This window comes from Pseudomonas sp. GW821-FHT11D10 (genome assembly GCF_058808435.1).
Genome location: NZ_JBXARR010000009.1, coordinates 110,399 through 165,805 on the forward strand (window position 1 = coordinate 110,399; position 55,407 = coordinate 165,805).

The 55,407-nt window shown below is 61.1% G+C and carries 54 protein-coding genes and 1 pseudogene (1 of these 55 running past the window's edge); 28 read left to right on the plus strand and 27 right to left on the minus strand.

All coding sequences use genetic code 11. From position 1 onward, the window contains the following. Positions 1-130: 130 nt before the first annotated feature. The 3 genes from AC1RT4_RS23535 to AC1RT4_RS23545 all read left to right on the plus strand — a co-directional run bounded on the left by AC1RT4_RS23535 (position 131) and on the right by AC1RT4_RS23545 (position 3,911). Positions 131-1,090 carry a LysR family transcriptional regulator gene (locus tag AC1RT4_RS23535; RefSeq protein ID WP_114882519.1) on the plus strand — a complete coding sequence of 320 codons (960 nt, stop codon included), beginning with the start codon at positions 131-133 and terminating at the stop codon, positions 1,088-1,090. 123 nt (positions 1,091-1,213) lie between these two features. Continuing rightward, positions 1,214-2,554: an MmgE/PrpD family protein gene (locus AC1RT4_RS23540; protein ID WP_493088224.1), complete on the plus strand. Its 1,341-nt coding sequence runs from the start codon at positions 1,214-1,216 to the stop codon at positions 2,552-2,554. A 121-nt stretch (positions 2,555-2,675) separates the two neighbouring features. Beyond that, positions 2,676-3,911, plus strand: coding sequence for an aromatic ring-hydroxylating oxygenase subunit alpha (locus tag AC1RT4_RS23545; RefSeq protein ID WP_493088226.1), 1,236 nt, complete (start codon positions 2,676-2,678; stop codon positions 3,909-3,911). Between the two features lie 26 nt (positions 3,912-3,937). Here the strand turns inward: AC1RT4_RS23545 and yddG are convergent, their stop codons facing one another. Then, a complete protein-coding gene (yddG, locus tag AC1RT4_RS23550; RefSeq protein ID WP_493088228.1) occupies positions 3,938-4,834 on the minus strand; it encodes an aromatic amino acid DMT transporter YddG in 897 nt (298 codons plus the stop codon). Positions 4,835-5,219: 385 nt separating this feature from the next. Here yddG and AC1RT4_RS23555 point away from each other — a divergent pair, with 385 nt between their 5' ends. After that, the gene (locus AC1RT4_RS23555; RefSeq protein WP_493088230.1) at positions 5,220-6,530 is read left to right on the plus strand and encodes an MFS transporter; all 1,311 of its coding nucleotides are present in this window, start codon (positions 5,220-5,222) and stop codon (positions 6,528-6,530) included. A gap of 74 nt (positions 6,531-6,604) precedes the next feature. On the opposite strand, the gene AC1RT4_RS23560 is transcribed toward AC1RT4_RS23555, so the two are convergent. Both AC1RT4_RS23560 and AC1RT4_RS23565 read right to left on the minus strand, forming a co-directional pair. Continuing rightward, positions 6,605-8,593 (minus strand): peptidase U32 family protein, encoded by a 1,989-nt coding sequence (locus tag AC1RT4_RS23560; RefSeq protein WP_085747454.1) that lies wholly within the window; start codon positions 8,591-8,593, stop codon positions 6,605-6,607. Between the two features lie 125 nt (positions 8,594-8,718). Then, positions 8,719-9,099 carry a RidA family protein gene (locus tag AC1RT4_RS23565; RefSeq protein WP_230737439.1) on the minus strand — a complete coding sequence of 127 codons (381 nt, stop codon included), beginning with the start codon at positions 9,097-9,099 and terminating at the stop codon, positions 8,719-8,721. 504 nt (positions 9,100-9,603) lie between these two features. On the opposite strand from AC1RT4_RS23565, the gene AC1RT4_RS23570 reads away from it, so the two are divergent. Further along, the gene (locus tag AC1RT4_RS23570; RefSeq protein ID WP_273896834.1) at positions 9,604-9,987 is read left to right on the plus strand and encodes a DUF6124 family protein; all 384 of its coding nucleotides are present in this window, start codon (positions 9,604-9,606) and stop codon (positions 9,985-9,987) included. Positions 9,988-10,069: 82 nt separating this feature from the next. Here AC1RT4_RS23570 and AC1RT4_RS23575 read toward each other — a convergent pair whose 3' ends face one another. Continuing rightward, the gene (locus AC1RT4_RS23575; protein WP_493088233.1) at positions 10,070-10,348 is read right to left on the minus strand and encodes a hypothetical protein; all 279 of its coding nucleotides are present in this window, start codon (positions 10,346-10,348) and stop codon (positions 10,070-10,072) included. 277 nt (positions 10,349-10,625) lie between these two features. Between AC1RT4_RS23575 and AC1RT4_RS23580 the strand changes: the two genes are divergently transcribed. Continuing rightward, positions 10,626-11,321, plus strand: a complete 696-nt coding sequence (locus tag AC1RT4_RS23580) for a transposase (RefSeq protein WP_493088235.1) — start codon at positions 10,626-10,628, stop codon at positions 11,319-11,321. Between the two features lie 115 nt (positions 11,322-11,436). On the opposite strand, the gene AC1RT4_RS23585 is transcribed toward AC1RT4_RS23580, so the two are convergent. The 3 genes from AC1RT4_RS23585 to AC1RT4_RS23595 form a co-directional block, all read right to left on the minus strand. Continuing rightward, positions 11,437-11,739 carry a hypothetical protein gene (locus AC1RT4_RS23585; RefSeq protein ID WP_493088237.1) on the minus strand — a complete coding sequence of 101 codons (303 nt, stop codon included), beginning with the start codon at positions 11,737-11,739 and terminating at the stop codon, positions 11,437-11,439. A gap of 351 nt (positions 11,740-12,090) precedes the next feature. Beyond that, a complete protein-coding gene (gene nadE, locus AC1RT4_RS23590; RefSeq protein ID WP_493088239.1) occupies positions 12,091-12,918 on the minus strand; it encodes an NAD(+) synthase in 828 nt (275 codons plus the stop codon). Between the two features lie 100 nt (positions 12,919-13,018). Beyond that, a complete protein-coding gene (locus AC1RT4_RS23595) occupies positions 13,019-13,375 on the minus strand; it encodes a hypothetical protein (protein ID WP_493088241.1) in 357 nt (118 codons plus the stop codon). A 426-nt stretch (positions 13,376-13,801) separates the two neighbouring features. Here AC1RT4_RS23595 and AC1RT4_RS23600 point away from each other — a divergent pair, with 426 nt between their 5' ends. Beyond that, complete coding sequence (locus AC1RT4_RS23600; protein ID WP_493088243.1) at positions 13,802-15,484, plus strand: MFS transporter; 1,683 nt, start codon at positions 13,802-13,804, stop codon at positions 15,482-15,484. A gap of 45 nt (positions 15,485-15,529) precedes the next feature. On the opposite strand, the gene AC1RT4_RS23605 is transcribed toward AC1RT4_RS23600, so the two are convergent. Genes AC1RT4_RS23605 through AC1RT4_RS23615 form a run of 3 tightly spaced genes read right to left on the minus strand, consistent with a single transcriptional unit; the run spans position 15,530 to position 19,767 of the window. After that, the gene (locus AC1RT4_RS23605) at positions 15,530-16,876 is read right to left on the minus strand and encodes an MFS transporter (protein WP_493088245.1); all 1,347 of its coding nucleotides are present in this window, start codon (positions 16,874-16,876) and stop codon (positions 15,530-15,532) included. A gap of 48 nt (positions 16,877-16,924) precedes the next feature. Then, complete coding sequence (locus AC1RT4_RS23610; protein ID WP_493088246.1) at positions 16,925-17,998, minus strand: C45 family autoproteolytic acyltransferase/hydrolase; 1,074 nt, start codon at positions 17,996-17,998, stop codon at positions 16,925-16,927. A 41-nt stretch (positions 17,999-18,039) separates the two neighbouring features. Further along, positions 18,040-19,767, minus strand: a complete 1,728-nt coding sequence (locus AC1RT4_RS23615; RefSeq protein WP_493088247.1) for an amidohydrolase — start codon at positions 19,765-19,767, stop codon at positions 18,040-18,042. A 105-nt stretch (positions 19,768-19,872) separates the two neighbouring features. On the opposite strand from AC1RT4_RS23615, the gene AC1RT4_RS23620 reads away from it, so the two are divergent. Together AC1RT4_RS23620 and AC1RT4_RS23625 are read left to right on the plus strand one after the other, a co-directional pair. After that, positions 19,873-20,778 (plus strand): LysR family transcriptional regulator, encoded by a 906-nt coding sequence (locus tag AC1RT4_RS23620; RefSeq protein WP_179695322.1) that lies wholly within the window; start codon positions 19,873-19,875, stop codon positions 20,776-20,778. Between the two features lie 82 nt (positions 20,779-20,860). After that, a complete protein-coding gene (locus AC1RT4_RS23625) occupies positions 20,861-21,835 on the plus strand; it encodes an AraC family transcriptional regulator (protein WP_493088248.1) in 975 nt (324 codons plus the stop codon). 30 nt (positions 21,836-21,865) lie between these two features. Here the strand turns inward: AC1RT4_RS23625 and AC1RT4_RS23630 are convergent, their stop codons facing one another. Continuing rightward, positions 21,866-23,776 (minus strand): tyrosine-protein phosphatase, encoded by a 1,911-nt coding sequence (locus tag AC1RT4_RS23630; RefSeq protein WP_493088249.1) that lies wholly within the window; start codon positions 23,774-23,776, stop codon positions 21,866-21,868. A gap of 235 nt (positions 23,777-24,011) precedes the next feature. On the opposite strand from AC1RT4_RS23630, the gene AC1RT4_RS23635 reads away from it, so the two are divergent. The 4 genes from AC1RT4_RS23635 to AC1RT4_RS23650 all read left to right on the plus strand — a co-directional run bounded on the left by AC1RT4_RS23635 (position 24,012) and on the right by AC1RT4_RS23650 (position 26,046). Further along, complete coding sequence (locus AC1RT4_RS23635) at positions 24,012-24,281, plus strand: FecR/PupR family sigma factor regulator (protein ID WP_085604639.1); 270 nt, start codon at positions 24,012-24,014, stop codon at positions 24,279-24,281. Positions 24,282-24,429: 148 nt separating this feature from the next. Continuing rightward, complete coding sequence (locus AC1RT4_RS23640) at positions 24,430-24,921, plus strand: PaaI family thioesterase (protein WP_493088250.1); 492 nt, start codon at positions 24,430-24,432, stop codon at positions 24,919-24,921. A 24-nt stretch (positions 24,922-24,945) separates the two neighbouring features. After that, positions 24,946-25,353, plus strand: a complete 408-nt coding sequence (locus tag AC1RT4_RS23645) for a RidA family protein (protein ID WP_493088251.1) — start codon at positions 24,946-24,948, stop codon at positions 25,351-25,353. A gap of 30 nt (positions 25,354-25,383) precedes the next feature. Further along, positions 25,384-26,046: a glutathione S-transferase family protein gene (locus tag AC1RT4_RS23650; protein ID WP_493088252.1), complete on the plus strand. Its 663-nt coding sequence runs from the start codon at positions 25,384-25,386 to the stop codon at positions 26,044-26,046. A 9-nt stretch (positions 26,047-26,055) separates the two neighbouring features. Here AC1RT4_RS23650 and AC1RT4_RS23655 read toward each other — a convergent pair whose 3' ends face one another. From AC1RT4_RS23655 to AC1RT4_RS23670, 4 genes are read right to left on the minus strand one after another with little or no spacing between them, the layout of a single operon-like run. Continuing rightward, on the minus strand, positions 26,056-27,174 hold the full coding sequence (locus AC1RT4_RS23655) for an agmatine deiminase family protein (RefSeq protein WP_127797868.1): 1,119 nt from the start codon (positions 27,172-27,174) through the stop codon (positions 26,056-26,058). A 47-nt stretch (positions 27,175-27,221) separates the two neighbouring features. Then, positions 27,222-28,325, minus strand: a complete 1,104-nt coding sequence (locus AC1RT4_RS23660; protein ID WP_493088254.1) for an extracellular solute-binding protein — start codon at positions 28,323-28,325, stop codon at positions 27,222-27,224. Between the two features lies 1 nt (position 28,326). Further along, positions 28,327-29,235 (minus strand): N-carbamoylputrescine amidase, encoded by a 909-nt coding sequence (aguB, locus tag AC1RT4_RS23665; protein WP_493088256.1) that lies wholly within the window; start codon positions 29,233-29,235, stop codon positions 28,327-28,329. Between the two features lie 3 nt (positions 29,236-29,238). Further along, positions 29,239-30,291 (minus strand): agmatine deiminase family protein, encoded by a 1,053-nt coding sequence (locus AC1RT4_RS23670; RefSeq protein WP_493088258.1) that lies wholly within the window; start codon positions 30,289-30,291, stop codon positions 29,239-29,241. 137 nt (positions 30,292-30,428) lie between these two features. Here AC1RT4_RS23670 and AC1RT4_RS23675 point away from each other — a divergent pair, with 137 nt between their 5' ends. Continuing rightward, positions 30,429-31,316, plus strand: a complete 888-nt coding sequence (locus AC1RT4_RS23675) for a LysR substrate-binding domain-containing protein (RefSeq protein ID WP_493088260.1) — start codon at positions 30,429-30,431, stop codon at positions 31,314-31,316. Here the strand turns inward: AC1RT4_RS23675 and AC1RT4_RS23680 are convergent. Together AC1RT4_RS23680 and AC1RT4_RS23685 are read right to left on the minus strand one after the other, a co-directional pair. Then, positions 31,298-32,458 carry a radical SAM protein gene (locus AC1RT4_RS23680; RefSeq protein WP_493088262.1) on the minus strand — a complete coding sequence of 387 codons (1,161 nt, stop codon included), beginning with the start codon at positions 32,456-32,458 and terminating at the stop codon, positions 31,298-31,300. The two genes, AC1RT4_RS23675 and AC1RT4_RS23680, sit on opposite strands and share 19 nt — an antisense overlap. Before the next feature lie 69 nt (positions 32,459-32,527). Beyond that, positions 32,528-33,475 carry a LysR family transcriptional regulator gene (locus AC1RT4_RS23685; protein WP_493088264.1) on the minus strand — a complete coding sequence of 316 codons (948 nt, stop codon included), beginning with the start codon at positions 33,473-33,475 and terminating at the stop codon, positions 32,528-32,530. Between the two features lie 135 nt (positions 33,476-33,610). Here AC1RT4_RS23685 and AC1RT4_RS23690 point away from each other — a divergent pair, with 135 nt between their 5' ends. The 4 genes and pseudogenes from AC1RT4_RS23690 to AC1RT4_RS23705 all read left to right on the plus strand — a co-directional run bounded on the left by AC1RT4_RS23690 (position 33,611) and on the right by AC1RT4_RS23705 (position 35,804). Beyond that, the gene (locus AC1RT4_RS23690; RefSeq protein ID WP_493088266.1) at positions 33,611-34,015 is read left to right on the plus strand and encodes a RidA family protein; all 405 of its coding nucleotides are present in this window, start codon (positions 33,611-33,613) and stop codon (positions 34,013-34,015) included. Positions 34,016-34,093: 78 nt separating this feature from the next. After that, positions 34,094-34,651, plus strand: a complete 558-nt coding sequence (locus AC1RT4_RS23695; protein WP_493088268.1) for a helix-turn-helix domain-containing protein — start codon at positions 34,094-34,096, stop codon at positions 34,649-34,651. An 85-nt stretch (positions 34,652-34,736) separates the two neighbouring features. Beyond that, a pseudogene (locus AC1RT4_RS23700) lies at positions 34,737-35,294 on the plus strand (HD domain-containing protein); the annotation flags it as partial. Then, on the plus strand, positions 35,292-35,804 hold the full coding sequence (locus AC1RT4_RS23705) for a GNAT family N-acetyltransferase (RefSeq protein ID WP_493088489.1): 513 nt from the start codon (positions 35,292-35,294) through the stop codon (positions 35,802-35,804). The pseudogene AC1RT4_RS23700 and the gene AC1RT4_RS23705, both read left to right, overlap by 3 nt. Positions 35,805-35,818: 14 nt before the next feature. Here the strand turns inward: AC1RT4_RS23705 and AC1RT4_RS23710 are convergent, their stop codons facing one another. Further along, positions 35,819-36,271, minus strand: coding sequence for an Lrp/AsnC family transcriptional regulator (locus AC1RT4_RS23710; protein WP_493088270.1), 453 nt, complete (start codon positions 36,269-36,271; stop codon positions 35,819-35,821). 122 nt (positions 36,272-36,393) lie between these two features. Between AC1RT4_RS23710 and AC1RT4_RS23715 the strand changes: the two genes are divergently transcribed. Genes AC1RT4_RS23715 through AC1RT4_RS23725 form a run of 3 tightly spaced genes read left to right on the plus strand, consistent with a single transcriptional unit; the run spans position 36,394 to position 38,402 of the window. Then, positions 36,394-37,011 (plus strand): LysE family translocator, encoded by a 618-nt coding sequence (locus tag AC1RT4_RS23715; RefSeq protein WP_493088272.1) that lies wholly within the window; start codon positions 36,394-36,396, stop codon positions 37,009-37,011. Positions 37,012-37,038: 27 nt separating this feature from the next. After that, a complete protein-coding gene (panB, locus tag AC1RT4_RS23720) occupies positions 37,039-37,914 on the plus strand; it encodes a 3-methyl-2-oxobutanoate hydroxymethyltransferase (RefSeq protein ID WP_493088274.1) in 876 nt (291 codons plus the stop codon). Continuing rightward, positions 37,911-38,402: a MaoC family dehydratase gene (locus tag AC1RT4_RS23725; RefSeq protein WP_493088276.1), complete on the plus strand. Its 492-nt coding sequence runs from the start codon at positions 37,911-37,913 to the stop codon at positions 38,400-38,402. Before panB ends, AC1RT4_RS23725 begins: the two co-directional genes overlap by 4 nt. Before the next feature lie 63 nt (positions 38,403-38,465). Here AC1RT4_RS23725 and AC1RT4_RS23730 read toward each other — a convergent pair whose 3' ends face one another. From AC1RT4_RS23730 to AC1RT4_RS23750, 5 genes are all read right to left on the minus strand, one after another. Continuing rightward, on the minus strand, positions 38,466-38,696 hold the full coding sequence (locus AC1RT4_RS23730) for a putative antibiotic biosynthesis monooxygenase (protein WP_432219425.1): 231 nt from the start codon (positions 38,694-38,696) through the stop codon (positions 38,466-38,468). After that, a complete protein-coding gene (locus AC1RT4_RS23735) occupies positions 38,693-39,730 on the minus strand; it encodes a catalase family peroxidase (protein WP_493088278.1) in 1,038 nt (345 codons plus the stop codon). The genes AC1RT4_RS23730 and AC1RT4_RS23735 overlap by 4 nt, the downstream gene beginning before the upstream one ends. Before the next feature lie 5 nt (positions 39,731-39,735). Next, the gene (locus AC1RT4_RS23740) at positions 39,736-41,193 is read right to left on the minus strand and encodes an aldehyde dehydrogenase family protein (protein WP_493088280.1); all 1,458 of its coding nucleotides are present in this window, start codon (positions 41,191-41,193) and stop codon (positions 39,736-39,738) included. Positions 41,194-41,212: 19 nt separating this feature from the next. Further along, entirely contained in the window at positions 41,213-42,742 is a 1,530-nt protein-coding gene (locus tag AC1RT4_RS23745) for a GMC family oxidoreductase (RefSeq protein WP_493088282.1), read from the minus strand. Between the two features lie 115 nt (positions 42,743-42,857). Then, positions 42,858-43,781 carry a LysR family transcriptional regulator gene (locus tag AC1RT4_RS23750; protein ID WP_493088284.1) on the minus strand — a complete coding sequence of 308 codons (924 nt, stop codon included), beginning with the start codon at positions 43,779-43,781 and terminating at the stop codon, positions 42,858-42,860. Positions 43,782-43,931: 150 nt separating this feature from the next. On the opposite strand from AC1RT4_RS23750, the gene AC1RT4_RS23755 reads away from it, so the two are divergent. The 3 genes from AC1RT4_RS23755 to leuD all read left to right on the plus strand — a co-directional run bounded on the left by AC1RT4_RS23755 (position 43,932) and on the right by leuD (position 47,011). Then, complete coding sequence (locus AC1RT4_RS23755; RefSeq protein WP_493088286.1) at positions 43,932-44,861, plus strand: LysR substrate-binding domain-containing protein; 930 nt, start codon at positions 43,932-43,934, stop codon at positions 44,859-44,861. Between the two features lie 116 nt (positions 44,862-44,977). Next, positions 44,978-46,399, plus strand: a complete 1,422-nt coding sequence (leuC, locus tag AC1RT4_RS23760) for a 3-isopropylmalate dehydratase large subunit (protein ID WP_493088288.1) — start codon at positions 44,978-44,980, stop codon at positions 46,397-46,399. Positions 46,400-46,402: 3 nt separating this feature from the next. Next, positions 46,403-47,011 (plus strand): 3-isopropylmalate dehydratase small subunit, encoded by a 609-nt coding sequence (gene leuD / locus AC1RT4_RS23765; RefSeq protein ID WP_011333782.1) that lies wholly within the window; start codon positions 46,403-46,405, stop codon positions 47,009-47,011. Between the two features lie 38 nt (positions 47,012-47,049). Here leuD and AC1RT4_RS23770 read toward each other — a convergent pair whose 3' ends face one another. Further along, positions 47,050-47,967 (minus strand): LysR substrate-binding domain-containing protein, encoded by a 918-nt coding sequence (locus AC1RT4_RS23770; RefSeq protein ID WP_273896848.1) that lies wholly within the window; start codon positions 47,965-47,967, stop codon positions 47,050-47,052. Positions 47,968-48,098: 131 nt separating this feature from the next. Between AC1RT4_RS23770 and AC1RT4_RS23775 the strand changes: the two genes are divergently transcribed. After that, positions 48,099-49,442, plus strand: coding sequence for a 2-hydroxycarboxylate transporter family protein (locus AC1RT4_RS23775; protein WP_493088291.1), 1,344 nt, complete (start codon positions 48,099-48,101; stop codon positions 49,440-49,442). A gap of 51 nt (positions 49,443-49,493) precedes the next feature. Here AC1RT4_RS23775 and AC1RT4_RS23780 read toward each other — a convergent pair whose 3' ends face one another. Beyond that, positions 49,494-50,390, minus strand: a complete 897-nt coding sequence (locus AC1RT4_RS23780) for a glycine betaine ABC transporter substrate-binding protein (protein ID WP_085604684.1) — start codon at positions 50,388-50,390, stop codon at positions 49,494-49,496. Positions 50,391-50,596: 206 nt separating this feature from the next. Here AC1RT4_RS23780 and AC1RT4_RS23785 point away from each other — a divergent pair, with 206 nt between their 5' ends. Beyond that, entirely contained in the window at positions 50,597-52,633 is a 2,037-nt protein-coding gene (locus tag AC1RT4_RS23785; protein ID WP_493088293.1) for an oxidoreductase, read from the plus strand. A 48-nt stretch (positions 52,634-52,681) separates the two neighbouring features. Here the strand turns inward: AC1RT4_RS23785 and AC1RT4_RS23790 are convergent, their stop codons facing one another. Both AC1RT4_RS23790 and AC1RT4_RS23795 read right to left on the minus strand, forming a co-directional pair. After that, the gene (locus tag AC1RT4_RS23790; protein ID WP_493088295.1) at positions 52,682-53,458 is read right to left on the minus strand and encodes a pyrroline-5-carboxylate reductase family protein; all 777 of its coding nucleotides are present in this window, start codon (positions 53,456-53,458) and stop codon (positions 52,682-52,684) included. Beyond that, positions 53,448-54,155 (minus strand): TetR/AcrR family transcriptional regulator, encoded by a 708-nt coding sequence (locus AC1RT4_RS23795; RefSeq protein ID WP_085604695.1) that lies wholly within the window; start codon positions 54,153-54,155, stop codon positions 53,448-53,450. Before AC1RT4_RS23795 ends, AC1RT4_RS23790 begins: the two co-directional genes overlap by 11 nt. A 699-nt stretch (positions 54,156-54,854) precedes the next feature. On the opposite strand from AC1RT4_RS23795, the gene AC1RT4_RS23800 reads away from it, so the two are divergent. Then, positions 54,855-55,040, plus strand: a complete 186-nt coding sequence (locus AC1RT4_RS23800) for a DUF1843 domain-containing protein (RefSeq protein ID WP_041475227.1) — start codon at positions 54,855-54,857, stop codon at positions 55,038-55,040. Positions 55,041-55,074: 34 nt separating this feature from the next. Further along, positions 55,075-55,407, plus strand: partial view of a DUF1842 domain-containing protein gene (locus AC1RT4_RS23805; protein ID WP_493088297.1) — the 5' portion only. Its footprint extends 294 nt past the window's final position; the window shows 333 of its 627 coding nt (coding positions 1-333); its start codon is at positions 55,075-55,077; its stop codon lies off the right edge, out of view.

The window sequence follows — 55,407 nt, forward strand, 5'->3', positions numbered from 1 at the left end:
GTTTGAAGCAGGCATCGCCTGCCAGCGACCGCGACTATCCTTGCTGCGACGCCGGCGTATCCCTGCGCGCAGGCTTGGGCTACCCTCGTCGCGCTTCGCCCGGGAGCCGTATCGTGAGGAGGCCGTACAGATGACCAAGCATGTCGACCCAGACACCATCTTGCTGAAGATGCCGTCCTTGAGGGCCGTAAAGGCATTTGTCGCGGCCGCGAAGTACCAGAGTTTCACCCGTGCCGCCGAAGCATTGTGCGTTTCCCAAGCCGCGATCAGCCGGCAGATCCGCGAGCTGGAAAGCTACCTCGGGGCGCAGTTGTTCACCCGCGTCGGGCGGGCCGTTGAACTCACTTCGGCGGGCGCGCTGTTCTTCGATGCCGCGCAGCTGTCTTTCGTCAACATCGCCCAGGCCGCCGAGCGCATCCGCAGCAGTCAGTCGGTCAAGAAGGTGCTGACCATCTGTTGCTCCCCGGCGTTCTCTGCACTGTGGCTGTCGAATCACCTGCCGGAGTTTTTCGCCCAGAGCGAAGGCATCGAGCTGAACCTGATCACCACCCAGAACTTCCTGACCATGGAACCGGGCGTGCAGCCCGACGTGTTCATCACCAAGATTTCGCGCATTCGCGAGGGCTATCGCAGCTACCCGCTGTGCCACGACCTGATCTACCCGGTGTGCACGCCGCAGTATCTGGAGCAGCACCCGGAAATCGCCACCATCGAAGGCGTGCGCGATTCCGCCCTGCTCAACCTCAGCCCTTACGGTCGCTCGCAAGTCGCCGAGCATGTCGATTGGGGCGTGTGGCTGGCGTTTCAGTCCATCGACATCGACGACCGCCCCGCGACCAGCCCGCAGATTTTCAACGCCAACGACTACAACCTGCTGATCAGCATGGTGCTGACCCATCAGGGTATCGCGCTGGGCTGGAATCATCTGGTTGCGCCGCTGTTGCAACGCGGTTTGCTGGTGCGCCCGATCGAGCAGGAAGTGCAGCTGCGCAACAGCTGGCATTACCTGAGCTGCCGCGAAAACGCCGACAACGAAGACGCGCTACGGCGGTTTCGCGAGTGGATCCTGTCGAAGTTCCCCCGTCGCTAGCCATCGATTTGGTTATCAATTGCCCGACGAAAATGTCGTTGGAGCCGCACAACCTTCCTGACTCATTGTGGAGCGGCGCCGGCCGGGATCTGGCCGGTCCCCCTCACAGGAAGGAATTGTTTAATGTCACTCTACGAATTCTGCCGCGACTTTGACTTCATCCAGGCCCCGGCCAAGACCCGGGAGATTTTGCAAAACAGCCTGCTGGATATCGTCGGCGTCATGGCCGGTGCCGCGTCCAATGACACGAGTGTGGCGCTGCGCCGTTTTGCCGTCTCCCACTATCCCGCCGGCGAGTACGGCAGTCGTCTGCTGTTCGACGGTCAGCGTGTGAGCCTGCTGGGCGCGGGTTGGGCCGGCGGCTTTTCCGCCGACAGCCTCGATGCCCACGAAGGCCATTTCCGATCCAAGGGGCATGCCGGCGCGACCGTGGTGCCGGCCCTGCTCGCCCTCGCCGATGCGCTGCATCACCAAGGCAAGGAAGTCAGCGGGCATGAGCTTTTGAGCGCGCTGTGCCTCGGTTATGAAACTGGACTGCGCGCTGGAACAGCCCTGATGGCGACCTCTCCGACCTACCACGCGTCCGGCGGCTTTTCGGCGATTGGCGTGGTCTGCGCCGGGGCCCGCTTGCTCGGTTTTGACGAGCCGACCTTTCGCCATGCCTTGGGCATCGCCGAATACTTCAGCGCCCGTTGCCCGATGATGCGTCTGATCGCTTTTCCAACCATGTTGCGTGACGCCCACGGCAGCGGCGCCTTTGTCGGTTTGAATGCGCTGCTGATGGCCAAGGAAGGTGTGACCGGTGCGCCGGCGGAAACCGTCGAGGACGCCTCGGTCGCCGAGCACTGGCTCGACCTTGGTCAGCGCTGGGAAATCGACAGCCAGTATTTCAAACCCTGGCCGGTGTGCCGCTGGGCGCAACCGGCGCTGACCGCGATGCTGCAACTGCAACAGGAGCATCCTGCGCTCAATGCTGAGGGGATCGAGACAATCCGCGTCGAGACCTTCTACGAGTCGATGTGTCTGCAAGGCCACACCCCGGCGGATGCCGATCAGGCGCAATACGCCCTGGCCTTTCCGCTGGCGGCACTGATCGTCAGGGGCAAACTCGGCCCGGACGAAGTCACCGGCGAATCGATCCACGCCGCCGACATCCGCGCCTTGAGCGCACGCATCGAGATCGTCGAAGCCGCCGACATTTCCGCGCGTTTCCCCAATGAAATCCTTTCGCGCGTCACCGTCACCCTGAAAAACGGCAACGTCCTCGTCAGCCCGATCACCGCCGCGCGCGGCGATCCCGAAACGGCCCTGAGCCGCGAAGAACTGGAGCAGAAGTTCGATCTGTTCGCCTCAAGCCTCGGCAGCGAACGCAGCCTCGCGGTGAAACAGGCGATTGGCAATCTGGGCCAGTCTGCGTCCGCCATCGCCACGCTCGCGCCGATCTTCGAACGGGTTCACCCATAACCGCAACGCATCGATTGCCCGCAGGAAATGTCGTTTGTGACGGCATTCCCGGCGCGGCTAGGCTGCTGACTATCGTCGCCCCCGAGCGGGTACGGCCATAACGCGCATGACGAGGATAACAATGAACAATAAAGACACCGTGGTTGACCTGATCGCCCAGCGCAAACCCTGGCACTCGCTGCCGGGCGCCCTCTACAAGGATGAAAACGTCTATCGCCAGGACCTCGAACAGATCTGGCACAAGGACTGGATTTTCGCCGGGCACACCTTCGAAATTTCCAAACCCGGCCAGTACTTCACCCTGCAGATCGGTGATTACCCGGTCGCGGTAGTGCGCGGCAAGGATGGCGAAGTCCGGGCGTTTCACAACGCCTGCCGCCATCGCGGCGCCAAGATCTGCGAACACGAGCACGGCAAGGTCGCGAAAATGGTCTGCCCCTATCACAAGTGGACCTACGAGCTGGACGGCAACCTGCTGTACGCCGGCAACATGGGCCAGGATTTCGACAAGGCCCAGTACAACCTCAAGTCCGTGCACTGCGAGATCGTGCACAGCTATATCTTTGTCTGCGTCGCCGCCAAGGCGCCGGACTTCGAAGGCTTTCGCAAGGCCGTCAGCCCGTTCATCGCCCCGCATTATCTGGACAACTGCAAAGTGGCGTTCGAGTCGACCATCATCGAACAAGGCAACTGGAAACTGGTGTTCGAGAACAACCGCGAGTGCTACCACTGCGACGGCTCCCACCCGGAACTGCTGAAGTCCTACGTCGACAACCCGTCCGTGGGCGGCGCCGGTGGCGAGGATGATCCGCACCTGACGGCCTACTGGAACACCTGCGAGAAAGCCGGGCTACCGAGCCGTCTGGTGATGGACATCAACGGCCAGTACCGCATGACCCGCATCCCGCTGTCGTCCGGGGCGGTCAGCTACACCATGGACGGCAAGCCTGCGGTGAACGGGCGCCTGGACAAAACCGCTGAACCGGACATCGGCGCCCTGCTCTATTTCCATTACCCGTCCACCTGGAACCACTTCCTCGGCGACCATGCCCTGAGCTTCCGGGTTCTGCCGATCAGCGCCACGCAAACCATGGTCACCACCAAATGGCTGGTGCCGGACACGGCGGTGGAAGGCGTGGATTACGACCTCGAACGCCTGACCAAAGTCTGGATCGCCACCAACGATCAGGACCGCACGCTGGTCGAAGGCACCCAGCGTGGCGTGACGTCCCCGTCCTACGAACCGGGGCCGTACTCGGAAACGGCGGAAACCGGCGTCTGCCAGTTCGATGACTGGTATTGCGCCACGATGCTGGACCGGCTCAAGGGGCCGATTCCGTTGAAGTCCGTGGGCTGACCGGCATGCGCGACAACGCCGGTTTTTCAGGAGAACTGACGTTGCCGGGTCGCGTACCAGCAAAGCAGCGATCCGGCGGTCACCAGCACCGCGCCCTGCCAGAACTGCATCTGCAAACTGACCCCCAGCCACAACGCGGCGAAGGCCGAGGACAGCACCGGCGCGCCGTAGGACGCGGTCGCCAGCAAGGTCAGGTTGCCGCGCAGGATGCCGATGTTCCACAGCGCATAACCGCCGGCCATGGCGATGCCGGTGGCGATCAGTTCGAGGGAGCTGCCCAGCGTGAAGGCAGAAATCCGTTCACTGCTGAAGCCCCATTTCACCCACAGCACAATGGCCGTCAGCACGAAAAACAGCACCACCAGACTCTGCCCGTTGGCGTAGCGGCGCGTGACGTTGCAATACAGCGCGAACGTGATCGCACAGGCCAGCGCCAGGCTGTAACTCAGCGGGTTGGAATTGACGTTGGCGATGATCCCCGGCAGCGACAGGCCCTGACCGCTGACCACCCAGAGGATGCCGAACAGCGCGAGCGCACTGCCGGGAACGATGAACCAGCGGGTTTTCTGCCCGTTCATGAAGATCGCCAGCACCACCGTCAGGCACGGCCACAGGTAATTGACCACGCCCAGTTCGATCGCCTGTTGCCGGTCACTGGCAAACCCCAGCGCCAAAGACAGGCACACCTCATACGCAACGAACAACCCACTGCCGAGCAGGAGATAGAGTGTTGACGTGGAACGAAGACGCGGTCGCCCGAGAAACATCACCAGCAGGATCGCCCCCAGGGTGTAAATCATCGCGGCCCCGCCCAGAGGGCCGAAATGTTCACTGACGCCCCGGATCAACCCGGCGGCGGTGCTCCACAACACAATCGCCAACAGCCCGCACGCCGTGGCGGCACGCTCGCCTCTTATCTGCATCATTGCCTCTGGATCAACATCGCGATTCGACCGCACAGGCTAACGAGGGAAACCGGATCGATACAGCGACTTTTCATCTGGGCAATGAATGCGCTGGGGTTATCGATCCTGTCTTTATCAATCCGGGCTGCGTCTCAACGTCGCAGGCCCGGCACCTTGGCAAACGCCACACAAGGCTTAAAATCGCGCCTCCTCTTGCAGTCGCCCGAACGGCGCCTGCCCGCAGCCATGACAACCCTCAGGTTTGAACAGCCGGCCACTTTCACACAGTGCGCCAGGCTCAATCGTCCTGCCCGTTCGGCGGTCGTTTGTCTTCAACACACTTCGGCTTGGCACTCGCATGCGCAGAGGCGCACGTTCCGCTGTTCGATCACTTGAGGTTTTTATGACACCGCGTTTGCTGGCCATGGCGCTGGCGCCCCTGCTCGGGCTCTTCATTGTTGCCCTGGGCAACGGCTTTCTGTCTTCTTTGACCACCCTGCGCCTGGGCGCTGCCGGCGAATCGGCGACGATGATCGGCATCGTGTCCTCGGCCTATTTCGCCGGTCTGACGCTCGGCGCGATCTTCAACGACCGGCTGATCCTGCGCATCGGCCATATCCGCGCCTACAGCAGCTTCGCCTCGCTGATCGCCGCGACCATCCTGCTGCAAGGGCTGTTTTATGACACCTGGGGCTGGGTCGTCCTGCGCCTGATCAACGGCTGGGCCACGGTCGGCGTGTTTCTGGTGATCGAGAGCTGGCTGCTGCTGGCCGGTGACGCGAAGATTCGCGGCCGTCTGCTGGCGCTGTACATGATCGTCCTCTACGGCGCCGGCGTGCTGGGTCAGGCGTTTTTGGGAAAAATCACCGGGCTGGGCGACACGGCGCCGTTCATGGTCGCCGGCATGCTCGCGACCTTGTCGGTGCTGCCGATCGTGATCCTGCCGCGCGTATCGCCGCTGCTGGAACAGGTCGAACCGCTCAAACCACGGGCCTTGCTCGGCGTGTCGCCCACCGGACTGGTCGGCTGCTTCGGCTCCGGCGTGACCATCGCGGCGATCTACACCCTGCTGCCGCTGTACCTGCAACGCATCGGCCTGAACGTCGGCGAAGTCGGCAGCATGATGGCCTGGACGATCCTCGGCGCAATGCTGCTGCAATACCCGGTCGGGCGCTGGTCCGACCGCAAGGATCGCCTGCAGGTGCTGACCGTGCTCTGCGCCGCGTGCACCGTGCTGTCGCTGGTGATCGTGCTGGTGCCGCTGTCCTCGGCCATGCTCGCGGCGATGCTGTTCCTGCTGGGCGGTGGCGTGTTCGCGTTGTATCCGGTTGCGGTCAGCCACGCTGCCGACCGTGCGCCGGTCGAAACCCTGGTGCCGATGATTCAGGGCATGTTGCTGATCAACTCGCTGGGCTCGGCGATGAGCCCGCTGCTGATCTCGCCGGCGATGAACGCCCACGGCGAAACCGGCCTGTTCTGGGCCTTCGCGCTGGTCAACCTGGCCATGGTGACGTTCTTCTTCTGGCGTCGCGGCAAGCGTCCGGTGCCAGCCAATCCGGCGCCGTTTGCGGCGGCAGCGACCTTCTCGCCAACCGGCGCCGAGCTGCGGGTGACCGAGGATCTGCGTCAAGCCGCGCAAGAGCATCCGCCGATGGTCGATGCGTTGAGTGGCGAAGCGGCGCCGCCAACGGGATCGCGCTTCGAAACCCATTGAGTTTCTGGCAGGCATAAAAAAACCGGTGACTTTCGTCACCGGTTTTTTTTATTTATCGCACAGCAGCCTCTGAATCAGTGCGGCGCGCGCGGGATCGTCTTCATCAGATCCTCAGGGCTGATATGCCCCACCACACTGCCCGGCTGCGGCAGATTCAGGATGTGGCCCTTCATCTTGCCGATCACGTGCATCTCGCACGGTTTGCAGTCGAACTTCAGGGTCAGCACTTCATCGCCGTGAATCAGCTGCATCGGCGCGACTTTGGTTTTCACGCCGGTCACGCCTTTGGCCTGTTTCGGGCACAGGTTGAAGGAGAACCGCAGGCAGTGCTTGGTGATCATCACCGGCACTTCGCCCGCCTCTTCGTGGGCCTCGTACGCCGCGTCGATCAGCTTCACGCCGTGACGGTGGTAGAAGTCGCGAGCCTTCTGGTTGTAAACGTTGGCCAGGAACGACAGATGCGCTTCCGGGTACACCGGCGGTGGCGTGGTCTCGGCCTTGCGCGAACCGCGCGGGTGGGCGGCAACGCGGGCGGCGGTCAGCGCTTCGATCACTTCACGGCGCAACGACTTGAGCTGCGAGTTCGGGATGAAGAACGCTTGCGGCGCATCCAGCTTGATCGAGGTCGCGTGGTACTCGGTGGTGCCGAGCTGGCCGAGCAGATCGTGCAAGGTCTCCAGCGCCTGTTCCGGTTTGTTGGCGACGCCGAACGGGCCTTCCAAAGCAACGCTGGCGCTGATGCCCTCTTCGCTGGTCACGGTCAGTTCCAGACGCTCTTCACGCAGCTTCGCCAGCCAGCTCACGCCGATACGACGCTCGGCGGAGGTCTTGAGCAAGGCCTGCTGCCAGTTGTGGTCGAGGTTGCGGTTCAGCGGATGGTTCGGGCGCAGCTTGTACAGACCTTCCGGCATTTCGTTCGGCTCGACGCGGTAGCGGTAGCGCTTCTCGCCTTCTTCCTCGAACTCGCCCTTGGCTTCGGCGATGTTGGCGCGGAAACCGACCACTTCGCGCTTGACCAGCACGTTGAGGCCGTCGCCGTTGGACAGCGGTTCGTGGGTGATCACCTGCATGTCACGCTTGCCGACTTTCTCGACCGTACCCACCGCCAGACCGGTGAAGGTCGGCGAATCGAAGGCGCCGATGTCGATCTTGCGCTCGCTGACGAAGTAGTCGGTGCTGCCACGGTGGAAGGTCTTTTCCGGGTCCGGCATGAAGAAATGCGCGGTGCGGCCGCTGGAGGCGCGGGCCAGGTCCGGACGGTCGTTGAGCACGTCGTCGAGGCGCTGGCGGTAATAGGCGGTGATGTTCTTCACATAGCCCATGTCCTTGTAGCGACCTTCGATCTTGAACGAACGCACACCGGCCTCGACCAGCGCGCGGATGTTGGCGCTCTGGTTGTTGTCCTTCATCGACAGCAGGTGTTTTTCGTAGGCGATCACGCCGCCCTTTTCGTCTTTCAGGGTGTACGGCAGACGGCAGGCCTGGGAGCAGTCGCCCCGGTTGGCGCTGCGCCCGGTCTGCGCGTGGGAAATGTTGCACTGACCGGAAAACGCCACGCACAACGCGCCGTGAATGAAGAACTCGATGGCGGCATCGGTTTCATCGGCGATCGCGCGGATTTCCTTGAGGTTCAGTTCACGGGCCAGTACCAGTTGCGAGAAACCGGCCTGATCGAGGAACTTGGCCCGCTCAAGGGTGCGGATGTCGGTCTGGGTGCTGGCGTGCAGCTCGATGGGTGGAATGTCCAGCTCCATCACGCCCAGGTCCTGGACGATCAGCGCATCGACGCCGGCGTCGTACAACTGATGGATCAGCTTGCGCGCCGGCTCCAGTTCGTTGTCGTGCAGGATGGTGTTGATGGTGGTGAAGATGCGCGCGTGATAGCGACGGGCAAATTCCACCAGTTCGGCGATTTCGCTCACCTCGTTGCACGCGTTATGGCGCGCACCGAAGCTCGGGCCGCCGATGTACACCGCGTCGGCGCCATGCAGGATGGCCTCGCGGGCGATGGCCACGTCACGGGCGGGGCTGAGCAGTTCCAGGTGATGTTTGGGCAAGGACATATGTTTTTTTAGTCAGGCTGTCACGGTTGAGGCGCGCATTGTAGCCGCGAAACGCGTGGGCGGCACGCCTGTGCTGCCGGGTGGCAGCCCTGCTCAGTGCTGAGCTGCCCTACCGAACCGCAAACTCAGGCCTTGGCGGCCATCGCAGTCACTTCCACCTTCATCCCTTCAACCGCCAGCGCCGCCACGCCAACCGCCGCACGCACCGGCCATGGCTTGGCGAAGAAGCGCTTGTACACCTCGTTGAACGCGGCGCGATCAGCCATGTCGGTCAGGTAGATGGTCAGGTGCAGCACGCGCTCCATCGAGCTGCCGGCCTTTTCCAGCGCCACTTTCAGCGCCTGCAACGTGCATTCGCTTTGCGCGGTGACGTCGCCCAGTTCCAGACTTCCGTCGGCGCGGGTCGGAATCTGGGTCGACATCAGGATGCCGTTGAATTCGGTCACGTCCGAAGAGATCGAGTCTGCATCCGGATCCGGGGTGTAGGTGATGTCTTGGTTGGCCATGGGAAAGTCCTTCGCTGGCAGTGAGGACGGCGCCATCGCGCGCCGTTTCGGGCGGCCAGTTTACAGACACGGCGGCGGGTTTGAAGTCATGGCGGATTTCGGGGCGGTTTCGGGCGGATGTTTCGGCGTGTTTTAAGGGCCCGTAAACACGTTTCGCCGCGGGTGTTTAAAGACACTCGAAGTTACGCGCAATTGCCCACAAATCCTTGCGCCAGAGCCTACGGCTACGCCAGAATCCGCCGGCTTGTGCGCCTTGGGGTCGGCCGGTAACTTGGATCGGGTCACTGATTCGCAGTGATCGGGTTTAGCAGCCCGGCAGATATTCCCCGGTTGTACGAGTCTCATCAGTCAGGCGGTCGCCTGCACTTGATGGTGGCTGTGTGCTTGGCACCTTCGGGTGCGCCGGGTTTTGGGGATGTCTACCGGTCTGCTAACTCGCACACAGCCGCCACCCCCTTCGTTTAGCAGCGAAATGGATGCGGCCTTATAGAAGGATGACATCCCATGTTCAAAATAACGCCAAATCCCCCGGTCACGGAACCGGCCAGCATCACCGACCCAACGTCCCCCTACGAATGCCCTGACTCCAAGAGATTCAACGAAGCCGCCAACCGCGCCCTCGACTACCACCTCGGCCCGATCTCAGCCCACATGATGGCCGCGCCCTACTACCCCAACCGCCTCTACCAGGCCAACCCGGCCAGCAACAACGAATCCCTGCTCGCCGACGCCGTCGAAACCCTCGGCTCGGCCAACGTCATGCTCAACAACTTCGTCGACCTCCTCGAAGGCCCCCACCGCAAGACCGCGCAAGGCATCGCGCAGATCGTGATGCTGGCGGAACTGGCGGTGAATCAGGTGCTGGATAACGTTGTGCCGACGGAATAACCCATTGGCAGAATTTCCGCCAGTTACCAACTAACATCAAAAGGGGACGATTAAATAAATCCGCCCCCTTTTGCTCTCTTAATTAGTCCTCTCCACCAAGAAGTAATTTATGACCTCCCATACGAGCCTCAGGAATTAAGCTTTCATAATCTATCCAAAAAACACCATCTTCGCCGGCAATAAGAGGATAAGATCTAAACTGATCGTAACTTTCAACAACCAACAAAACCTCACTCTTTTCAATATTATAAATTGCACTCTTAAAGTCAACCCCCTCAAGCAAGCTATCAATCTCAATAGTAGTTCGCGCCACATCCGATAGCTTACTTTTTGGGATTCCCCTGATCATCACCCTACACATATCATCCTCCTTGCAATCAAAGGGGACAGATTTATTTTCCAACCCCACTTACCAAAAGTATCAACGTAACCATCCGCGGCCGCACCTGACAGAAATGACAGTTTTTAATACTTATTCAGAACAACCAAAATTCTGAACAGCCATAAGAAAGATCGGACGCAGATTCCTTTAATTCATCCCATCAGCCTAGGCAGATACATTCTCTGACACATCCTGCCTGTCTATACGTCGCCACCTTCTAAGCTTCATCCATCAAAACAAGGACGTAGGAAGACTCATGCCCAGAACGGGACGCATCGTGCTACCGCACTATCCGCACCATATCGTGCAGCGCGGCCACAACAGACAGGTCGTTTTCGCAGGGCCAGCAGATTTTGAGCGCTATCTCTCTGACCTGCGCGAGCTCAAGGAAGCATTAGGTATAAAAGTTTATGCCTACTGCTTGATGACAAACCATGTCCACTTGCTGCTCGCCCCAGGGGAATCAACGTCCAGCCTTGGACAACTCATGAAAGCCCTCGCCGGGCGGATGACGCGGTATCGCAACAAGGTTGAGGGGAGAACCGGCACGCTGTGGGAAAGTCGCTACAAATCCAGCGTCGTTCAATCCGACAATTATCTATTGGCTTGCAGCCGCTACATCGAGTTAAACCCAGTGCGAGCCCGCATGGTGGCGCGAGCAGAAGATTATCGTTGGTCAAGTTTTGCTCTGCGCCTGTGCGATTTTTCTGAATCCACATGGCTGGACAAAGATCCCTGCTTTCTGGAGCTAGGGCCTACGGATGCCAAACGGCGTGAACGCTATAAGTCGTTTGTTGAGATGGCGTCACCCACCAATGAATTGCAACTCATAAGAGATGCACTTCAGCGGGGCCAACTGACTGGAAACATGAGATTCGTCGACGAAATTGAAAAAATTACCGGGAGACGCATTCAATTCAGAGACCGAGGGCGGCCTGAGAAAAGTGCTTAACATCAAAAGGGGACGATTAAATAAATCTGTCCCCTTTTGATTGGTCCCCTTTTGTTTGAAATAAATCCGCCCCCCCTTTGATTGCTTTTGATTTATCAACTTAAATCAACTTCAATTAAAATAACCAACCAAGCTCCGCCTCCGAATACCCTTCAATACCCTTTTCTTGATTAGCTTTAATAGTTTCCCTTATTCTTTCATAACTCACTGTATTTCCAGAGAGCGACGACAACTCCACCACACTTACATGCAGCGTCGGAAATCGTTTCCCACGCAAAAAATTTATTCGGAGTTCATTATCCATCATATTTGCACTAACCAACTCCACCCTGCACGCTATCTCGACCTGCTTAATCAACTGAGAAAACGTGCACTTACAATCCTGCACGCCCGTAACTTTCCCTTCAAAAGCATCCATAACCAAGCTCCATAAACAAGAAAAAAACTCAAAAGGGGACAGATTTATTTTCCGACCCTCCACCAGAAAAATATCCACATAAAAACCTAAAACCACACCTGATAGAAATGACAGTTTTTAATACTTATTCAGAACAACCAAAATTCTGAACAACCATAAGAGGCAACGGACACAGACTTAATTAATACCCCCTCAGCCACGGGGCCAACTGACTGGAAACATGAGATTCGTCGACGAAATTGAAAAAATTACCGGGAGACGCATTCCACTCAGAGACTGAGGAAGACCAGAGAAAAGTGCTTAACGTAAAAGGGGACGATTAAATAAATCTGTCCCCTTTTGGAAGAAATTTCAGGGAACAAAAGGCATCATTCGCTTGTGATAAGCCTTTTTGTAGGCCCTGTAGATGGTGTCGAACGCTTTTTGACGCACAGGCTCACCACGCAGGAAACGATCGATCTCGTCATAGCTCATACCGAAAAAGGCTTCGTCGTGTCTGCCCGGTGCCAGGTCTTCCAGATCTGCTGTCGGCGGTTTGTTTACCAGTGATGCCGGTGCGCCGAAACTTTGCGCAATCGCCCGCACCTGGCTTTTCAGCAAACCACTTAGCGGTGCCAGGTCACAGGCGCCGTCGCCAAACTTCGTGAAAAAGCCCATGACGGCCTCCGCCGCGTGGCCGGTGCCAATCACCAGACCTTGAAACGCACCCGCGAAGATGTACTGGGCGACCATGCGCATCCGCGCCTTGCTGTTGCCCACCACAAAATCTCTCAAAACTGGATGCTGGCTTTCGAGCGCCGCGACCTCAGCCGTCAGAGCCTTCACCGCCGGGCCGATATTGACGGTGTGGCGCTCGTCCGGATTGATGCATTTCATCGAGGCCTGGGCATCGTGTTCATCTTTCTGGCTACAAAAAGGCAAACGCAAGGCAACTAATCTGTAACGCCCGTCGCCCGTACTCTCGCGTAGCTCACGAACTGCCCGTTGCGCCATCAGGCCGGCGGCGAGTGAATCAACACCGCCACTGACGCCCAGCACAAGTGTCTTCATGCCGGAATTGATCAAACATTCTTTGATGAATGCGATGCGTCTAACAATCTCCGTTTCAAGCGCCTGATGATCCGCGAATGGCGGCTGAACGTTGAGCTGTTCAGCAATTTCCCGCTGTATGGAATGCATGAGCCCACTCCTCGGAAGGCCAGAAACAACTGATTAATGCCAAAAGGGGACGATTAAATAAATCTGCCGCTTTTGATTCATTAAATAAATCCATCCCCTTTTAATCATCTACTATAAATCTGTCCGGTAGTAGTAATATAGTATCTTCTAACACGATGCCCTTTCCTGGGTAACGCGCCTGACTTTTGTAAGGCACCCCTTCTAATGCGATATCTGACTTGACCAGGCCGTTCGGGTATGTAACCTGCGCATCGATCCGGACCGCATCAAGCAACCCAATAAAGTCTATTACTCCGTCGGTGCGTCTATATCTCATCTCATGGCGTCCGGCGTCTATGCTGACAGGATAGTAATCCTCGTGGAGGCCGCCCCGAAACAAAATAGACAATTTGACGGTCGGTTGAGGCGTTAGATGTACAAGTTCATCGTAAAACCTTAGAGCTTCTTCTGGGATCATGACAATCGTCCTTGCTATGTGTTGAAACCATTTCAAACAAAGGGAACAGATTTATTCTATCTCCCTTTACCAGGCAAAGTATCAACACAAACATCCACTATTACACCTGATAGAAATAACAGTTTTTAATACTTATTCAGAACAACCAAAATTCTGAATAACCATAAGAAACTACGGCCGCAAACTCATTTAACTCATTCCCTCCCCGACCCAGCCAAACCCTCTCCGTCACTGCCCCCGTCCACCGCCACCACTGGATATCCCCCCAATCCCAATTATGCTCAATGAAACCCCGCCCTCCCCCGCGGGGCGGTGATTCTGTGCACGCTCCACGAAACACCTGATACGGCATCCGCCACAGGCCTCGGGTACGCGACGTTGATGAAGTGCTCCGGCCTACAAAAACAAGCACGACGGAGAACACCCATGGCAGTACTCGACAGCATGTCCACCGGCAGCGCGCCGCCCACCAACCACAGCATCAGCCGCGAGGAGCGCAAGGTGATTTTTGCGTCGTCCCTCGGCACAGTGTTCGAGTGGTATGACTTCTACCTTTACGGCTCACTCGCCGCGATCATCGCCAAGCACTTCTTTGCCGGGGTGAACGAGACCACGGCGTTCATCTTCGCCCTGCTCGCCTTCGCCGCAGGCTTCGCGGTGCGGCCGTTCGGGGCGATTGTGTTCGGGCGGCTGGGTGACATGATCGGGCGCAAGCACACGTTTCTGATCACGATTGTGATCATGGGTGTGTCGACGGCGATTGTCGGGTTCCTGCCCGGTTACGCGACCATCGGGGTCGCGGCGCCGATCATTCTGATTACCCTGCGACTGCTGCAAGGTCTGGCGCTGGGCGGTGAGTACGGCGGCGCGGCGACGTATGTGGCCGAGCATGCGCCGAAGGGCAAACGCGGGTTCTTCACCTCGTGGATTCAGACCACCGCGACGCTGGGGCTGTTTCTGTCGCTGCTGGTGATTCTGGCCTGCCGCACGGCACTGGGCACCGAGGCGTTCGAGGCCTGGGGCTGGCGGATTCCGTTCCTGCTGTCGATCCTGCTGCTGATCGTGTCGGTGTACATCCGCCTGCAACTGAGCGAGTCGCCGGTGTTCATGAAGATGAAAGCCGAAGGCAAGGCGTCGAAGGCACCGCTGACCGAATCCTTCGCCCGTTGGGATAACCTGAAAATCGTGATCATGGCCCTGCTCGGCGGCACCGCCGGCCAAGCGGTGGTCTGGTACACCGGGCAGTTCTACGCGCTGTTTTTCCTGCTGCAAACCCTGAAGATCGACCCGCAGACCGCCAACCTGCTGATTGCCGGTTCGCTGCTGATCGGTACGCCGTTCTTCGTGATTTTCGGCAGCCTGTCCGACCGCATCGGGCGCAAGGGCATCATCATGGCCGGGTGCATTCTGGCGGCGGTGACCTACTTCCCGATCTTCCATGCCCTGACCCAGTACGGTAACCCCGACGTGTTCGTCGCCCAGGAGAAAAACCCGGTCAAGGTGATCGCCAACCCCGACCAGTGCTCGTTCCAGTTCGATCCGGTGGGCAAGGCCAAATTCACCAGCTCCTGCGACCTGGCGAAAACCATCCTGGCCAAACGGGCGATCCCGTACGAAAACGTGGTGGCAGAACCGGGCACCGTGGCCCAGGTGCGTATCGGCGACAAGGTCATCGAAAGTTTCGAAGGCACGACCCTGCCGGCCGCCGACTTCAAGACCCGCAACGACGCCTTCACCGCCAGCCTCACGACCGCGCTGAAAGAAGCCGGCTACCCGGAAAAAGCCGACCCGGCCAAGACCAATTACCCGATGGTCTTGCTGCTGCTGACCATCCTCGTGATCTACGTGACCATGGTCTACGGCCCGATCGCTGCGTGGCTGGTCGAGCTGTTCCCGGCGCGCATCCGCTACACCTCGATGTCGCTGCCGTACCACATCGGCAACGGCTGGTTCGGCGGGTTCCTGCCGACCGTGGCGTTCGCGATGGTCGCGGCCACCGGGGATATCTACTACGGCTTGTGGTACCCGATCGTGATTGCGGTGATGACGGCGATTCTCGGGATCTTCTTCATGCCTGAAACCAAGGATCGCGACATCCATCACACCTGAGGATTGAGCGCCGTCCGCTTCTGCAAAGAAGGGGCGGCGCCAGCCTCACCGCGTTTCCCAGCGTTGCACCGCAGGCGGGATGGTTGGAGCAACCGTCACCGGCGCGTCGATTTCCTCCAGGCTCAAGTGCGCGGTTTCCTTGAGGAAGAATGAGCAGACCGCCACGATCCCCAGCGCCACCGCCCCGTAAACGGCAACGCCAAACGCATCGTGGTTGTTGGCGATCAGGATGGCCGTGGCCGCACTCGACGCCGTCCCGCCACCCAGCGCAGCACCGATCTGGTACGCCGCCGACATCCCTGAATAACGCATGTCCCTTGGAAACTGCTCGGCGAGAAACGCCGGGATCGGCCCTTGCGTTGCGCCCATGAAGGCACCGATCACGATGTAAGCGAATGTGGACACCAGCAAACTTTTCAAACCCACCAACGGAAAGAAAACAAAGAATCCGACCGCCATGATGAACGCCCCGAGGATCATCACCTTGCGCCGACCGATCCGGTCGGAAAGCAAGGCAAACAACGGCGCGGTGATGACGATGGCGACGGACAGCGCGATGTCGAAAATCAGCGCATCGGTGCTGCCATAGCCCAGTTGTGTGGCGTAGGACAGAAAGAACGTGCTGCCGATATAGGCGATGGTCACGTAGCCAAACGCGATGCCCGTGCACAACAACATGGCCCGAGGTCGCGCACGCAATGCTTCAATCAACGGCATGCGTCCGTGGACGTTCGGCTCGCTGAGCGACTGCGGTGGTTTCTGTAACCGCGCATAGAGCCCGATCAGCACCAGCACGCCGCCCAGCCAGAACGGAATGCGCCAGGCAAAACCGGCGAGGTCATCGTTGGCCGCCACGCTGACCACGGCAAACACCGCCGAGCCGAGAACCCCGCCGATGCCGATGCCCATGCTGGTGAAACTGCCCCACAGCCCTCGACGCCCCACGGGCGCGGATTCGATGCCGAACAACGCGGCCCCGCCCCACTCGCCCCCGGCGGCAAAACCCTGCACCAGTCGCAACAGCACCAGCAACGCTGGCGCACCCGCGCCGAGGGTGGCGTAACCCGGCAAGCAGCCGATCAGAAAGGTGCTGAGCCCCATCAACAACAAGGTGATGACCAGCATTTTCTGGCGCCCGAGTTTGTCGCCGTAATGCCCGAACACCACACCGCCCAACGGCCGGGCAAAGAACCCCGCGCCGAACGCACCGAAGGCTACGAGGGTGGCGGTGAGCGGGTCCATCTGCGGGAAAAACACCTTCGGGAACACCAGCGCGGCGGCGATCCCGTAAATCACGAAGTCATAAAACTCCAGGGCGGTGCCCATGCCGGAGACGAAGAAGGTTCTCAGTGCCGACGGTGAACCCGCCGTGCGTGCAGGGTGACTGGCCATGTGGGGTGCTCCTCTTGTTGTTGTTTTTCGGGGCGTTGCTTCAGGGTTTCAGAAACGCTGGTAACCGTTGCGAGCCAGCTGTTTCGGGTTGCCGGCGGCGTATTCGAGCACGCACTGCTCGGTGTCGATGCCGATGGTCAGCAAGGTTTCCCAGCGCTCGGTGGCCGGCATGCTCAGGTCGGGGTGGAAGCAGATCGGTGCCTCTTCGCCGGCGGCGCCGCACATGGCATCGGCTCGGCGTATCAGGTCGCCCTCGGTCATGCCGCTCAGCAAAGCGTTCACATGGTCGATGCGGGCGTAGGTGGTCGAGGCGTCCGGCGTGCGTTCGCCAGCGCTCAGGTTCGGGTCGAGGAAATGGTTGGTGTGGGTGATCCAGCCTTCGGCGTTCGGCAGCACCACGGCGGTGGCGGCAGGCGACATTTCGATGCTGCAGGCGCGGATTTTCGAGTCCTCGCGAGAGGACACGGTCAGCACCGTAGACGCACTGACCCGCGCCGAACGCGCCAACTCGATGGCCTCTTCGACATTGCGCGCCTGCTCCAGAATCCGCCGCGCAATCGCATGCACCGGCACGCCGGCGGCGCCGTTGTCGCTGGCATGGTGAAGAATGTTGAAGTGCAGCCCGAGGCCGGCGCTGTTCACGCCGATCTTGCCGAGCATGCCGAACTCGGTGAACAGCTTGACGGTCATCCCGGCGTCGGTGGTCAGTTGCAGGATCAGACCGTTGGGCACCAGCGTGTCGTGCCAGTCCCAGGTCTGGATGGTTTTTGGTGCCTGCGGGCCATGAGGCGCGAAGATGGCGGTCGAGCATTCGCCTTCGGTGGACGGCATTACCGCGAGGATTTCGGTGCGGGCATTCAGGGCTGCGAGTTGCCACAGCGGCAGATCCGCGCCTTCGGCCGTGGCGACGATCTCCTCGGCCAGCGCCGGGCTCCAGTCTTCCAGCGCTTGCAGGCTGGCTTCGCCGATGGCGCGCACTTGCTGCGGCGGGATGTCGAGCTGGTTGAAGAAGTCCAGGTACAGCGCAACGGTCTGGCGAATCTGCGCGCTGAAGGCGTCACCGATCTGATGCCCACGGGTTTGCGGGTTACGGGTGTCGGTGACGAAGCAATGAAGGTTCACGAAAGGTTTTCCTTTTTTTGGCGTTGTAATCGGAGTGCGGCTTACGGCTGGCGGCGATAGATTTCGCGGCCGGCGAACCAGGTGCTGAGGACCTGGGTGTCGCGCAGGGCTTCGGGGGCGACCGTGAACACGTCGCGGTCGAGGACGATCAGGTCGGCCTGTTTGCCGGTTTTGAGCGAGCCGATCTGGTCTTCCAGTCGCAGGACCTTGGCCGCATTGAGGGTGTAGGCCTGAAACATGACCTGGCGATCGATGTCTTCAGCGGCGTTGAGCACGCCTTTCGGGCCCTTGCGGCTGACGGCCTGGTAAATGGCTTTCCACGGCTCGGGTGTGGTGATCGGCCAGTCGCTGGCGCCGGCGATGGTCGCGCCCTGCTTGAGCAGCGAGCGCGCCGGATAGGTGTACATGAACGCCATGGCGCTGACGTACGGTTTGACCAGATCCATGCTCGATTCATCGGCGCTGGCCCAGTACATCTGCATCGAGGCGATGACGTTCAGCGCCTTGAACCGGGCGAATTCTTTCGGGTTGACCATCTGCAGGTGGGTGATCGAATGGGCGATACCGCTCTGGCGATCCTTGCGCGCCTGCTCGATGCCGTTGAGTGATTCGCGGACCGCGCGGTCGCCGATGGCGTGGATGTGGACGAGCCAGCCACGGGCGTCGGCGGCGCTGACCAGCTCGCCAAAGTGCGCCGGGTCGATCAGCAGCTCACCGGATTTTTTCGAGTTCTTGTAAGGCTCAAGCATCGCTGCGCTCTGCGCGGGCGATTCGGCCACGCCGTCGGCGAACACCTTGATGCCCGGCAGCGTCAGGTTGTGCACGCCGAGGAACTGCTGGCGGACCTTGTCCAGTTCATCGAGATCAGCGGGTGTAGCCTTCGAATCGGCCATCAGCAATGCGGCGACGTGAGCGGTGAGTTCGCCGGTTTCCGAAAGCTTCTTGTACGTCGGCAGCACGCCGAGCGAGTCGTTTTTCACGTCGGCCCCGGGCAGTTCGTTCGCCAGCGGGTCCATCCACCCGGTAATTCCGAGGCTTTTGTAGTAATTCAGCGCGGCGCGCCCACCCGCCAGCAGCGCGTCATCGGTCGGCGGCGGCAACAGGGCCTGCACCGGATAGAGCCCGGCGTCCACCATAAAACCGTTTGGCTGTCCGTCCGGGTGATGACCGAGGGTGTCTTTTTCCTCAGGTTTGAGAGCCTGGATCCGCGCCGCATCGATACCGGCGCGTTTGAGCATCGCCTGATTGGCCCAACCGGTGTGCAGGTCCCAGCCCAACAGCAACAGCGGCTGATCGGCCCACTCGCCCTGATTGAAACGCTGCTCCAGTGCGTCAGTCTGGCTCCAGTAGGTCGAGGGCAATCCGCCGACGCTGAGGAACTCACCGCGCAGGGCCTTGCCGTCCTCGCGCCATTGACGCAAGCGCGACTCCAGTTCATCGAGCGGCAGCAGCTGCCCGTCGAGATTGGCCTGCAGCATCTGCAGGCCACCCTTGAGGGTGTGCGAGTGAGAGTCGATGAAACCGGGCATCACCACTTTGCCGCCCAGATCGATCAACCGGGTGTCGGCGGACTTCAGGCGCAGCACCTGCGCATCCGAACCGACCGCGACGACCTTGTCGCCCTCAATGGCGATGGCCTGCTGCAACGGCTGGCCGGGTTCGGCGGTGTAAACCTTCGCGTTGTGCAGGATCACATCGGTGGCCGCCAGACTTTCCAGCGAGGCACAGGCCAGTGCGGTCGACACCATCAGGGTCAGGAGCTGCTTCATGAGCGTTCTCGTTATTTTTGTTAGGCTGAGGCCAGATTAGCCAAGCCCGCCGGATAACTGAATGCCGTCTCACGCACAACTTCTGTGCCCGCCAGGAATAGATCAATGGACAAAATGAGCGCCCTGACCATGTTCGTCGCCACCGCCGAGCACGGTAACTTCAGCCGTGCCGCCGAGGTGCTCGGCAACACGCCGTCGGCCCTGACCAAGGCCGTGGCGCAACTGGAAGAAGAACTCGGCAGCCGCTTGTTCGACCGCACCACTCGACGCATGGCGCTGACCGAGGCCGGGCGGATCTATCTGGAAGGCGCGCGTCAGGCGCTGTTGCAACTGCAACTGGCCAGCGAAGGCGTCGAACAGCTCAAGCACGAATTGCGCGGCGAGTTGCGCATCATCGCCCCGCCCTCCTTTGCCCCGGCCTTTCTCAATCAGGTGTGCTGCCGCTTTCTGAACGAACACCCGCAGGTCAATCTGGAAGTGGATCTGAGCGACAACTACGACGACCCGGTCGATGGCAGCTACGACCTGGCGCTGCGTGACGGGCCGATCGACCTGCCGGGGGTGATCGCTCAACCGCTGGTGGAAAACCGTGTGCAGCTTTGCGCCAGCCCGGCCTATCTGGCGCGCAAGGGCAGCGATGTGTCACTGGACAACTATCACCAGCATGACTGGCTGATCTTCCGCCATCCGCTGCTCAACCGGCATTTCTGGTGGGTCAAACAAGGCGAGCGACGCCTGCGCATGACCCAGCCGACCCCGCGCATTGCCAGCGACAATTACGATTTCCTGCTGGCCTGCCTGCTGGACGGACAAGGCCTGCAATTTCTCCCGCAGTGGAGCGCCGCGCCGTATCTCGCCCGGGGCGAACTGGTGGAATTGATGCCCGAATACTGGCGTGAGCCCAGCGCCTTCGGCCCGTGGATCTACGTGCTGTATCAGGCCCATCGGCGCAATACGCGCAAGGTGAAGGTGTTTATCGATTTCCTGAAGGCTCACTGGCAAGCGACGTAATCCGTTTGTGTCATGTCGCTGTCATTCTCGGTTGCTAACGTCCTCGCGCCTCTTTGCCCCGATTGCCAAGGTGACCTTCCCGGTGTACTCAAGTCCGACGCGCCAGACCATCATCCTCCGATCCGCCGATATGTCCTGCGACGACTTCGGTGCGCTGTTCTCCCGCATGTTCGGCAACCGTTATGGCGACACCCCGCCGCCGCCCAAGGACATCATCATCGGCGGCGTTTATGGACGGTATGAAGGCGTGAGTTTCCGGCGCATGCATTACCGGGGCGATTTCACCGTGGCGTTCCCCGAGCCCTACGACGAAATCACCTTCGTGATTCCCACCGCCGGCCGGATCATCTTCAACGATTCCGCCGAATCCCTGGGCCTGCCGCACATCGGGCTGGCCATCGACAAGGCGGATCTGCGTTCGATGCGCTTCGTCGACAATCACGCCCAGCACGGCATGTCGATCAGCCGCGCGGCGCTCACTGAACGGTTGTCGTCACTGCTGGGCCGACCGATCGTGCACAAGCTGCATTTCGAGCCGAGGGTGGATCTGAACAGCCCGGCGTTTCAGGGCATTCGTGCGCTGATCGATCTGGCCACCGGCACCGAATTCGATCTGTTGCTGAACGCCGGTTCGCTGATGCCGTCACGCCTGCGGGAGATGCTGGTGGACGCGGTGCTGGAAGCCTGGCCGCACAACTTCAGCGAGGCCTTGCGCCGCCCCGAGGCGCAGATCGCACCGCGGCATGTGAAACAGGCCATCGAATACATTCAGGCGCATCCCGAGCAGATGGTCAGCGGGACGGATCTGGCGGGTTTGGTGAACGTCAGTCTGCGGGCCTTGCAGGAAGGCTTCCGGCGGTTCGTCGGCACCTCGATTGTCGCGTACCAGCGTCAGGTCAGGCTGGAGCGCGCCTGTGATGCATTGAAGCAAGGCCAATCGTCATCGGTGACCGACGTAGCCCTGCAATTCGGGTTCAGCAACGTCGGCCGGTTCTGCCAGTACTTTCAGGACGCCTACGGCGTGAGCCCCGCAGAAATGCGAAAAGGACTGCGCTGAGGCAGTCCTTTTTCTTCACCTTCAGGTTGGTCAGAACTGATAACTGGCCTTGAGCCCGCCGCTGAAACCGTGGCTGTCGCCGCCACCGCTGGCACCGACTTCGGCACCCAGGCTCAGGGCGCCGAGGTTGGCCATCAGGTTGACGCCGCCGTTGAACTGATCACGGTTATCGAACGCCGCGCGCTGTTCGATATCCAGCCCCAGCAGCTGCCCTTCGCTGTCGACCTGATGATCGCCCAGCACACGCTCATAACCGACCCGCACGCCCGGCACCAGTTGCCACGCGCCCATCGGCATCGGGGCGAACGAAACGTCGAGATTGGCCACCGCACTGCGGCGGGTTTCCTGAATGTCGTCAACGTCGAGAGCCAGTTCGCTGCCCTTCTCCTGGAAGCCCGATAGGTCCAGACGGCTGACGCGCACGCCGAGGCTCGGTTCCAGAATCACAGTGTTCAGCGGCATGCGATAACCGAGTGCCAACGTGGCACCACTGAGATTGCCGTGGGTGTCGCCCTTCGCCGAGCCGAGGCCACCACCGAGGTCGCGCTTGCTGTCGTAGTCGACGTAACCGGCGCTGATATTGGCATCGACAAACAGGCCACGTTCCAGGCTGGTGAAGCCATAACGGGCGCCAAGGTCGAGGAAGGTGAAATCGGTGTCGGCCTCGCCGCCTGCGCCGCCCACCGAACCTTTGCTGTAACCGATGCCGCCGCGAGCGCTGAGTTGTTCGGAGAAACGCTGGGTGACGCCAACCATCAGGCCCTGACTGTGTTCGTTGCTGCTTTGCGCATGGGCCGAGCCGTCGGTGCCGAGGTAACCGGCGAGTGCGGTGCTCCACAAGCGGTATTGACCGACCTTGAGGTCAGTGCCGCTGGCGAATGGCGCGGCGGCCTGTTCGATCATCGCATTCTGACGCAGCAGATAACTGGCCGCATCGGCGTGCACCTGACCGCCGACCGTGGACTCGACGCCACTAAGGGTGCCGGCGTCGATGGCCGATTGCAGGTAGTAGTTGTAGGCGCTGTAAGTGCCCGAGAGTTTGCTGTTCTGCAATTCCTGCAACAGTTGCGCACCGGCGGCGGCGTTGCCGATCAGCCCTGCCTGACCGGGCAAGCTGTTGTACTCGACCATTTTGCCGCGCAGTACATAAATGGTTTCCTGGGACAGACCCAACCCCTGTTTGAGGTAGTTGTCCATGCTGCCGTATTGCGCGGTCACCTGATCCAGCCCCGCTTGCAGGTAACTTGCCTCGACGCCCAGCAGCGGCGCGTAGATCGCGGCCATGCTCGGCGGCATCATCGCCAGGGTCTTGGCCACGCGGTCGGCGGTGTAGTCGTTGGTCGCCAGGTAGTTGCTCATGATCGTCGCGTTGTCGACCCCGGCGATGCTTTGCAGCACGGCGGCGGTCCAGCCGGTGCGGTCCTTGCCGGCGGTGCAATGGAACAGCGCGGCGCCGTCGACACCGGCCAGTTCGTTGAACAGCACACCCAGCTGCCCGCGCATGCCGACGTCGCTGACAAATGCGCGGTTGGTCTCCTGCATCATCGCAGTCGCATCGGCCGCGCTTTTGAACGAGACCGTGGTGATGTTTGCGCCCGACGTGGTGGCGCCGATGATGTCGATGTTCTGGTAGGTTGCCCCGCTGATCATCGTGTCCGGCGTGGCCGCGATTTCGCTGGGGGTGCGCAGGTCGTAAACGGCCTTGATCCCCAGACCGTTGAGGGTCGCCAGGTCCGACGCGGTCGGCGTCAGCGCGTTGGAGCGGTAGAACACACCGGCGCGCATGGTGCCGTCGTGCGCCGTGGAATAAGCGGTGGTGATACCGGCGACATCGCGAAAGTTGTCGATGCCCTTCAGGCGCGGGGTATCAAGGTCGGCCGCGTGGGCGGCAGCGATGGACAGACTCAACACGGACAGCGAACACAGAAGACGTGGAAACACGATGCAGCCTCATTGGAAACCGGTTGGGCTGCCCACTATCTACAATGAAATGTGACTGAATATGGCAAATCTTCGAAAACCGTAAATGGCGGCGCGATCTGTCCGGCGCGCGCGCGTTCTGTCCGGCGCGCGCGCGTTCTGTCCGTGGTTGCCGACTAAATCCGTTCCGTGCTTTGACGTTTTTTTTGCAAGCACCCACGTAAACTGCAGTCTTCGACCCTTCTGGAACCCGTCAATGAACGACGCAGATGATGAAATCCTGACGCAAGCGGCGCACTGGTGCCTGCGCCTGCAAGACGAAACCTGCACGCCCGACGAACGCCAGGCGTTCCAGCAATGGATTCAGATCGACCCGCGCCATGCTTTCGAATACGCAAAGATGCTTGAGGTCTGGGAATTGAGCGATCAACTGCCGGACGAGCGCGACAAGTCGAAAAAACGCAAAGCCACGACGCTGCCTTGCAGCTTCGAAGAGTTTCAACGCAACCTGGCGCAGCGCACCTAGTGCGCCGCGACACGCTGGGGTTGTTAGCTGCAACACCCCCTGGCCGGCCCCGCGCCTTTTGAGCGAACAATCGCATTGCTCGAGCTGCGTCCTTTATTCAGGGTTAGAATCCGCCCGGTTCGGCTAACAGTTTAAGGATGATCCCGGCATGTCCCACGACACCTCCCTGCAAGACACCGCCGCCCCCGAGGGCGTCTGCTTCGGCTGCGGCAGCAGCAATCCGCACGGTTTGCACATCAAGAGTTTCTGGCACGAGGACGGCGTGCACGTCATGGCCGAGCACGTGCCCGAAGCCAAATACTGCGGCTGGCCGGAGCTGGTCTACGGCGGTTTGATCGCGATGCTGGTGGACTGCCATTCCAACTGGACGGCGATGGCGTATCACTACCGCGCTGAAGGACGTGAAGCCGAAAGCCTGCCGCGCATCAACTGCGTCACCGGCAACCTCGGCATCAAGTTCATCAAACCGACGCCGATGGGCGTACCGCTGACATTGAAGGCGAAAGTCGAAGGAGAGGTCGGGCGCAAGAGCCGGGTGATCTGCGAGGTGTACGCCGGGGATGTGCTGACGGCAGTGGGTGATTCAGTGTTTGTGCGGGTGGATACCGAGCAGTTGGCGGCGGCCGCGCACGGTCGCTGAAATCCGTCACTGAAGGAAAACACGATGCCCGATCGCAAAATCATCATCCCCGAATCCATGAAACCCATCGTAGAACGCGCCGGTTACGCCCCGGCGGTTCTGGTCGGCGACACGCTTTACTGCGCCGGCCAGGTGGGCCGCACTGCTGATTTGAAAGTCATCGAAGACCCCGAGCAACAGTTCATCCGTGCCTGGGAGAACCTCGACGAAGTGCTGAAGGCCGGAGGTTGCACCTTCGACGATGTGGTGGAAATGACCACCTATCACGTCGACATGAGCCAACACATGCCGGTGTTTCGCGAAGTGAAAAACCGCGTATTCCCCAAAGGCTTCTGCGCCTGGACCTGCATCGGCGTCAGCGAACTGGCCCATCCGGGGTTGCTGGTGGAAATCAAATGCGTGGCGGTGCGCAGGCGCGCTATACCTGAGTAACGCCATTCCCCCTCATCGAGGTGTTGAACGATGGACTTGACCCTCTATTACCACCCGTTGTCGTCCTACTGCCACAAAGCGCTGATCGCCCTCTACGAACACGGCGTCGCCTTCGAGAAACGCCTGATCGACCTGTCCAGCGAAGCCGAACGGGCCGAGCTTCAGGCGTTGTGGCCGCTGGTCAAATTCCCGGTGCTGCGCGATCACGCCCGTCAGCGCACGGTGCCGGAATCGAGCGTGATCATCGAGTACCTGGATCATCAACCGGGGCAGCCGAAGCGACTGATTCCTGCAAACTGGGAGACCGCGCTGGACGTGCGCCTGTGGGACCGGTTTTTCGACCATTACGTGATGACGCCGATGCAGCAGATCGTCGCCGACCGCATCCAGTCCGCCAATGGCGACCTGAGCAGTCAGCGGGCGCTGCTGGCCACGGCGTACGGCATGCTCGAACAGCAACTGACGGACCGCGAATGGATTGCCAGCGCGGATTTCAGCCTGGCCGATTGCTCCGCCGCACCGGCCCTGTTCTACGCCAGCACGCTGGTGCCGTTTGCCGCCGAACAACCGCGCCTGAGCGCCTACTTCGAACGGCTGGTGCAGCGCCCGTCGTTCAGCCAAGTCATCGAAGAAGCCAAACCGTGGTTCGACTTCTATCCCTTTGCCGAGGCCCTGCCCCAACGTTTCCGCTGAGGCTCAGGCTCACGCCGGCTGGTGACTGGTCACGCAGTGAATGCCGCCACCACCGGCCGCGATGGCGTCGATGTTGATCTGCACCACATCGCGGTTCGGATAGAGCTTTTTCAGCAGGTCGAAGGCCTTTTTGTCGGCGTCCTTGTCGCCGAATTCCGGGGCGATCACCGCGCCGTTGATCACGAAGTAGTTGATGTAACCGGCGGCGAAGTCGTCGTTGTCCTTGTTGAATTTGGTCTTGCGCGGTTTCAGCGGTGGCGACACGGTGTGGATCTGCAGCGGACGACCGTCGGCGTCGGTGGCCTTTTTCAGGATTTCCAGGTGCGCCAGGGTGACCTTGTTGTCGTAGGAGCGCGGGTCGGTGTCGAGGTTGGCGATCACCACGCCGGGCGTGACGAAGCGCGCGTAGAAATCGACGTGGGCGTCGGTGATGTCCTTGCCCTTGATGCCCGGCAGCCAGATGATCTTGCGCAGACCGAGGCGTGCTTTCAACTCGGCCTCAACATCGGCCTTGCTCCAGCCGGGGTTGCGGTTTTCGTTGACCCAGCAGCTTTCAGTCATGATCGCGGTGCCGTGGCCGTCGACTTCGATACCGCCGCCCTCGCCCACCAGCTCGCTGCGCTGGTAGGTCGCCTGCGCATCGGCCGCCACGCGCTTGGCGATCTTCGCGTCTTTCGAGTGCTGCTGCTTGTTGCCCCAGCCGCTGAAGTTGAAGTCCACCGCGCCCAGGCCGTTCTTGTCGTCGATAACGAAGTTGGCACTGATGTCGCGCATCCAGATGTCGTCGAGGTTGGCGATCTGGTAGGTGATGTTGGAGGTGCCGCAGATCTCTTCGGCCAGGCTGCGTTCGCCGCTGCGGCAGTAAATGGTCAGCGGTTCGTAACGGGCGATGGCGCGGGCGATCCGGCCGAGGGCTTCCTGGACGTCTTCGGTGAAGTCTTCCCAGATCGCGTCCTGCGCGCCGAAGGCCATGTAAGCGCGTTCGTGCTTGTCGCCCTCGTCGGGCATGAACCAGCGACCTTCGCTGGCCGCCAGTACCCGCGCCGGTGACAGGCCGAGGCCCATGACGGCAGCGCCTACGCCGGCGGCGACTGAAACCTGTTTGATGAACTCGCGACGAGTTGGCATGTGTAACTTCCTGATGTGTAAGGGGCTGCCGAAGCAGCCCGGAAAAATCACTTTGCAGTGGCGGTCTTGAACTTGGTCCAGGTGCGCATGCGGGCGCGCATGTCGGCCTGGGGAATATCCTTGCCCGGTATCAGACGAGCATAGGTCGCTTCGTCGAGGTAGATGTCCGGGTTGTTGCGCATCGCCTCGTCCACGTTTGGCCGGGCCTTGGCGTTGGAGGTCGGGTAACCGGTGAAATTGCTGATCGCGGCCATGTTCTCCGGGCGCATCACGAAGTTGATGAATTCGTAGGCGTATTCCGGATGTTTGGCATCGACCGGAATGGCCATGGTGTCCATCCACACCGTGGTGCCTTCGCGCGGCACGCGGTATTGGAAGCGGGTCTGCTTGCCGGCGCTGTCCGAGGTACGCTGGGCCTGGGTCATGTCGCCGCTGTAACCGAGGGACAGGCACAGGTTGCCGTTGACCAGGTCGGTCACCGGCTGCGACTGAAACTTGCGAATGTATGGCCGCAGCTTCATCAGCAGATCACTGGCCGCTGCCAGATCCGCAGGCTTGGCGCTGCGCGGGTCGCGGCCCAGATAATTGAGCACCACGGCCAGCACTTCGTCCGGCGAGTCGATCATCGAAATCCCGCAATCGGCGAATTTGGCCGCCAGCTCCGGTTTGAACAGCATGTCCAAACTGTTGACCGGCGCGTCGCCCATGCGCTGTTTGATCTGCTCGGCGTTGTAGGTCAGGCCGATGGTGCCCCAGGTGTACGGCACCGTGGCCTTGTTCGAATGCTCATAATGGCTGCGCAGCTTTTGCAGGCCCGGCTCGATGTCGTTCATCGCCGTGATTTTCGAAGGATCCAGCGGCAACAGGCTGCCGGCACGCATCAGCCGTTCGGCCACAGTGTCGCCGGGGAAGATCAGGTCGTAGCCGCTGCCGCCGGACAGCATCTTGGCTTCCAGGGTTTCGCTGCCGTCCATCACGTCGTAGATCACCTTGATCCCGGTTTCGGCGGTGAATTTGGTCAGCGTGTCTTCAGCGAAATAATCCGCCCAGTTGTACAGCCGCAGGGTCTTGTCTTCGGCGTGCACGGCAGGCATCAGACCGGCCAGCGCCAGGCCCAGAGCGCCGAGCAACCACTTGTTCGGGGTATGCATATCAGACTCCTTGAGGATTCCAGCGGGCGTTAAGGTGACGGCCGTCCTGGCTCAACAATGCGCCATACATTTCCGGACGACGGTCGCGGTAGATGCCCCAACTCAAGCGATCTTCACGCATGGCTGCCAGATCCAGGCTTTGCACCAACACGCCGGTGCTGGCGCGGTCAGCTTCGGCGAGCATTTTCCCCTTGTGGTTGCAGATGAACGACGAGCCGTAGAAATTCATTTGCAGCGCCGCATCGGTGCCCGCCACTTCGCGGCCAACCCGGTTGGAAGCGATCACCGGCAGCAGGTTGGCAGCCGCGTGGCCACGCATGGTCATCTGCCAGTGGTCGCGCGAATCCAGATCCGCGCAGCCCGGTTCAGAGCCGATGGCGGTCGGGAACAGCAGCACTTCAGCGCCCATCAACGCCAGGCAACGCGCGGTTTCCGGGAACCACTGATCCCAACAGATGCCCACGCCGAGGCGGCCGAACGCGGTGTCCCAGACTTTGAAACCGGTGTCGCCGGGGCTGAAGTATTCCTTCTCCTGATAGCCGATGGCGTTGGGGATGTGGGTCTTGCGGTACACGCCCAGCAAACGCCCGTCGGCATCGGCCACGCTCAGGGAGTTGAAGTAGGCGTTGCCGGCCTTCTCGTACCAGCTCAGCGGCAGCACCACACCGAGTTCACGGGCCAGCGCGGCGAAACGCGACAGCACCTGACTGTCGCGGTACTCCTCGGCCAGCGCCATATGCTGATGGCTCTGCTCGATGCAGAAATACGGCGTGGCGAACAGCTCCTGCAACAGGATCACTTGCGCGCCCTGCGCGGCCGCTTCACGCACCAACTGCTCGGCGCGGTCGAGGTTGCTTTTCAGGTCCCAAATGCACGGCATCTGGGTGGTGGCGACTTTGAGCAGCGTCATCGATCAACCCTCCACCGGCCAGGCTGGCTGTTGCTGGGTGATGCAATGCACACCTCCGCCGCCATGGGCCAGATGATTGATCTGCACCGGCACCACTTCACGTCCCGGGAATGCCTTGGCCAGGGTTTCTGCCGCGACATGGTCGGCCTCGATGCCGTACGCCGGCATGATGATCGCGCCGTTGGCGATGTAGAAGTTGGTGTACGAGGCGCAGAACACTTCGGCTTCTGTGTCCACCGCATCGGTGGCTTCATACAGCTCGATCAGCTCGAACTTGCGGCCCTGGGCATCGGTGGCCAATTCCAGTGCGCGACGGTTTTCCCGCACCACTTCGGCATACACCGAACTGCGATCGTGAGTCGCGTCCACCAGCAAAACACCGGGACGAGCAAAGGCGCACACGCCATCGACGTGGCCGTCGGTCATGTCGCCGGTGACGTAATCCGGATCGCCCGGCAGCCAGATGGTTTTCTTCACGCCGAGCAGACGGCTGAAGATTTCTTCCATCTCGGCCTTGCTCACGCCGGGGTTGCGGTTGGGGTTGAGCAGCACCGATTCGGTGGTGATCAACGTGCCCTCGCCGTCGACATGGATCGCGCCGCCCTCGTTGCTCAGCGCCGTGCCGAAGCATTCGCCGCCCAGGTGATTGAGCACGCGGCGGGCCAGGCTTTCGTCCAGGTCGTGAGCCGACTTGCCGCCCCAGGCGTTGAAGCGCCAGCTCACACCGGCCAGACCTTGCTCCGGGTGAACCACGAAACTCGGGCCGGAGTCGCGGCACCAGCTGTCGTTGACCGCCAGCGGGATCAGTTCGATGTTCGGTCCGCACAAGGCTTTGGCACGGGCGATGGCCGACGGATCGACGACCATTTTCACCGGTTCGAACCGGGCGATGGCATTGGCGACGCGGGCGAAATCTTCCTGCACCAACGGCAAGGTGACGCCCCAACCCGATTCCCACAGAGCCTGATTGTGTGGCCAGACCATCCAGGTCGCCGCGTGCTTCACCCACTCTGCCGGCATCATCCAACCGCTGTTGTTGTTTTTGTTCTGCTGCATGGTAAAAAGCCCTTTGAGTTAAGCCATTGTGTTCAATGAAAACAGCCTTGGCGGCGTTGACGTGCATGCTAATGGCGGCCTTAAGGGCAAACAAACGATGGATTTAGCGGAAAACTGATTAGAGGAGCTTATCGATCATGCTGAAACACTGGCCACCCCTCAGCTCGTTGCGCGGCTTCGAAGCCGCTGCAAGACTGGGCAGTTTTCACAAGGCCGCCGAGGAGCTGAGCCTCACGCAATCGGCCATCAGCCAGCAGATCCGCAGCCTTGAGGCGTACCTGGAGCAGCCGCTGTTTTTTCGTAGCGGGCGCAGCGTCAGCCTGACCGACGCCGGCCATGACCTGCTCAGCACCACTCAGGCCATGCTGCAGCAATTGTCGGTGGGCATCCGCCGACTGGGGCAATACCAGAAGCCCAATCAACTGGTGCTCAACACCACGCCGGCGTTTGCCCGGCATTGGTTGCTGCCGCGTCTGGGGGATTTCCGCCGTCAACATCCAAATGTGGATCTGTGGATTTTCAGCACCGATGAAGTGCCGGACATGGCGACACAAACCATCGACATCGCCGTGCGCGACGACATTAGTTCGCAGGCTGAATGCAGCTTCAAGGTTCTGCATGCCGACCGCCTCTATCCGGCCTGCCACCCGAGCGTGTTGGCGCAGCCCGTCGCGCAACGCACGACGCTGCACGGCGAGCGGGAAATGGACTGGAGCCATTGGGCCGTAGAGGCTGGAATCGATATAGGGCAGCAGGATCAGGGCTTGAATTTCTCTGATCCGGGGCTGCTGCTGGACGCGGCGTGTTCAGGTCTCGGGATTGCGCTGGTCAGCCGGTTACTCAGCCGCCAGGCACAGGAAAACGGGCTGTTGCAGCCCCTGGTGGAGCAAACCATTCGCGGCCCGAACTGGGCGATACTGACGCACCGCGACAGCGAGAACGACCCGATGGCGCGATGCTTCAGTCAGTGGTTGTCAACTCAACTGGCAGAACCCGAGCCGCTGGCTCAGACGACTGAGAGTTGACCTGCGCCGAGCCGCCCTTCCAGCCGACCGAACAGTACGTAATGCTGATAACCGCTGGTAAACGCCCCGTTGAAAACCGCGTTTTTGACGTCCTGATTCATATGCAGATATTGCGCTTCGTCGAAGTTCTCGACACTGACTTCGCCATCACGCCCAAGCCTGTCGCTGTGGACCGGCAAGCCTACGATCGTGCGCCGCTGGAAATCGATGATCCGGTTGACGGCGTGACTTTCCAGCGGTCCCCGATTGGATTGCGTCGAGTAAATGTGCAATCCGTTGTTCGCGCAGCGATTGCACATGTCGATGCAGGTCTGCTGAGTGGACTTGCGTTGGATCAGTTGCGCCAGCGGCATGTCAAGATATTTGCCGACCTGAAATTCGGCCTGATTGAAAATGGTACAACACAAGATGGTGTTGCCATTGCAGTCGAGCACCAGCCAGTCATCCTTGAGCGTGCAGGACTGCTGCGGGTACTGGCGGACCAGATTGACCAGGTCGTCATAGGGCGGCAGCGCGAGTCGCTGCAGCGTCTCGCGGTCGGTATCGGTCACCGACGGGTCGCGCTCGATCAGCGCCAGCGTTTTCTCCAGCGGCATCATCACTGAATAGCCGGTCGAAAAGTCGAACCCCAGACGCTGGCTGAACTCGCGCATCAGCCCTTCTTCTTCCATGTTGTCCAGGTAGCGGTGGTAGTAGACCTCGATCTGCGTGTTCAAGCCATGCTGCTGCTTGAGCTCATGCAGTTTGATCATGTTGGCCTTGACGACTTCGATGTCACCACCCACGTGTCCCTGTTTGTATGTCTGCTGATAAAACCCGGACAACGAGATACGGAAGAACGATGGATTGGCGAGCATGGCCTTCTCCATGTTTTTCGCCAGATTCAAATTGGAACTGATACCGCTGTGCAAACCGGCCGCGTTGATGATTTCGACAAACTCGCCGATTCGCGGGTGGATCAACGGCTCGGTCCAGTTAAAAAGAAAAATCGCCTTGACCCCTTCGCTTCGGGCCTTCTCGACGATCTTTCTGAACATGTCGACTTGCATGGCTTTCTTGAAATTGGCGTTTTCCGAGTTGCCCATCGGACACGAAGGGCAGCTCAAATTGCAGGCGCCGACAATATCGATGTACATATTCATTGCGAGTGAAGCTCCTGGGGTGAATAGCGGTGCATCCAGACTGTCGACTTTTGTGATTGCCGTTATTCGCTATTTTTTTGACAGTTCGAAAGCGCGTCCAGCAAGTTCCGCGCCATTGGCATGCGTGGCCATCAATTCCACGATCCAATCGATAAATACCCGCAGCTTTTGACTGATATGCCGGTTCGGCGGGTACGCAACGTACAGCGGCATCGGGTCAAGCGCCCAGCCCTCGAACAGCGCCACCAGCTCACCCCGGGCCTCGTGCACCGCCGACATGTAACGCGGTAGCCAAAGCACACCCAGACCGGCAAGGCCTGCCGCCAGATAAGCGTTGCCATCATCGACCGCCAGGATATGCCGGCCCTTGATCAGCAGGTTCTCCGTGGCATTGCGCAAGGCGTAAGGCACCGGCCTGCCGGTGCGCGCCCAGAGGAAGCCGACAACGCGGTGATGACTGTCTTCCAGCTCAAGGGGATGCATCGGGGTGCCGGCGCGGGCCAGGTAACCGGGCGCGGCATACACGCCCAATTGCAGATCGGCGACCCGCCGGGCCATCAGCGACTGATCCCGCAGCTCTCCGCCACGCACCACGCAATCGACGTTTTCATCGATGATGTCGACGATCCGGTCGCTGACGCCCATGTCGATCTGGATTTCCGGATACCGCGCGCAAAACTCGGGCAGCGCCGGCACCAGAATCAGGTTGGCCAAGGGGCTGGGCACATCGACCCGCAAGCGCCCCTTGGGCTGGGCCGCCGCGCCGGGAAGGCTGGTTTCGGCATCGTCCATGTCGGCCAGCAACTTGATCACCCGCTCGTAATAGGCCGCGCCGTCCGCCGTGGCATTGACCTTGCGCGTGGTGCGGTTGAGCAACTTCACTCGCAACCGCGCCTCCAGTTGCTGAATGAGCTGGGTCACGGTGGTCTTGCTCATGTGCAGGGTTTCGGCGGCCTTGGTGAAACTGCCGGCCTCCACCACCCGGGCGAAGGCTTGCATCGCGTCAAAACGGTCCATATCCCACCTCTGACAGGGGCTTGATTATTTGGGATTTGCAAACAGTGATCGCCAAGGTTGCGCGTTTATCGCGCCGAGGCAAGTCCCTACAGTTGCTCCATCACCGGTTTTCAACCCCTTGAAGGAGACACCCCCATGACTAATGCCCAGCCAAAACGCGACGTGGTTTTCCCTCCCGGACGCCATGCCCTTTACGAGCGCAACCGTTATTCCCCGGCGGTTCGTTCCAACGGTTTTCTGTTTGTCTCAGGCCAGGTCGGCAGCCTTGAGGACGGCTCGCCGGAACCGGATCTCAAGCAACAGGTGCGACTGGCCTTCACCAACCTCAATGCGACCCTCGGTGCGGCCGGCGCCAGCTTCGATGACGTGGTGGACGTGACGGTGTTCATGGTCGATCCGCAATCGACCTTCGAAACCATCTGGGAAGTGGTGCCGGAATTCTGGGGCGAGGCGCCACACCCGACGATTACGGCGGTCGGCGTGACCTGGCTGTATGGCTTTCAGTTCGAGATCAAGGTGATTGCCAAGTTGCCGGAATGACCTGATATCGCGTCGATTTGCAGCACGGGCCGACAGTCTTCAGACTGTCGGCCCGCATTCCTTTTGCGATCCATCGCCATGTCCGACACCTTGTTGAAGCCCAGCCTGCCCGGCATCGCCCTGCGCCGCTGGCGCGTGCTGCACCGCGTCAAGCAGAGCCATGCCGCCGAGTTGTTCAAGGTCACCCAGTCGACCATTTCCCGCTGGGAAAGCGGCGTGCAGGCGATGGATCCGGACGCGCATCTTCAGCTCGAACGGCTGCTCGCGGCACGACTCGACAGCGCCGCCGATCAGGCCCTCGCGCGACTGGTCACGGACAGCGCGCGCCCGGTCCACCTGGTCTGCGACCTGACCCATCGCCTGCTGGCCTGTTCGCCGGCTCGCGCCGCACAGTTCAGCAGTCCGCTGAACGATCTGCTGGGGCAATCGCTGTGGCGCTTTGCGACGGCGCAAATCCAGCACAAGGAATCCTTGCTGGATGACACCGGTTGGCGCGAAGTCCCGGCGCCGCCGGCACTGGAATTCGTCACCGGCCACAATGACTCAACCCTCGTGCCCATCCGCGAAAGCCTGTGCCGCTGGACGCGGATCGCGCTGTCGGACGGCACCGCCGCACGGCTGGTGGAAACGCTGTAGGCCGCGCGCCGCATATTTTATGCGTGGACGATGATCGAGGCCGGGCCTAGGCTTTGAGCCCTGCTCTCTTTATCCCGGCCACTGTATGAACCTCGAAAAAATCAAGGGACGCCTCGACTTCCTGCGTGAAGCGGAACGGCTCAAGGACGTCCTCAGAAGCGCCCACACCTCCTCCGGACGCAGCGAAAGCACCGCCGAACACAGCTGGCGCCTGTGCCTGATGGCGATCGTGTTCGCCGATGATCTGGCCGGGCTGGACGTGCTGAAAGTCCTGAAGATGTGCGTCATCCACGACCTCGGCGAAGCCATCAATGGTGACATTCCCGCGGTCGATCAAGCCGGGTTACCCGACAAGGGCGAACAGGAGCGCAATGACTTGCTGCTGCTCACCCGCTCCCTGGACGACGCGTTGAGAAACGAAATCCTCGCGCTCTGGGACGACTACGAAAACGCCCACTCCCCCGAAGCCAAAGCCGTGAAGGCCCTCGACAAGCTGGAAACACTTTTACAACACACTCAAGGGAAGAATCCGCCAGACTTCGACTATGGCTTCAACCTGGCCTACGGCAAGCAATACACCAACGCCGATCCGCTGTTCGAAACCCTTCGAACCCTGATCGACCGGGACACCCGAGAACGCATGAACACAAACATCACAATCCGCAACGAACGCCCCGAAGACATCGACACCATCGCCCGAATCACCGAGGCCGCGTTCCAGCACGAAGAACACTCCAGCCACACCGAACAATTCATCGTCAACGCCCTGCGCCGCGCTGGCCAGCTCAGCGTTTCGCTGGTGGCGGTGGAAAACGACACGGTGGTCGGCCATGTCGCCATTTCCCCCGTGACGATCTCCTCCGGCACTCAAGGCTGGTACGGCCTCGGCCCGATCTCGGTGTGCCCGACGCGCCAGCAGCAAGGCATCGGCTCGGCGCTGATGAAAGCCTCGCTTGCGCAATTGCAGCGCATTGGCGGGGTGGGTTGCGTGGTGCTTGGTGATCCGGGCTACTACGGGCGTTTTGGCTTCAAGGCCCATGCCGGTCTGGAGTTGCCAGGGATTCCGGCGGAATACTTTCAGGCGCTGGTGTTTGAAGGTGAGTTGCCGGTCGGTGTCGTCAGCTACCACGAGGCTTTTGACGCTACCGCGTAATCGCTCGCTGCCATTCAAAGCGGCAGCGAGCGATCCTGAATCACCCGTTTCATCACCAGCGTGGATGTCAGTCGCTGGACGTTGGGCAGGCTGGACAGGCGCTCGTCATAGAGCTGCTGAAACGCCGGCAGATCCCGCGCAACGACGTGCAGCAAGTAATCGGGTTCGCCGAACAGTCGCTGCGCCTCAACGACCTGCGGGATCTGCATCACTGAATCCTCGAAAGCCTCCACCGCCTGGCGATTGCCCTCGCGCAGCGTCACAAACACCATCGCCGAAAAATTCAGCCCCAGCGCTGCCGGGGCCAGTTGCGCGCGATAGCCGACGATCACTCCGCTCTCTTCGAGCGCCCGAACCCGACGATGACAGGGAGACAGGCTGAGCCCGACCCGATCGGCCAGCTCGGTGATCGAAAGACGACCGTCGGCTTGCAGTTCGGCAAGAATCTTCTGGTCAATCCTGTCCATCAGCATTTTTCTCCCACTTCAGGCGCTCATCGCTGGAATATTTGAGAAAAGATTCTAGCCCGATATCTCTATTCTTTTTCGTGAACGTTGCATGCCTTGAGCCGATTGTTTGCGAGATCAAAATGTCCCTGAGTGTTTTTGCCGCCTTTTGGGCGGTTTCTTTTCTGTTCGTCATCACCCCCGGCGCGGATTGGGCCTATGCCATCTCGGCAGGGCTGTTCGGTCGCGTGGTGCTGCCCGCCGTGGCCGGTTTGCTGATCGGTCACTTGCTCGCAACGCTGGTGGTTGCCGCCGGCGTCGGCGGTCTGGTGGCGAGCAATCCCCTCGCCCTCTCGGTGTTGACGATTGGCGGCAGCCTTTATCTGCTGTGGCTGGGCATCAACATGTTGCGAAACCCCTCCACACCCGAAGCGGCAGAGAGCCAGGCATCCGGATCCTGGTCGCGCTGGACGATCAAGGGCGCCTGCGTCAGCGGCCTCAACCCCAAGGTGTTTCTGTTGTTCCTGGCACTGCTGCCGCAATTCACCGACCCGACAGCGGCATGGCCGGTGCCGATGCAGATCATGGCGCTGGGGCTTTTGCACGCGTTCAGCTGTGGGGTGATTTATCTGTTGGTCGGGTTCGGCTCGCGTTCTGTTTTACAGGCACGACCGGTGGCGGCGCGATTCGTCAGTCGCCTGTCGGGCGCAATCATGATTTTGATCGCTGCGATTCTGTTGGCTGAACAGCTCCCGAACTGAAACCTGGCGCTCGCCAAAGGAACCACCATGAGTGACACAACTTCGCTTTACGGCAATAACCAAAGCCCGGAACAGCAGTCCCGCATCCGTATTCCGCATCTTCAGCGAATGAAGGCGCTCGGGCAGAAATGGGCAATGCTTACGGCCTACGACATGTACGTCGCGAGTATTTTTGAAGAGGCCGGAATTCCTGTTTTGCTGGTGGGCGACTCGGCTTCGAACAACGTTTTCGGCCACGAATCAACGTTGCCAGTGACAGTTGACGAGCTGATTCCGCTGGTGCGTGCCGTCAGCCGGACAACCCGCAGACCGCTGGTGATTGCTGATCTCCCGTTTGGCTCGTATCAGGCGTCGCCAGATCAGTGCTTCCATACCGCCGTGCGTTTCATGAAAGAAGCAGGTGCACACGCGGTCAAGATCGAAGGCGGCGTTGAAATGCTGCCGCAGGTTGAAAAACTCGCAAGATCAGGCATTCCCGTGATGGCCCACATCGGTTTTACACCGCAGGCTGAACATCAACTTGGCGGCTATCGTGTTCAGGGACGGGGGCAGGATGCCCAACGGCTGATCGAGAGCGCCCGCGCCTTCGAAGCAGCGGGTGCCTTTGCTTTATTGATCGAAATGGTGCCCGACGAAGTCGCGACGCAAATCAGCGCCGCCGTTTCCATCCCCACAGTTGGCATCGGCGCCGGTGTGGGTTGCGATGCACAGGTGTTGGTCTGGCAGGACATGGCGGGGTTGCGAACCGGACACCTGCCCCGATTCGTCAAACAATACGCCGACCTTCGTGGCGTATTGCTCGGCGCAGCTCAAGACTTCATTGACGACGTGCAGATGTCGAGGTTTCCGGGGCCCGAGCATTCATTCCCCTTAGAGAATGCGCAGGAGAAAAACCATCGATGAAAAGCTTCAGGCAACGCGCGGCCGAAGGCCTGAAAATCGGCGGCCGCTTCACCCTCTCCCGCTGCTTTTCAGGCGAAGACATCCAGCGTTTTGCGCAGATTTCCCGCGATTACAATCCTGTGCATTTCGACCAGCGTTTCGCTGAGGCACGTCGCTTCAAGGCACCCGTTTCGCACGGATTGCTGACGGCCAGCCTGGTTACTGAAATCGGCGGACAGATCGGCTGGCTGGCCGCGACGATGACATTCGAGTTCAAACGTCCGGTTTATCCGGGAGATACGGTGACGTGCGAATGGCTGATCACTGAACTGGATGACAAGGGGCACGGAACCGCCGTGGTGAAGCTGGTCAATGAGGGTGGCGTCGTGGTTATGGAGGGAACGACTCGTGGGTTGGTGCCAGGCGCAAACGAACGGGAGATTCTTTCACTGATGCTGGCTGAAGGTGATCCCGACAATGGCGCCCCAACGAATGGGATCGTCCGATAGAGCACAGCCCGGATGCAGCGCCCGCCCTCCTCCTTCACTCAGCAAAAAGGGCGAGCGCCAATATCACCGTACCAGCCACCGCGCCATCAACCGCGAACTCTGCGGCATCAGCCAATACACCATGTTGAACGAGATCAACCCGGCCACCAGCATCTTGAACAACCACCCCGGCAATCGCAGGTCCGCCAGTTCCAGCAGCGCCGCCAGTGCCCACGGCATGGACACCGACAGCGGCCACACCACCAGCCATGACACCAGCCATTGCTTCCAGCGGGCGCCGGCCTCGGTGGTCATGGTTGCTGGCGCCGCAGCACGGCGCGCTGGTAGATGCGGTCGCGGGCCAGGGTCATCGGGTCGCGGCTCAGGGCGATGCCGTCGAGCAATCGGCCGGGGCTGAAGTCGAGGCGTTGCTGGGCGGTTTGCTGATCTTCGGCGGGCACCAGCGAATCGAGGGTGAAGAGGCCCAGCTCGACTTCGCGGCGGTTTCTTGGCCATGGGATCGAGCCGTCTTCGACCACGTCGCCCGGCGCTGCCAGTTGCGCGATCAAACGCATCTGCGCGGGGCCCTTCGCCAGTCGTGCCGTCAGTTCATCCTGCAAATAATGGGCTGGCATGCGGGCGGCTTGCTGGTCGTTGATAAGCGATTGGCCGGTCAACGGTTCGATGCGATAGCGAACGACCTGTTCCTGATTTTCCCGGTTACTGAAAACCAGCGAATTCACGCCGAAGTATTCGATGCTGGTATAGCTAGACGGCGCCGGTTTCGGCGTTTCCAGAAAGTGTCTGGCCCTCGGATGCTCTGCCAGAAAAGCCTGCAACGGCTGCGGATCCGGCGGTGTGGCGACCGTTGCAGCGATGCCTTTCAGGAAGCCGAGAAACTCCAGGGGCGTGGCCACCGGAAAACCGTCGAACGAGTGGCCGACAATGTCGGTGAACTCGCCGTTCGGCAGTTTGAAACGCACAGCAAGCCCGCGCGGACTGGCCAGCGGATCGCCGTCCACCGTGGCCGGCACGCCACTGAAGTTGGAGAACCGCAGCACCACCGGCACCGGTTTCCCCTGCAAATGGGCTGCACGGCTGAGACTCGCCGCCGACGGTGAAGCCGTGAAAGTCCCGTTCACCAACAGACCTTTGGCGTGGGTCGCGCGAAAGCCCGGATGCTTGCCGAACGTGGCGTAAAGCGCATCCAGCAGCGCGTCGTAGAGTTTGTCCTGTGACACCGGATCAGTCCTTGTGAAAGTCAGCGGTTGTTCGCCCGCTGCATAGGCCGGGGACGCGCTCAGCGCCCCCGCCAGCAACGCGACGATCCACGGTCGGGATAATCGCATCGGGGTCATTCCTGACGCCGACCGGGATTGAGCGCGATGTGTTTGTACTCGACAAAATCATCCATCGCCGCCACGCCGTTCAGACGCCCCTGCCCCGACTGTTTGAAGCCGCCCTCCTCGAACTCGTCGTAGACCACCGCCCAGTCATTGACCCACACCGTGCCGGCTTCCAGTTCACGGGCGACCCGCAGCGAGCGGTCGATGTCGCGGGTCCAGACACTGGCCGCCAGACCGAATTCGCTGTTGTTGGCCAGCTCGATGGCTTCGGCTTCGCTGTCGAATACCTGCAGGGTCAGCACCGGGCCGAAGGTTTCGCGCTGGACGATGGCCATCTCCGGATCGCTGACCCGCAGCAGTGTCGGCCGATAGAACGCGCCTTTGGCCAGCGGCCCGTCAGTCACCGGCCCACCCCGCACGATGACTTGCGCACCGGCAGCAATCGCCTCTTCCACCACCTGATTGACCCGCTGCACGTTGGCCTTGTCGATCAGTGGCCCCATGTCGCTGGCCGGATCCGCCGCCGGCCCGACCCGCACCGCTTCAAGTCGAGCGGCCAGGCGTTCAGTCAACACGTGGGCGATGTCGCGCTGCACCAGCAGGCGCGAACCGGTCATGCAGAACTGCCCCGAAAACACCGTGAGCGCCTTGACCAGCGTCGGCACCACGGCGTCGAGGTCAGCGTCGTTGAACACCAGCATCGGCGTCTTGCCACCCAGTTCCAGACCGAAGCGCTTGAGGTGTTGCGCCCCCGCCGCCGAGATCGCCCGACCGGTGCCGGTGCTGCCGGTGAAGCTGATGACCGGCACCTTCGGCGACTCCACCAGATGGATCGAACCGGCCGCGCCCTGCTCGCTGAACAGGTTGATCACGCCGCGCGGCAGCGACGGCGCTTCACTCATGATCCGCGCCACCAGCGCGTTGGTCTGCGCGGTCTGCCCCGGCATCTTGATCACCGTGGTGCAACCGGCGGCCAGGGCCGGCGCCAGCGAGCGGATCATCAGCACCACCGGCGAATTCCACGGCACGATGATGCCCGCGACACCGACGGCCTGACGGATCACCAGAGAGATCTTGCCCGGCCGGGGTTGCGCGGCGCGGCCATATTCGGTGCGGGCCAGCGCGGCGTAATAGCGCAATTTGGACGGCACCATGCCGACTTCGAATGCGGCCTCGGGACGGATCTTGCCGTTCTCCAGCGCCAGGGTGTCGATCAGCTCGGCGGCGTTGAGCTCAAAGACGTCCGCCAGTTCCAGCAGCACCTGCGCACGCAGCTGGCTGTCTTCTTTCCATGGGGTGTGCGTGAAGGCCCGCTGCGCGGCGTCGATGCCTTGCTGCGCTTCGGCCAGCCCGCCTTCGGCGTAGCGACCGATCAGCTCATAAGTCGCCGGGTCGATGGAATCTTTGTAGTCACCGGAATCCAGCCACAGGCCGTCGATCCAGTTCAAAACCTTGGTGTTGTTCATGGCGAAAACTTCCTTGGATTCAGGCGTAGAGACCGGCGATTTTTTCGGCGGTGGCGATCACGGTGAGGTTGGTGGCAACCGACGGCACGTCCGGGAAGATCGAGGCGTCGACCACCCGCAGGCCCTGCACGCCGATCACTCGGGCTTCGAGGTCGACCACCGCATGCGCATCTCCCGGCCGGCCCATCGGCGCGGTCGAGGTCGGGTGGTGATAGGTGTCGAGCGTGGCCTTGACGCTGGCCAGCAAGGCGTCGTCGGAATCGTTGCCCTGCCCCGGATTCAGCTCCGAATGAATCAGACCCTTGAGCGGCGCCGTCGCCCCGATCCGCCGCGCCAGACGAATACCGTCCAGCAGACGCTGGCGATCCATCGGCTCGGCGAGGAAGTTCAGATCGATATTCGGCGCCACTAAAGGATCGCGACTGGCCAGCGTAACCTTGCCCCGGGACAGCGGCCGGGTCAGCGCCACCGCGAGCACGAAGCCGACCTGGGTCGGGCTCTGATCGTGAGGAAACAGGTGGGTCGCGGTGATGTGAATGTCCAGATCGCCGTGTTCGGCGCTGCGGCTGTGGGTCCAGAGCTTGGCGCCGATGGCCGGTGACTGGCGGCCGATCAAGTCAGGTTTGGCGGCGTAGGCGTTGTAGTAGAACGGGTGATCCGCCAGGTGTTGCCCGACCGGCAATTCGGCGACCGGCTCAATGTCCAGTGCGCGCAGATCGTCGCCAGGGCCGATGCCTGAACGCAGCAGGATCGCCGCGCTGCCGTAACTACCGGCCGAAAGAATCACTTCGTTGGCGCGTAATTGCTCGCCATTCGCCAGTTGCACACCCACCGCACGTTTGCCGTCGAACAGCACCTTGTCCACCAGGCTGTCGGCGCGAATCTGCAAGTTATCGCGGGCGCGCACCTCATCCGTGAGGTAGGCCATGCCGGTGTTGACCCGCACGCCGTCGACGATGTTCATCGGGTACGGGCCGACGCCGTTGGCATTCGCGCCGTCGAAGTCGTCGATCATCCGGTAACCGTTGGCGACCGTGGCGTAGATGAAGGCTTTCTGCATCGGCGTGACGTCGGCGCTGCCGAGCTGACGCACCGGCAGCGGCCCGTCGTGGCCATGCAATGCGCTGGCGCCGCCGCTGTGGTTTTCCAGTTTCTTGAATGAGGGCAGCAACTCTTCGTAGCTCCAGCCCGGCAGATTCCAGCGCTGGAAGTCCGTGGCTCGGGCGCGAATCGCCACCGCGCCGTTGATGGCCGAACTGCCGCCCAGCACTTTGCCGCGCAGCGCGCCGATCGCGTGTTCGACGTAGCCTGGCCGAGAGGTGTAACCCCACTCGAACTGGCGATTGCCATTGGCACCGACCACGTCGCTGCTGGCGACGATTTCGGGATACTCGCCCGGGGCAAAACTCTGGCCCGCCTCCAGCAACAGCACCTGGCGCCGGACGTTTTCACTCAAGCGACGGGCCAGCACCGCGCCGGCGGAACCGCCGCCGACCACGATCACATCGACCGGGGCACGCCGGGCAGAATTTACAAGGGTATCGTTCATCGGTTTCTTCCCTGTCAGGCGTCAAAGCGCGCCTGTTGAGGAAGAGCTTATTGAAGGGTTCGAGGGCTCATAAGCCGGGAAAAAACGAATCGCGGTTTCGCTTTTCCCGAACGGATTAACCCGACGAATGGGCCGCGAGCAATTGCTCCCACACCGGCGGACTGCCGATCTGTTCGCAGAGAAAATCGGTCAACGCCTGCAACTTGGGCGAGGCCCGCTGAGAGCGCCGGTACACCGCCGAAATATTCCCGCCCCGGGGCGCGTAAGGCGCCAGCACCTCTTGAAGTTCACCGTCCACGATAGCTTGCGCCGCCAGAAACGTCGGCAGGATCGCCAGCCCCATGCCGGCCTTCGCCGCTTCCATCAGTTGATGGCCGTTATTGGTGCGCATCCGGCAGCGCACCCGAAACGATTCCAGCCCATTGTTCACCGGCAACGTCCACATGCCGTGGGGTTCGCGGTTCACGTAGAGCATGGCGAAATGCTCGGACAGTTCCTGCGGGGTTTGCGGTGTGCCATGGGCGGCCAGGTAATCGGGACTGGCGCAGATGATGTGGCGATTGGCGGTGATGGTTTTCGCCACCAGCGAGGAGTCCGGCAACTCGCCGATACGGATCGCCGCGTCGTAACGTTCTTCGTGCAGGTTGACGTGGCGGTCGTCGAATTCGATGTCCAGCCGCAACTCGGGATAGCGCACCGCGAACGACGACAGGATCGGCGTCAGGTAACGAATGCTGAACGCCATCGGCGCTGCCAGCCGCAGACTGCCGCGCAGGCTCGATTGAAAGGCCAGCACCGCGTCTTCGGCCTCCTCGACCTCCGACAGAATCCGCACGCAATAACGATAAAACACTTCCCCGGCCTCGGTCAGCCGCGCCTGCCGCCCACGTTCGAGGACGATGCTGCCGAGGCGTTTTTCCAGTTGCGCAATCCGCTGGCTGACCATGGATTTGGCGGTGCCCAGTTGCCGGGCTGCCTCGGTGATACTGCCGGTGTCGACCACCATGACGAACGATTGCATCTCGCAAAGCTTGTTCAAGTTCTACATCCAGTGTGTGCAAGGTTCAGACGGCGCAATCTACGGCTCGCCCGGCTTCGGCCACCAGTACCGAAAACGGGCCGCTGCTTCCCACACAATGGACAATCGGGCTTGTATAGTTGGCGTCCCTTTTCCAGCGAATCCCGCCCCGTGCTAGACCTCAATGACCTGCAGTATTTCGTGATGGTGGTGGACCACGGCGGCTTTGCGCCGACGGCGCGGGCGCTGGGGATTCCCAAGTCGAACCTGAGCCGGCGCATTGCCTTGCTTGAGGAGCGTCTGGGCGTGCGGCTGATCATCCGCAACACCCGGCACTTTTCGGTGACGGAGTTGGGCCAGACCTACTACGACCATTGCCGGGCGATGCTGAAACAGGCCGAGGCTGCCGAAGCCGCGATTGCCATGACCCGCGCCGAGCCGGGCGGCGTGTTGCGCGTGACCTGCCCGACGACGCTGCTGGAAGAATGCGTCGGCGGGATCATCACGCGATTCATGGCCATGCACCCGCGTGTCGAGGTGCATCTGGAGGCCAGCGACCGGCAGGTCGACGTGGTGGCCGAAGGCGTCGATCTGGCGTTGCGGGTGCGGCCGCCGCCCTTGCAGGATTCCGAGCTGGTCAGCCGGGTGTTGTCGCAGCGACCGCAATGCCTGGTCGCCAGCCCTGCACTCTTGAGCCGGCTGGGTGAACCGAGCGAACCGGAAGACCTGTCGCGCTTCCCCAGCGCTCACCACGGCAGCCCGCAGCAGGTTTACAGCTGGACGTTGTTCCATCAGGACGGCTCCGAATTCACCCTGCAGCATCGCCCGCAATTGATCACCAAAGGCCTGCCGATGCTGCGCTGCGCGGCCATCGACAGCGTGGGCGTTGCGCAGATGCCAATGTCGCTGGTGCATGACTTCATCGAGCGCGGCCAATTGGCGGTGGTGCTGCCGGAATGGGCGCCGCGCACGGAGATGATCTACGCAGTGTTCGCCAGCCGTCAGGGCATGCTGCCATCGCTGCGGATGCTGATCGATTTCATGGCCGAGCAGTTCGAGTTGCTGGACGATCCGCTGCGCGGAATGCGCACAAAGGCCTGAGGCTATTACTCACAGTTCGTGTTCAACCGCTTCACCAAAGCGCTCTTGATGGCATTTCTGCGATCAATATTCTGTCCTCATGTTGTTTTTGCCCCGGACAGAAAAGAGCGCAAGCCATGCCCAGCCCGAGAACGCTGTACCAGAAGCACATCGACAGTCACACCGTCTGCACCCTCGACGATCAGGGCCACGTGCTGCTTTACATCGACCGCCAGGTCGCCAACGAATACACCAGCCCGCAAGCCTTCAGCGGCCTGCGTGATGCCGGGCGCGCGGTATGGCGGCCTGCGGCGACGCTGGCGGTGGTCGATCATGTGAACCCCACCGCACCGAAACGCATCGCGACCATGCCCGACGCCGGGGGCGCGCGGCAGGTGTCGTACTTCGAAGAAAACTGCCGCGACTTCGGCATCGAGCTGTTCGATGTGCTGGATAAACGCCAGGGCATCGAACACGTCGTGGCGCCGGAACAGGGTTTCATTTTGCCGGGCATGGTGGTCGCGGCCGGTGACAGCCACACCACCACTTACGGCGCACTGGGCGCGTTCGGCTTTGGTATCGGTACTTCGGAAATCGAGCACCTGCTGGCAACCCAGACGCTGGTCTACAAGCGCCTGAAAACCCTGCGAGTGACGGTCAACGGCGAACTGGGCGCAGGCGTCACCTCGAAGGACATCATCATGGCGCTGATCGAAAGGATCGGCGCGTCCGGCGCCACCGGTTACGCCATCGAGTTCACCGGCCCGGCCATCAGCGCCCTCAGCGTCGAAGCGCGCATGACCATCTGCAACATGGCCGTCGAGGCCGGTGCCCGGGGTGCCTTCATGGCACCGGACGACAAGGTATTCGCCTACCTGCAACGCAAGCCGCGTGCGCCCAAGGGCAAGGTCTGGGAGCAAGCCGTCGAGCGCTGGAAAACCCTGCACAGCGACGAGGGCGCGGTGTTCGATCGCGAAGTCATCCTCGATGTCGCCGCGCTGGAGCCGATGGTGACCTGGGGCACCAGCCCCGATCAGGCCGCGCCGATCAAAGGGCACGTGCCGGACCCGGCCGCCCAGCCCGATCCAATCCTGCGTCAAGGACTGCAGCGCGCCCTCGATTACATGGGCCTGACACCCGGCATGCCGCTGAACGAAGTGACGATCAGCCATGCCTTCATCGGTTCCTGCACCAATGCGCGGATCGAAGATTTGCGCGATGTCGCTCGCGTGGTGCGTGGCAAGCGTGTGGCGGCCCATGTGCGGGCGATGATCGTTCCCGGCTCGACGCTGGTGCGCAATCAGGCCGAGGACGAAGGGCTGGCGCAGATTTTTCTCGACGCCGGTTTCGAATGGCGGCAATCGGGCTGCTCGATGTGCCTGGCGATGAACGACGACGTGCTCGCGCCGGGTGATCGCTGTGCGTCCAGCACCAATCGCAACTTCGAAGGCCGTCAGGGCGCCGGTGCGCGCACCCACCTGATGAGCCCGGCGATGGTCGCAGCCGCCGCCATCACCGGCCATTTGACTGACGTGCGCACCGTCGCGCTGGAGGCTTGAACCATGCAACCTTTCGACACTGTCAGCGGCAGCGCCGCGCCGTTTCTCGCGTCCAACATCGACACCGACGTGATCATGCCCAAACAGTTTCTCAAGGGCATCGATCGCCAGGGGCTGGATCGCGGGCTGTTCTTCGATCTGCGCTTTCTCGCCTCCGGCGAACCCAACCCTGAATTCGTGCTCAACCAGCCGGCCTGGCAGGACGCGGCGTTTCTGGTGACCGGCCCCAACTTCGGTTGCGGTTCCAGCCGCGAGCACGCGGTGTGGGGCTTGAAGCAAGTGGGGATTCGAGCCTTGATCGGCACCACGTTCGCCGGGATTTTCTACGACAACTGCCAGCGCAATGGCGTGTTGGCGATTCAACTGGACGACGCGCAGTTCAAGCGTGTGGCCGAGGCGATCAGCGTTCCGGCGACCGCACGGATCAGCGTGAACCTGGCGCAGCAGACCCTCGAGCTGGCAGACGGCACGCTGATCGAGTTCGAGATCGATCAGTTGCGCAAACAGTCGTTGCTGCTGGGACTGGACGCCATCGGCACCACGCTGCAACGCACCGAGCAGATCCGCGCCTTTGAAGCGCGGCATCTGGCGGACAATCCCTGGCTGGGTTGATGGCAAAAAAAACGGGCGGTTCATTGAACCGCCCGTTTTCATTCCACGGACAAATCGCGGAAGTACTCTTCCAGAAACTCCACACACACCCGCAATTTCGCCGACTCGCTGAGCCGGGTCGGATAGACCGCCCAGACGTTGGCGCTCTGGGTGTAGCCGTCCAGCACCTGCACCAGCCTGCCCTGCTCGAGCATCGGTTTGACGTCCCACATCGAGCGCAACAGGATTCCGCCGCCGCTCAAGGCCCACTCCAGCACGATCTCGCCGCTGTTGGAGGACAACGGGCCATTCACTCGCACCGTTTCTTCCTGTCCGTCCTTGCTCAGGGTCCAGATACCGAACGCGTTGTTGCGCTCCTTGAGCACCAGACAATCATGGTCTTTCAGGTCTTCGAGGGATTGCGGCGTGCCCCGGCGTTCAAGGTATTCCGGCGTGGCGCACAGCACGCGCCGGTTGCTCACCAGTTTGCGCGCCAGATGCTGGCCCGGCAGGTCATCGCCGACGAGGATCTCCAGATCGAAGCCCTCGCCCACCAGATCGACCACCCGGTCGAACACGTCCAGCCGGATATCGAGTTTCGGGCACGACCGGGACAGCTGGCTGATCGCCGGCGCCACATGATTGCGGCCGAAACCGAAGCTGCTGCAAATGTGCAGCGACCCCGCCGGCTGGTGCCGGGCCTGGGAAATCTCGCCGAGAAACTGATCGAAATCCCCGAGCAGCTTCTCCGCCCAGATCCGCACCCGCTCGCCGTCGTCGGTCAGCGCGATGCGCCGGGTGGTGCGGTGCAGCAGCTTGGTCGCCAGCGTGGTTTCCAGCACCGAGATGCGTTTGCTGACGTAGGCCGGTGAGAAGCCCAACTCGTCAGCGGCGCTGGCAAAGCTGTTCTTGCGGATGACGGTGAGGAACACCTTGAGGTCTTCGGGCAAGGGAAATTGGTCACGATTCGTGTTCATAGGCCGCATGCTTCCGCTGTTTATCACGCATTTTGCGAAGGATACCATCGAATCACCGCCTCGCCACCCGAGCCCGGTGCACCGTGGTTTCCCGTCCATCCTCGATAAAAACAAACATGAGGACATGCGTCATGAGCGACTCCCTTGAGCAATCCCTGAACGTCGACGGCCCACGCGCCGGCGGCTTCATCCAGCGCCTGCGCACCTATGAGATCGGCGTGATCCCGCTGCCGATCTTCCTCGGCATCGCCGTGATCGTGTTTCTGTCGGCCCACCTCGGTTTTCTGCCGAAGAACATGATCGGCGGACTGGCCGTGATCATGACCATGGGTGTGTTCTTCGGCCAGATGGGCTCGCGTCTGCCGATCCTGCGGGAAATCGGTGGCGGCGCCATCCTGTGCCTGATGTTGCCGTCGGTGCTGGTGTTCTACGGCTTCTTCGGCGCGCCGACGATCGACGCGACCAAAATGCTGATGAAGGAAGCCAACTTCCTGTACTTCGTGATCGCCAGCCTGGTGGTCGGCAGCATCCTGGGCATGAGCCGGTTCATTCTGGTCCAGGGCATGATCCGCATGTTCATCCCCTTGCTGGCCGGCACTCTGGCCGCCGTCGCGAGCGGGCTGATCGTCGGCAAGCTTGCCGGCTACAGCGTCTACCACACGTTCTTTTTCATCATCGTGCCGATCATTGGCGGCGGCATCGGCGAAGGCATCCTGCCGCTGTCCCTGGCCTATTCGGCGATCCTTGGCGGCACGCCGGACATCTATGTCGCGCAACTGGTCCCGGCGGCCGTGGTCGGCAACATTGCAGCGATCATCTGCGCCGGTTACCTGGCACGACTGGCACTGAAACGCCCAGCCATCAACGGTGAAGGGGCGCTGATCCGGGCGAAAGCCGAAAACGATAAATTCAAGGTCAAGGATGAGTCCGCCACCGCCACCGCCATCGACCTGCGACTCATGGGCGCTGGCGTGCTGGTCATCTGTGCGTTCTTCGTGCTCGGTGGCCTGCTGGAAAAGGTCGTCGGGATTCCGGGGCCGGTGATGATGATTCTCGCGGCGGTGCTGTTCAAATACGTGCGCGTGCTACCGGAGAAACTGGAAAAAGGCGCGCAGTCTTTCTACAAACTGGTGTCGGCCGCCTTCATCTGGCCGGTCATGATTGGCCTGGGCATGCTGTACGTGCCGCTCGACAGCGTGGTGAAGGTGTTCTCTATCGGCTATGTGCTGGTGTGCCTCAGCGTGGTGGTGTCGATGACCGTCGCCGGTTTTTTCATTGGCAACCTGATGAAGATGTACCCCATCGAATCGGCCATCGTGACTTGCTGCCACAGCGGTCTGGGCGGCACCGGCGACGTCGCGATCCTGTCGGCGTCGAACCGGATGTCACTGATGCCCTTTGCGCAGATTTCCACCCGGATCGGCGGCGCCTCGACGGTGATTCTGGCGACGCTGTTGCTGGGTTTGGTCGCCTGAATGCTGGATGAATGCCGGGGTCTGGCGCTTGTCGGAACCCCGGCGCCGTGATCAGGGTTGTCGATTGCTGGCGGTTTGCGTGCCCGGTTCAAACATCGCCTCGAACCGCGATTTGTTGGCCGCGTAATAGGCCGCGACCGCCTGATCCGATGAGGTCTGGCGAGCCTGCATCATCAAGCTTTCCAGATCTGCCTGCGGGATCGAGTAGTGGGCGAAAAAGTACGCCACCTGCGGGTATTCCTGACTGAACCCCTTGCGAGCCATCGCATGGATCTGCTCGGCGCCACCGAAAATCTGCTTCGGATCATCCAGATAGCGCAGCGACCATTTGGAGAACATCCAGTGCGGGCTCCAGGCATTGACCAGTGACCATTTGTCCCGTTTCAGGTTGCGATCCAGTTCATTGAGCATGCCGCTTTCCGAAGACGCCACCAGTTTGTAGCCATCAAGCCTGTATTCCTCGATCGCCTTGACCGTGAGCTTGTACTGGCCGTTGCCCACCTCCGAGGTGAGGATCTTGCCTTCGAGTTTTTCCTTCACTTGCGGCTTGTTCAGATCCTCGACACTGGCCACTTCACTGATCGGCACCGAGGTCGGGACGGCCATGCCGATCCGCCCTTCGTACAGCACGCCGAGGTCTTCGAGGCGATCCTTGTATTTGTCGTAGAACGCCTTGTGGGTACTCGGCAGCCAGACCATCGGGATCAGGTCGATGTTGCCGTTGGCCAGGGCCTGGAACTGAATGCCGATATCGGCCATCACCAGTTTCACCGGTTGTTTGAGGTGATCCTGGAGCGCGGCGCTGGCGAGTTTGACGGTGATTTCGGTGTCCGACCAGTTGACCCAGCCAATGCGCACGGGGGCAGGTTCGGCGGCCTGGGCCTGTGCAGCGAGCGTGGCCAGAATCAGAGCGAAAAGCGTATTTCGATAAGGCGAATGAGCGTTCATCAAGCGTCTTCCTGGGGAGGTGGGATCGGCAGGTATGTCTCAATCTGGACGGCCTTGCGGTTGAGGCGTCTGGCGCAATCCTATGCCTGGGCGAAGCACCGCGCAAGCAAAATGTACACCTGTGTCAGCGATGATTGACACGCCTGTACAGTTGACCTAATTTCAAGTCGCCGAGCCTGATGAAGCCCACCCCGGAGCGCACCACCATGTCCAGCGATCCCCTGTTGCAGCCTTACAAAATCAAGAACCTGACGCTCAGAAACCGGATCATGACCACCGCTCACGAACCGGCCTACCCGGTTGACGGCATGCCCAAGGATTTGTATCGCGCCTACCACGTCGAACGCGCCAAAGCCGGTGTCGCGCTGACCATGACGGCCGGCTCCGCCGCCGTTTCCAGAGACAGCCCGCCGGTGTTCAACAACGTGCTCGCCTACCAGGATGAGGTGGTGAAGTGGCTGAAGGACCTGACCGACGAATGCCACGAGCACGGCGCGGCGGTGATGATCCAGTTGACGCATCTGGGTCGCCGCACCCGCTGGGACAAGGCCGACTGGCTGCCGGTGGTTTCGCCGTCGCACCATCGCGAAGCGGCGCACCGCTCCTTCCCGAAGAAAATGGAAGACTGGGATATCCAGCGCATCATCAAGGACTATGTGGACGCTGCCGAGCGGATGCACGCCGCCGGCATGGACGGTCTGGAGCTGCAAGCCTACGGGCACTTGATGGACCAGTTCTGGTCACCGTTGACCAACGAACTCGACGGCCCGTACGGCGGTTCGCTGGAAAACCGCATGCGCTTCACTTTCGACATCCTGCGCGGGATCCGCCAGCGGGTCGGCGAGGACTTCCTGCTGGGCGTGCGCTACACCGGCGATGAAGGTTTGCCCGGTGGCTTCGATGCCAGCGAAGGCTTGCAGATTTCCCACCTGCTGAAAGACAGCGGGCTGGTGGATTTCCTCAATGTCGTACGCGGCCACATCGACACTGATGCGGGTCTGACCGATGTCATTCCGATCCAGGGCATGCGCAATTCGCCGCATCTGGATTTTGCCGGTGAAATCCGTGCGGCCACCGGATTCCCGACCTTCCATGCGGCCAAAATTCCTGACGTCGCCACCGCTCGCCATGCCATCGCCTCAGGCAAGGTCGATATGGTCGGCATGACCCGGGCGCACATGACCGATCCGCATATCGTGCGCAAGATCATCGAAAAACGTGAGGAAGATATCCGTCCCTGCGTCGGCGCCAACTATTGTCTGGACCGCATCTACCAGGGTGGCGCCGCTTACTGCATCCACAACCCGGCGACCGGCCGGGAAACCACCATGCCCCACGAAATTCCCAAGGCCGCACGCAAACGCAAAGTGCTGGTGATCGGCACCGGTCCTGCGGGACTTGAGGCCGCGCGGGTAGCGGGCGAACGCGGTCATGACGTGACTGTGCTGGAAGCGGCGGATCGCCCCGGCGGGCAGATCCGTTTGACCGCCCTCAGCGAACGTCGGCGGGAGATGATCAGCATCATCGACTGGCGCATGGCGCAGTGCGAACGTCTGGGCGTGAAGTTTCATTTCAACACCTGGGCCGAAACCGACACGGTGCTGCAGCATGAACCGGATGTGGTGATTGTCGCCACCGGCGGCCTGCCCCACACGGACGTGCTCAGTGCAGGCAACGACCTGGTGGTTTCGACCTGGGACATCATTGCCGGTGACATCAAGCCAGGCCGGCATGTCCTGATCTATGACGATGCCGGCGACCACGCTGCGCTACAGGCTGCCGAGGTCATCGCGGCCAGCGGTGCGAGTGTCGAAATCGTCACCCCCGACCGCAGTTTTGCTCCGGAAGTCATGGCGATGAATCTGGTGCCCTACATGCGCAGCCTGCAGGATCTGGATGTCACCTTTACCGTCACCTATCGCGTCGATTCGGTCGAGCGCCGCGACGGGCGACTGGTGGCAACGCTCGGCAGTGATTACGGAACGGTGCACAAGCAGCGGGTGGTGGATCAGGTGGTGGTCAATCACGGCACGATTCCGCTGGATGACCTGTATTTCGACCTGCGCGCCCATTCGAGCAATGGCGGCGCGGTGGAACAACACAACCTGATTGCCGGCAAGACGCAGGACATCGTCACCGACCCGCAGGGACGTTTTCAGCTGTTCAGGATTGGTGACGCCGTGGCCGCACGCAACACCCATGCGGCCATTTACGATGCGTTACGGCTGATGAAAGACCTCTGAACCTGGCCTTCCCTTCTGTGTCGGGAGGGAAGTCGCTGAATCTGCCAACTACAGGCCGCGCCGGGCAACCTGGGCGCCGGCCTGTACGGCTCGCCCCACGATGTCTTCGAGGTTCTGCCCGGTCATCGACTGCAACGCAGCCGCCGTGACCCCGCGATAAGCCATCAAGGCATCCAGCAGAGCTTGCGGTTCCCGCGTCGCCAGCAGTTGACCGCCGCCCACCACCACCGCCCGTGCCGCCCGCTGCGCAATCCGCGCGGGAATACCCGCCGCTTCGGCCTGACTGGCGAGCGCAGCGCACAACAGCGCCGGAAATGCCGGCCCGGTGCCGGACAACGCGCTCAGATAATCGATGCAGTCTTCATCGGGCACCTCGTCCGCCGTGCCCACGCACTCGAACAATCGCTGCAGCCAGTCGCGCTCTTCATCGGCCATGGGGCCGGCCACGAACCACGGCGTATAGGATTGGCGGATCTCCACCGCCGCGTTCGGCATGGCCCGCACCACCACTCGCGCGCCTGTCGCGGCACTGAGAGTGGACGCTGAAATGCCGGCCATCAGCGATACCAGCGTTTTGCCCCGGGCATCGATCTGCAACGCCCGAAACTGCTCGGGCCGGACCGAGAGCACGACGATATCGCTGCTGTCGACCAGCGACTGGTTGTCACTCAACACGCGCACTCCCGGCGCAACATCAGCACTGCCCGAGCGGTTCGAGATCAGCAGATCACTCGGCCTGATGAATTCCAGATCCAGCAACGATTCGGCAATCGCCTTTCCCAGCCAGCCCGTGCCGCCGATGATTCCCAGCGTTCTATTGGTCATCGGGCAGCGCCTCTTCGAAGGTTTCCACCAGTGGAACAAACACCCCCGGCTCCGTCTCGGCATAACCGAACTGACCGAAAAACCGGTCCAGCTCGCGCCGCTTGGGGGACTTTCCGGTGAACACGGTGACGTACTGCGGGATTCGCCGGAACCGCACGATCACGTCTTCGGTGGTTTTCATCGAGATGTAGCCGATCTGCGTGAGATAGATCGTCCGGGCGCGGGCATCAGCCGCCCCCGGCTCGTAACCGAAACGGCGAAACATCGCGGCCAGCGCATTGATCCGCGCATCGTCGGCGAGCGCGATTTGCCCGGCGACTTCATCCGATTGCAACGCCCAGCTGCGCACGGCGAATTCAAACTGCGAATCGAACAACGCGGGGTTCAGCCAGCATTCGAAAACATTGAGGATCGCCTCGGACACGCTTTCGGCATAACGCTCGCACTGCCCCACCAGCCCACCGGTGTTCTTGTCCCGCCAGCGGGCCAGCAGCGCCGCGAGCAGTTGCTCCCGGTCTTCGTAGAACCAGTAGAAGCTGGTGCGCGACAGGTTCAGGCGCTTGGCCAGCGGCATCACCCTGACCGCATCGACTCCGGATTCCTTCAAAGCCTCATACGCGGCGTCCAGCCAGACGTCCACAGAACCGCGCCATCCTGAATCCTGAGCCTTGTTTTTTGTCCGTCCTGCCTGCGTCATTGCAATGCACCTGTCTTTGAGACTGTGACCGGACTTTACACGGGGCGTACACGCAATGTACATCGGCGTACATTTTTCATTTTCGAACGCGCCTCAGCGCCCATCGCGATCTCGATTCAATCGCTTAAAAACGCTGCCGAAAGGTCGGTTGTGCGTGCGCCAAAATCCCTGCATTGGACAGACATGACCGTTCGGCGCTTTTTCTGGCAGCCCTGCACAAACGGGTCTAGGGTTGCGTGGCTGGCAAAATGCTGGCCACTTGGCAAACGTCGCTCGACGAGCGCCATCAGCGGCACTGGAAGAAAAATCAGGGATGGTTTTTGTGCTTGCGCGGGTATTGCACTCTTGAAGAGTGAACGACCTATCCCTGTGTTTCGTTGCTTTCTATCAAGGACAGAAAGATGACCAACGTACAGGTGAGTTTCCCCCATTTGCCCTTTCGGCAAACCCCTTCATTGACGCCCGAGGCCAGGCCCGACGGTTTTGGCTGACAACGCTTGCGCGTGAGCCGGCGCTGCGGCGTCGCCCCTGCGCGAACCCTGTTTGCGGATTGATCAGATCCCGACGGATCAGGCTGTCACGTCGCCGAGAATCCCGGTTGCCGGTAGTTCTGGCCGATGTCGTTCGCCTGCCTGTCAGGAAAGGCGCCCCTTCTGCGCAAGGGGTCGAGCGGCACACACCCACAAGGAAGGCCTCGATATGACCGGTTCAAACCACAACATCCCGCCCTACGGCGTCGCCATCCAGAGCGCGATCACCGGCGGCGATCTGCAGCAGATGAAGACTTTGTTGAAGCAGCGCGATTCAACGAAGCCGGAAGCGAAGGAGCTACAAACCGCGTACGAAAAACTGGCCAAAGAAGTTTCTCGACTGGAAAAACCCTAAGGCCATTTCCCACATTGCAATGGAGGCAATCAACATGTCAGCAACTCAGCAAAATGTCGGCTTGTTCCCGGTGAGCTACCGGATCGGTACGGGCCAGCCAGGGGCGCAGAATCTTGCGCTGAACCTGCTGGTGTCCACGCCACAGCAGCATGTCACCGGCAACGCCGCCGTGACTCAGGCAACCAATCCGCCGCTCGACATCGACTCGGATGTCTGGGGCGAATACACCTACATGACGGTGATGAAGCCCGGTGTCAGCAAGATCCTGATCACCGCCCAGGGCAACCATGGCGGTCCCGGCTCCAATTCCATCATCAACTTCAAGATCCACCTGGTGGTCGGCACCGACTGGCGCGAAGGCGTGGCC

Bases quoted from the DNA above. Each gene is read 5' to 3' on its own strand.
- yddG (WP_493088228.1), bottom strand. From the start codon at position 4,834: ATGCAGATAAGAGGCGAGCGTGCCGCCACGGCGTGCGGGCTGTTGGCG.
- AC1RT4_RS23680 (WP_493088262.1), bottom strand. From the start codon at position 32,458: ATGAATATGTACATCGATATTGTCGGCGCCTGCAATTTGAGCTGCCCT.
- AC1RT4_RS23605 (WP_493088245.1), bottom strand. From the start codon at position 16,876: ATGGCCAGTCACCCTGCACGCACGGCGGGTTCACCGTCGGCACTGAGA.
- AC1RT4_RS23650 (WP_493088252.1), top strand. From the start codon at position 25,384: ATGGACTTGACCCTCTATTACCACCCGTTGTCGTCCTACTGCCACAAA.
- AC1RT4_RS23795 (WP_085604695.1), bottom strand. From the start codon at position 54,155: ATGACGCAGGCAGGACGGACAAAAAACAAGGCTCAGGATTCAGGATGG.
- AC1RT4_RS23675 (WP_493088260.1), top strand. From the start codon at position 30,429: ATGCTGAAACACTGGCCACCCCTCAGCTCGTTGCGCGGCTTCGAAGCC.
- AC1RT4_RS23645 (WP_493088251.1), top strand. From the start codon at position 24,946: ATGCCCGATCGCAAAATCATCATCCCCGAATCCATGAAACCCATCGTA.
- panB (WP_493088274.1), top strand. From the start codon at position 37,039: ATGAGTGACACAACTTCGCTTTACGGCAATAACCAAAGCCCGGAACAG.
- AC1RT4_RS23740 (WP_493088280.1), bottom strand. From the start codon at position 41,193: ATGAACAACACCAAGGTTTTGAACTGGATCGACGGCCTGTGGCTGGAT.
- AC1RT4_RS23585 (WP_493088237.1), bottom strand. From the start codon at position 11,739: ATGGATGCTTTTGAAGGGAAAGTTACGGGCGTGCAGGATTGTAAGTGC.
- AC1RT4_RS23705 (WP_493088489.1), top strand. From the start codon at position 35,292: ATGAACACAAACATCACAATCCGCAACGAACGCCCCGAAGACATCGAC.
- nadE (WP_493088239.1), bottom strand. From the start codon at position 12,918: ATGCATTCCATACAGCGGGAAATTGCTGAACAGCTCAACGTTCAGCCG.
- AC1RT4_RS23695 (WP_493088268.1), top strand. From the start codon at position 34,094: ATGTCCGACACCTTGTTGAAGCCCAGCCTGCCCGGCATCGCCCTGCGC.
- AC1RT4_RS23715 (WP_493088272.1), top strand. From the start codon at position 36,394: ATGTCCCTGAGTGTTTTTGCCGCCTTTTGGGCGGTTTCTTTTCTGTTC.
- AC1RT4_RS23565 (WP_230737439.1), bottom strand. From the start codon at position 9,099: ATGGCCAACCAAGACATCACCTACACCCCGGATCCGGATGCAGACTCG.
- AC1RT4_RS23800 (WP_041475227.1), top strand. From the start codon at position 54,855: ATGACCGGTTCAAACCACAACATCCCGCCCTACGGCGTCGCCATCCAG.
- AC1RT4_RS23575 (WP_493088233.1), bottom strand. From the start codon at position 10,348: ATGTGTAGGGTGATGATCAGGGGAATCCCAAAAAGTAAGCTATCGGAT.
- AC1RT4_RS23635 (WP_085604639.1), top strand. From the start codon at position 24,012: ATGAACGACGCAGATGATGAAATCCTGACGCAAGCGGCGCACTGGTGC.
- AC1RT4_RS23730 (WP_432219425.1), bottom strand. From the start codon at position 38,696: ATGACCACCGAGGCCGGCGCCCGCTGGAAGCAATGGCTGGTGTCATGG.
- AC1RT4_RS23660 (WP_493088254.1), bottom strand. From the start codon at position 28,325: ATGCATACCCCGAACAAGTGGTTGCTCGGCGCTCTGGGCCTGGCGCTG.
- AC1RT4_RS23560 (WP_085747454.1), bottom strand. From the start codon at position 8,593: ATGTCCTTGCCCAAACATCACCTGGAACTGCTCAGCCCCGCCCGTGAC.
- AC1RT4_RS23545 (WP_493088226.1), top strand. From the start codon at position 2,676: ATGAACAATAAAGACACCGTGGTTGACCTGATCGCCCAGCGCAAACCC.
- leuC (WP_493088288.1), top strand. From the start codon at position 44,978: ATGCCCAGCCCGAGAACGCTGTACCAGAAGCACATCGACAGTCACACC.
- AC1RT4_RS23735 (WP_493088278.1), bottom strand. From the start codon at position 39,730: ATGCGATTATCCCGACCGTGGATCGTCGCGTTGCTGGCGGGGGCGCTG.
- AC1RT4_RS23685 (WP_493088264.1), bottom strand. From the start codon at position 33,475: ATGGACCGTTTTGACGCGATGCAAGCCTTCGCCCGGGTGGTGGAGGCC.
- AC1RT4_RS23670 (WP_493088258.1), bottom strand. From the start codon at position 30,291: ATGCAGCAGAACAAAAACAACAACAGCGGTTGGATGATGCCGGCAGAG.
- AC1RT4_RS23595 (WP_493088241.1), bottom strand. From the start codon at position 13,375: ATGATCCCAGAAGAAGCTCTAAGGTTTTACGATGAACTTGTACATCTA.
- AC1RT4_RS23640 (WP_493088250.1), top strand. From the start codon at position 24,430: ATGTCCCACGACACCTCCCTGCAAGACACCGCCGCCCCCGAGGGCGTC.
- AC1RT4_RS23655 (WP_127797868.1), bottom strand. From the start codon at position 27,174: ATGCCAACTCGTCGCGAGTTCATCAAACAGGTTTCAGTCGCCGCCGGC.
- AC1RT4_RS23535 (WP_114882519.1), top strand. From the start codon at position 131: ATGACCAAGCATGTCGACCCAGACACCATCTTGCTGAAGATGCCGTCC.
- leuD (WP_011333782.1), top strand. From the start codon at position 46,403: ATGCAACCTTTCGACACTGTCAGCGGCAGCGCCGCGCCGTTTCTCGCG.
- AC1RT4_RS23780 (WP_085604684.1), bottom strand. From the start codon at position 50,390: ATGAACGCTCATTCGCCTTATCGAAATACGCTTTTCGCTCTGATTCTG.
- aguB (WP_493088256.1), bottom strand. From the start codon at position 29,235: ATGACGCTGCTCAAAGTCGCCACCACCCAGATGCCGTGCATTTGGGAC.
- AC1RT4_RS23710 (WP_493088270.1), bottom strand. From the start codon at position 36,271: ATGGACAGGATTGACCAGAAGATTCTTGCCGAACTGCAAGCCGACGGT.
- AC1RT4_RS23570 (WP_273896834.1), top strand. From the start codon at position 9,604: ATGTTCAAAATAACGCCAAATCCCCCGGTCACGGAACCGGCCAGCATC.
- AC1RT4_RS23540 (WP_493088224.1), top strand. From the start codon at position 1,214: ATGTCACTCTACGAATTCTGCCGCGACTTTGACTTCATCCAGGCCCCG.
- AC1RT4_RS23615 (WP_493088247.1), bottom strand. From the start codon at position 19,767: ATGAAGCAGCTCCTGACCCTGATGGTGTCGACCGCACTGGCCTGTGCC.
- AC1RT4_RS23555 (WP_493088230.1), top strand. From the start codon at position 5,220: ATGACACCGCGTTTGCTGGCCATGGCGCTGGCGCCCCTGCTCGGGCTC.
- AC1RT4_RS23770 (WP_273896848.1), bottom strand. From the start codon at position 47,967: ATGAACACGAATCGTGACCAATTTCCCTTGCCCGAAGACCTCAAGGTG.
- AC1RT4_RS23745 (WP_493088282.1), bottom strand. From the start codon at position 42,742: ATGAACGATACCCTTGTAAATTCTGCCCGGCGTGCCCCGGTCGATGTG.
- AC1RT4_RS23785 (WP_493088293.1), top strand. From the start codon at position 50,597: ATGTCCAGCGATCCCCTGTTGCAGCCTTACAAAATCAAGAACCTGACG.
- AC1RT4_RS23790 (WP_493088295.1), bottom strand. From the start codon at position 53,458: ATGACCAATAGAACGCTGGGAATCATCGGCGGCACGGGCTGGCTGGGA.
- AC1RT4_RS23725 (WP_493088276.1), top strand. From the start codon at position 37,911: ATGAAAAGCTTCAGGCAACGCGCGGCCGAAGGCCTGAAAATCGGCGGC.
- AC1RT4_RS23690 (WP_493088266.1), top strand. From the start codon at position 33,611: ATGACTAATGCCCAGCCAAAACGCGACGTGGTTTTCCCTCCCGGACGC.
- AC1RT4_RS23775 (WP_493088291.1), top strand. From the start codon at position 48,099: ATGAGCGACTCCCTTGAGCAATCCCTGAACGTCGACGGCCCACGCGCC.
- AC1RT4_RS23620 (WP_179695322.1), top strand. From the start codon at position 19,873: ATGGACAAAATGAGCGCCCTGACCATGTTCGTCGCCACCGCCGAGCAC.
- AC1RT4_RS23600 (WP_493088243.1), top strand. From the start codon at position 13,802: ATGGCAGTACTCGACAGCATGTCCACCGGCAGCGCGCCGCCCACCAAC.
- AC1RT4_RS23580 (WP_493088235.1), top strand. From the start codon at position 10,626: ATGCCCAGAACGGGACGCATCGTGCTACCGCACTATCCGCACCATATC.